At 71.6% G+C, this 57,671-nt stretch carries 46 protein-coding genes (1 of these 46 running past the window's edge); 22 read left to right on the forward strand and 24 right to left on the reverse strand.

Annotated features, from left to right (window positions below):
- Positions 1 to 276 precede the first annotated feature (276 nt).
- Positions 277 to 990, reverse strand: a complete 714-nt coding sequence (locus DEU32_RS13520; RefSeq protein ID WP_058741321.1) for a DUF4191 family protein — start codon at positions 988 to 990, stop codon at positions 277 to 279.
- A gap of 127 nt (positions 991 to 1,117) precedes the next feature.
- Here DEU32_RS13520 and DEU32_RS13525 point away from each other — a divergent pair, with 127 nt between their 5' ends.
- Positions 1,118 to 1,963, forward strand: coding sequence for a hypothetical protein (locus DEU32_RS13525; protein ID WP_147281476.1), 846 nt, complete (start codon positions 1,118 to 1,120; stop codon positions 1,961 to 1,963).
- A 138-nt stretch (positions 1,964 to 2,101) separates the two neighbouring features.
- Here DEU32_RS13525 and sucB read toward each other — a convergent pair whose 3' ends face one another.
- The 3 genes from sucB to DEU32_RS13540 form a co-directional block, all read right to left on the reverse strand.
- Positions 2,102 to 3,610, reverse strand: coding sequence for a 2-oxoglutarate dehydrogenase, E2 component, dihydrolipoamide succinyltransferase (sucB, locus tag DEU32_RS13530; protein WP_114851019.1), 1,509 nt, complete (start codon positions 3,608 to 3,610; stop codon positions 2,102 to 2,104).
- 72 nt (positions 3,611 to 3,682) lie between these two features.
- Positions 3,683 to 5,056 (reverse strand): dihydrolipoyl dehydrogenase, encoded by a 1,374-nt coding sequence (gene lpdA / locus DEU32_RS13535; protein ID WP_114851020.1) that lies wholly within the window; start codon positions 5,054 to 5,056, stop codon positions 3,683 to 3,685.
- Between the two features lie 153 nt (positions 5,057 to 5,209).
- Complete coding sequence (locus tag DEU32_RS13540; RefSeq protein ID WP_114851021.1) at positions 5,210 to 6,691, reverse strand: leucyl aminopeptidase; 1,482 nt, start codon at positions 6,689 to 6,691, stop codon at positions 5,210 to 5,212.
- An 84-nt stretch (positions 6,692 to 6,775) separates the two neighbouring features.
- Here DEU32_RS13540 and DEU32_RS13545 point away from each other — a divergent pair, with 84 nt between their 5' ends.
- The 5 genes from DEU32_RS13545 (at position 6,776) to DEU32_RS13565 (ending at position 12,731) form a co-directional block, all read left to right on the forward strand.
- The gene (locus DEU32_RS13545; protein ID WP_395858328.1) at positions 6,776 to 7,699 is read left to right on the forward strand and encodes a proteasome assembly chaperone family protein; all 924 of its coding nucleotides are present in this window, start codon (positions 6,776 to 6,778) and stop codon (positions 7,697 to 7,699) included.
- A 181-nt stretch (positions 7,700 to 7,880) separates the two neighbouring features.
- Positions 7,881 to 9,206 carry a nitrate/nitrite transporter gene (locus DEU32_RS13550; protein ID WP_114851023.1) on the forward strand — a complete coding sequence of 442 codons (1,326 nt, stop codon included), beginning with the start codon at positions 7,881 to 7,883 and terminating at the stop codon, positions 9,204 to 9,206.
- 192 nt (positions 9,207 to 9,398) lie between these two features.
- On the forward strand, positions 9,399 to 10,697 hold the full coding sequence (locus DEU32_RS13555; protein ID WP_114851024.1) for an RNA polymerase sigma factor: 1,299 nt from the start codon (positions 9,399 to 9,401) through the stop codon (positions 10,695 to 10,697).
- Between the two features lie 4 nt (positions 10,698 to 10,701).
- Complete coding sequence (locus tag DEU32_RS13560; RefSeq protein WP_114851025.1) at positions 10,702 to 11,961, forward strand: MurT ligase domain-containing protein; 1,260 nt, start codon at positions 10,702 to 10,704, stop codon at positions 11,959 to 11,961.
- Entirely contained in the window at positions 11,958 to 12,731 is a 774-nt protein-coding gene (locus DEU32_RS13565) for a type 1 glutamine amidotransferase (protein ID WP_114851026.1), read from the forward strand. Before DEU32_RS13560 ends, DEU32_RS13565 begins: the two co-directional genes overlap by 4 nt.
- Before the next feature lie 74 nt (positions 12,732 to 12,805).
- Here the strand turns inward: DEU32_RS13565 and DEU32_RS13570 are convergent, their stop codons facing one another.
- Positions 12,806 to 13,030 (reverse strand): hypothetical protein, encoded by a 225-nt coding sequence (locus DEU32_RS13570; protein WP_058742508.1) that lies wholly within the window; start codon positions 13,028 to 13,030, stop codon positions 12,806 to 12,808.
- 179 nt (positions 13,031 to 13,209) lie between these two features.
- On the opposite strand from DEU32_RS13570, the gene DEU32_RS13575 reads away from it, so the two are divergent.
- Positions 13,210 to 15,327, forward strand: a complete 2,118-nt coding sequence (locus DEU32_RS13575; protein ID WP_114851027.1) for a type IIA DNA topoisomerase subunit B — start codon at positions 13,210 to 13,212, stop codon at positions 15,325 to 15,327.
- Between the two features lie 182 nt (positions 15,328 to 15,509).
- Here DEU32_RS13575 and DEU32_RS13580 read toward each other — a convergent pair whose 3' ends face one another.
- The gene (locus tag DEU32_RS13580; protein WP_114851028.1) at positions 15,510 to 17,996 is read right to left on the reverse strand and encodes a DNA topoisomerase (ATP-hydrolyzing) subunit A; all 2,487 of its coding nucleotides are present in this window, start codon (positions 17,994 to 17,996) and stop codon (positions 15,510 to 15,512) included.
- A 25-nt stretch (positions 17,997 to 18,021) separates the two neighbouring features.
- Here DEU32_RS13580 and DEU32_RS13585 point away from each other — a divergent pair, with 25 nt between their 5' ends.
- Entirely contained in the window at positions 18,022 to 19,173 is a 1,152-nt protein-coding gene (locus tag DEU32_RS13585; RefSeq protein ID WP_220152792.1) for an alkaline phosphatase family protein, read from the forward strand.
- Positions 19,174 to 19,191: 18 nt separating this feature from the next.
- Here DEU32_RS13585 and sepH read toward each other — a convergent pair whose 3' ends face one another.
- A complete protein-coding gene (gene sepH / locus DEU32_RS13590) occupies positions 19,192 to 20,205 on the reverse strand; it encodes a septation protein SepH (protein ID WP_167510054.1) in 1,014 nt (337 codons plus the stop codon).
- A gap of 281 nt (positions 20,206 to 20,486) precedes the next feature.
- Here sepH and DEU32_RS13595 point away from each other — a divergent pair, with 281 nt between their 5' ends.
- Positions 20,487 to 20,786 (forward strand): DUF4193 domain-containing protein, encoded by a 300-nt coding sequence (locus tag DEU32_RS13595; RefSeq protein WP_031272446.1) that lies wholly within the window; start codon positions 20,487 to 20,489, stop codon positions 20,784 to 20,786.
- 164 nt (positions 20,787 to 20,950) lie between these two features.
- Here DEU32_RS13595 and DEU32_RS13600 read toward each other — a convergent pair whose 3' ends face one another.
- Positions 20,951 to 21,382, reverse strand: a complete 432-nt coding sequence (locus DEU32_RS13600) for a DUF3093 domain-containing protein (RefSeq protein ID WP_114851031.1) — start codon at positions 21,380 to 21,382, stop codon at positions 20,951 to 20,953.
- A gap of 65 nt (positions 21,383 to 21,447) precedes the next feature.
- On the opposite strand from DEU32_RS13600, the gene dut reads away from it, so the two are divergent.
- From dut to dxs, 5 genes are all read left to right on the forward strand, one after another.
- Complete coding sequence (gene dut, locus DEU32_RS13605; RefSeq protein ID WP_114851032.1) at positions 21,448 to 21,939, forward strand: dUTP diphosphatase; 492 nt, start codon at positions 21,448 to 21,450, stop codon at positions 21,937 to 21,939.
- Positions 21,936 to 22,658: a DUF3710 domain-containing protein gene (locus DEU32_RS13610; RefSeq protein WP_083520041.1), complete on the forward strand. Its 723-nt coding sequence runs from the start codon at positions 21,936 to 21,938 to the stop codon at positions 22,656 to 22,658. The genes dut and DEU32_RS13610 overlap by 4 nt, the downstream gene beginning before the upstream one ends.
- Positions 22,659 to 22,696: 38 nt before the next feature.
- The gene (locus tag DEU32_RS13615) at positions 22,697 to 23,500 is read left to right on the forward strand and encodes a DUF3159 domain-containing protein (RefSeq protein ID WP_114851033.1); all 804 of its coding nucleotides are present in this window, start codon (positions 22,697 to 22,699) and stop codon (positions 23,498 to 23,500) included.
- Between the two features lie 128 nt (positions 23,501 to 23,628).
- The gene (locus tag DEU32_RS13620) at positions 23,629 to 26,484 is read left to right on the forward strand and encodes an aconitate hydratase (RefSeq protein WP_114851034.1); all 2,856 of its coding nucleotides are present in this window, start codon (positions 23,629 to 23,631) and stop codon (positions 26,482 to 26,484) included.
- A 140-nt stretch (positions 26,485 to 26,624) separates the two neighbouring features.
- Positions 26,625 to 28,559 carry a 1-deoxy-D-xylulose-5-phosphate synthase gene (gene dxs, locus DEU32_RS13625; RefSeq protein WP_114851035.1) on the forward strand — a complete coding sequence of 645 codons (1,935 nt, stop codon included), beginning with the start codon at positions 26,625 to 26,627 and terminating at the stop codon, positions 28,557 to 28,559.
- Between the two features lie 133 nt (positions 28,560 to 28,692).
- Here dxs and DEU32_RS13630 read toward each other — a convergent pair whose 3' ends face one another.
- The 4 genes from DEU32_RS13630 to DEU32_RS13645 form a co-directional block, all read right to left on the reverse strand.
- Positions 28,693 to 30,831: a 3-hydroxyacyl-CoA dehydrogenase NAD-binding domain-containing protein gene (locus tag DEU32_RS13630; protein ID WP_114851036.1), complete on the reverse strand. Its 2,139-nt coding sequence runs from the start codon at positions 30,829 to 30,831 to the stop codon at positions 28,693 to 28,695.
- Between the two features lie 2 nt (positions 30,832 to 30,833).
- Positions 30,834 to 32,045 (reverse strand): thiolase family protein, encoded by a 1,212-nt coding sequence (locus tag DEU32_RS13635; RefSeq protein ID WP_114851037.1) that lies wholly within the window; start codon positions 32,043 to 32,045, stop codon positions 30,834 to 30,836.
- A 125-nt stretch (positions 32,046 to 32,170) separates the two neighbouring features.
- Entirely contained in the window at positions 32,171 to 33,496 is a 1,326-nt protein-coding gene (locus tag DEU32_RS13640) for an HRDC domain-containing protein (protein ID WP_395858329.1), read from the reverse strand.
- Complete coding sequence (locus DEU32_RS13645; protein ID WP_058742496.1) at positions 33,493 to 34,074, reverse strand: DUF3000 domain-containing protein; 582 nt, start codon at positions 34,072 to 34,074, stop codon at positions 33,493 to 33,495. Before DEU32_RS13645 ends, DEU32_RS13640 begins: the two co-directional genes overlap by 4 nt.
- Positions 34,075 to 34,097: 23 nt before the next feature.
- On the opposite strand from DEU32_RS13645, the gene DEU32_RS13650 reads away from it, so the two are divergent.
- Positions 34,098 to 35,321: a S9 family peptidase gene (locus DEU32_RS13650; RefSeq protein WP_181819298.1), complete on the forward strand. Its 1,224-nt coding sequence runs from the start codon at positions 34,098 to 34,100 to the stop codon at positions 35,319 to 35,321.
- Positions 35,322 to 35,974: 653 nt separating this feature from the next.
- Here the strand turns inward: DEU32_RS13650 and DEU32_RS13655 are convergent.
- The 6 genes from DEU32_RS13655 to DEU32_RS13680 form a co-directional block, all read right to left on the reverse strand.
- A complete protein-coding gene (locus tag DEU32_RS13655; protein ID WP_114851039.1) occupies positions 35,975 to 36,775 on the reverse strand; it encodes a hypothetical protein in 801 nt (266 codons plus the stop codon).
- Entirely contained in the window at positions 36,750 to 37,529 is a 780-nt protein-coding gene (locus tag DEU32_RS13660) for a DUF6188 family protein (protein WP_114851040.1), read from the reverse strand. The genes DEU32_RS13655 and DEU32_RS13660 overlap by 26 nt, the downstream gene beginning before the upstream one ends.
- A gap of 178 nt (positions 37,530 to 37,707) precedes the next feature.
- Positions 37,708 to 38,115, reverse strand: coding sequence for a hypothetical protein (locus DEU32_RS13665; RefSeq protein ID WP_114851041.1), 408 nt, complete (start codon positions 38,113 to 38,115; stop codon positions 37,708 to 37,710).
- A gap of 32 nt (positions 38,116 to 38,147) precedes the next feature.
- Entirely contained in the window at positions 38,148 to 43,472 is a 5,325-nt protein-coding gene (locus DEU32_RS13670) for a DUF6531 domain-containing protein (protein WP_114851042.1), read from the reverse strand.
- Between the two features lie 143 nt (positions 43,473 to 43,615).
- A complete protein-coding gene (locus DEU32_RS13675) occupies positions 43,616 to 44,068 on the reverse strand; it encodes a SufE family protein (protein ID WP_114851043.1) in 453 nt (150 codons plus the stop codon).
- Positions 44,065 to 44,970, reverse strand: a complete 906-nt coding sequence (locus tag DEU32_RS13680) for a sulfurtransferase (RefSeq protein ID WP_114851044.1) — start codon at positions 44,968 to 44,970, stop codon at positions 44,065 to 44,067. Before DEU32_RS13680 ends, DEU32_RS13675 begins: the two co-directional genes overlap by 4 nt.
- 121 nt (positions 44,971 to 45,091) lie before the next feature.
- On the opposite strand from DEU32_RS13680, the gene zapE reads away from it, so the two are divergent.
- Together zapE and DEU32_RS13690 are read left to right on the forward strand one after the other, a co-directional pair.
- Complete coding sequence (gene zapE / locus DEU32_RS13685; protein ID WP_114851110.1) at positions 45,092 to 46,111, forward strand: cell division protein ZapE; 1,020 nt, start codon at positions 45,092 to 45,094, stop codon at positions 46,109 to 46,111.
- A gap of 253 nt (positions 46,112 to 46,364) precedes the next feature.
- Complete coding sequence (locus DEU32_RS13690) at positions 46,365 to 47,639, forward strand: ammonium transporter (RefSeq protein ID WP_114851045.1); 1,275 nt, start codon at positions 46,365 to 46,367, stop codon at positions 47,637 to 47,639.
- Between the two features lie 197 nt (positions 47,640 to 47,836).
- Here the strand turns inward: DEU32_RS13690 and DEU32_RS13695 are convergent, their stop codons facing one another.
- Positions 47,837 to 48,808: an aldo/keto reductase gene (locus tag DEU32_RS13695; protein WP_058743399.1), complete on the reverse strand. Its 972-nt coding sequence runs from the start codon at positions 48,806 to 48,808 to the stop codon at positions 47,837 to 47,839.
- 162 nt (positions 48,809 to 48,970) lie between these two features.
- Between DEU32_RS13695 and DEU32_RS13700 the strand changes: the two genes are divergently transcribed.
- Entirely contained in the window at positions 48,971 to 49,366 is a 396-nt protein-coding gene (locus DEU32_RS13700; protein WP_114851046.1) for a ChaB family protein, read from the forward strand.
- Positions 49,367 to 49,420: 54 nt separating this feature from the next.
- On the forward strand, positions 49,421 to 50,389 hold the full coding sequence (locus tag DEU32_RS13705) for a beta-ketoacyl-ACP synthase III (RefSeq protein ID WP_114851047.1): 969 nt from the start codon (positions 49,421 to 49,423) through the stop codon (positions 50,387 to 50,389).
- A gap of 71 nt (positions 50,390 to 50,460) precedes the next feature.
- Here DEU32_RS13705 and DEU32_RS13710 read toward each other — a convergent pair whose 3' ends face one another.
- Genes DEU32_RS13710 through DEU32_RS13730 form a run of 5 tightly spaced genes read right to left on the reverse strand, consistent with a single transcriptional unit; the run spans position 50,461 to position 54,572 of the window.
- Complete coding sequence (locus DEU32_RS13710; RefSeq protein WP_181819299.1) at positions 50,461 to 51,354, reverse strand: hypothetical protein; 894 nt, start codon at positions 51,352 to 51,354, stop codon at positions 50,461 to 50,463.
- A gap of 60 nt (positions 51,355 to 51,414) precedes the next feature.
- Positions 51,415 to 51,783, reverse strand: coding sequence for a flagellar assembly protein FliW (gene fliW, locus DEU32_RS13715; RefSeq protein WP_114851048.1), 369 nt, complete (start codon positions 51,781 to 51,783; stop codon positions 51,415 to 51,417).
- Positions 51,780 to 52,661, reverse strand: coding sequence for a flagellin (locus tag DEU32_RS13720; protein ID WP_114851049.1), 882 nt, complete (start codon positions 52,659 to 52,661; stop codon positions 51,780 to 51,782). The genes fliW and DEU32_RS13720 overlap by 4 nt, the downstream gene beginning before the upstream one ends.
- 2 nt (positions 52,662 to 52,663) lie before the next feature.
- Positions 52,664 to 54,079 carry a flagellar hook-associated protein FlgK gene (gene flgK / locus DEU32_RS13725; protein ID WP_114851111.1) on the reverse strand — a complete coding sequence of 472 codons (1,416 nt, stop codon included), beginning with the start codon at positions 54,077 to 54,079 and terminating at the stop codon, positions 52,664 to 52,666.
- Positions 54,080 to 54,086: 7 nt separating this feature from the next.
- Positions 54,087 to 54,572, reverse strand: coding sequence for a flagellar protein FlgN (locus DEU32_RS13730; protein WP_058741151.1), 486 nt, complete (start codon positions 54,570 to 54,572; stop codon positions 54,087 to 54,089).
- 477 nt (positions 54,573 to 55,049) lie between these two features.
- Between DEU32_RS13730 and DEU32_RS13735 the strand changes: the two genes are divergently transcribed.
- The 3 genes from DEU32_RS13735 to fliD all read left to right on the forward strand — a co-directional run.
- On the forward strand, positions 55,050 to 55,865 hold the full coding sequence (locus DEU32_RS13735; protein WP_058741150.1) for a sigma-70 family RNA polymerase sigma factor: 816 nt from the start codon (positions 55,050 to 55,052) through the stop codon (positions 55,863 to 55,865).
- Positions 55,866 to 55,975: 110 nt separating this feature from the next.
- Complete coding sequence (locus tag DEU32_RS13740; RefSeq protein WP_114851050.1) at positions 55,976 to 57,136, forward strand: flagellin; 1,161 nt, start codon at positions 55,976 to 55,978, stop codon at positions 57,134 to 57,136.
- Between the two features lie 90 nt (positions 57,137 to 57,226).
- Positions 57,227 to 57,671: the beginning of a flagellar filament capping protein FliD gene (gene fliD, locus DEU32_RS13745; protein ID WP_114851051.1), read on the forward strand. 959 nt of this gene lie beyond the right edge of the window; 445 of the gene's 1,404 nt are visible here — the first part of the coding sequence; it begins with the start codon at positions 57,227 to 57,229; its stop codon lies beyond the right edge, outside the window.

Raw genomic sequence — 57,671 nt, forward strand, 5'->3', positions numbered from 1 at the left:
CCAGACCCTCGACTGGGACAGCCCAGCCGAGGCCCTGACCCGACTACTCTCAGAACCCCAACAAGGCGGTGTTGCAACCACCCCCTGAAACCGCCACGGGCGACCCGACGGTTCCTGCTCCATCGACGGCGCACCCGAGCCCTGGGCCGGTGCACATGACGGAGCCGGCCGGGCCCGCGCCGCCCGCCCGTCCCAGCGCTCGGCACGACGAAGGCCCCCGACCTGGCACGGTCGGGGGCCTTCGCACCTCCGGAGGACCGGGGGAGCCGGGGTCGATCAGCGCGGACGACCCGCGCGGGCCTTCATCGGGTCCATGCCCTTGGGGATCGCCGACGCCGGGCTGTGCGTCAGGGAGTCGAGACGGTTCGCGACCGCAAGGACCTCGTTGCGGTTGAGCGCCTTCTTGTACTTGTTCATCGCACGCGGCAGCTTGTGGAGTGTCACACCGTCCGCGTCGTCGTCGACGTGGACCACGTGCACGGGGACGTTCGGGACGATGCGCTGGACCTTCCGGCGCTCCTCCTCCACCTGGCGCTTGAGGTTGCCGCGCTGCCCCTCGGTGATCAGGACGACACCGGGGGTGCCGACGGCACGGTAGACCGCGGCCTGCGACCGGCCGTGCACCGCGACGGGCATCTCGCTCGAACGCCACTGCCGACGGAGCGAGTTCGAGAGCACCGCGCCGACCGCGCCGGGCTGCCCGGCGATCTGCGAGTACGCGGCGCGCTCGGCGAGACGGCCGAGGACGATCAGGAAGAGCAGCACACCCAGCAGGACGCCCGCGACGATCCACAGCGTGACCGCGAGCCAGTTCTGGCCGGGGAGCAGGAGGGCGAGCAGGACGCCCAGCACGACGGGGCCGACGAAGGCGAGGAGGAACCACCACACCGACTTCGGGTCTGCCCGGCGGGTCATGGTGAAGACCTGGTACATCTGCTTGAGACGACCCGGCTCCTTCGCCGTCGTACCTTGAGAACTGCTGCGTGCCATGCGACCAGGATACGGCCTGCGCCACCACCCGCAGACCGCGGACGGTCAGGCTGTGGGCGAACGGTTCCGTCCACAGGTGGGCAGCATCGGACTGGAGGCACGCCCCGTCTCCGCCACGCTCGTCACCATGACGAAGCCCTCGACGCCCGCTGCGGGTCCGGCGACCACGGCGGAGACCGACCGCTGGTGCGGTTCCGTGGACCCGACCGCCTTCGCCCGCTGGCTCGCGGACCGCGCCGTCGGCGCCGGACCGCACCTCGCACCCGTCGTCGCGGTCGGACGCTGTCCCGCCGGACACCTGGCGGCCCGGGTCCTCCGCCCGGCGGCGCTCCCGTTGGACCGGGCGTTCGAGGAGCTCGGCGTCCCGACGAGCGGCGTCGCGGTCACCGTCTCGGTGCCGTTGCTCGAGCTCGCCGCGACCGCCCGTGCCGGCGCCCTCGAGCTCGGGGCGTTGGGTCCGGACGACGTCGGGCTGGACGACGCCGGTGCCGTGCTCGTGGTCGACCGCCCGCCGGGGGCGGCCCGGTGCTGCGGGGACGAGTCCGACGCGGAGCCGTTGCACGGGCGCCGGTCGGATCCGGACGGGCCACGGCAGCTCGTGCTCGCGGCCCGGACGGTCTGGGACCGTGTCGACGCGCAGGACCCGGCTCGTGGCGTCGTCGACCCCCTGCTGGACGGGGTCGTCGACGCCGATGGTCCCACGCTCCGGTCCGTCGTCGAGCAGGTCCTCGGCGCAGCGGCACCCCGCCCGGTGCGCTGGGCGCGAGGGACCCCGGCCGTTGCCGACCTCGAGTTCGCCGCCGCGCCGCCGGCACCTGTCGACGAACCGCTCGACCGGGTGCTCCGGGTGGTGCGCACGGTGCTCGAACAGGGCGTCCCGGTCGGTCGAGGTCGGCGGATCGGACTGCGCCGCGTGGTCGTCGGGGTCGCCGTCGCGAGCGGCCTCGTCGCCGTCGCGGTCGCCCTCGGCTGACCGCACCGCACCCTCGGCAGCGGCCCGCGCACGGGTGGCGGCTCAGGTGAACCGGAACGGCCCCGGTCCCACGAGGGGACCGGGGCCGTCGGGCCTGCTGGTCAGGGCCGCTGATCGGGCGCTCCCGACCAGGCGGCGTCAGTAGCCGAGGTTCGGGGCGAAGTTGCCCTCCTCGAGGCGGTTCTTCACCGCGACGAGGTACCGCGAGGCGTCCGCACCGTCGATGATGCGGTGGTCGTACGACAGCGCCAGGTAGACGAACGAGCGGATGGCGATGGCCTCCTGGCCGTCGACCTTCACGACCGCCGGACGCTTCGTCACGATGCCCGTGCCGAGGATCGCCGACTGGGGCAGGAACACGACCGGGGTGTCGAACAGGGCGCCGCGCGAACCGGTGTTGGTCAGCGTGAACGTCCCGCCGGCCAGCTCGTCGGGCTTGAGCTGGTTGTTGCGGGTGCGCTCGGCCAGGTCCGCGATCGACTGCGAGAACTGCGCCAGGTTCAGCGACGCGGCGTCCTTGATGACCGGGGTCAGCAGGCCACGCTCGGTGTCCACCGCGATCGAGACGTTCTCGGTGTCCGGGTAGACGATCTCGTCGCCTTCCACGGTCGAGTTGATCTTCGGGTGGGCCTTGAGCGCTTCGGACGCCGCGAGGGCGAAGAACGGCATGAAGCTGAGCTTCGAGCCGGTCTTCTCGAGGAACTCGGCCTTGTGCGCGTCGCGGAACTGCGCGACCTTCGTCACGTCGACCTCGACGACGCTCGTGAGCTGTGCGGTCGAGGTCATCGACTGCACGGCACGCTCGGCGACGACCTTGCGCAGGCGCGTCATCTTCTCGCGGGTCCCGCGCAGCGGCGAGGTCTCCGCGACGAACGGACCGCTCGGGGCAGCAGCGGCCCCACCGGCCGGTGCGGCCGACGACTTCGCCTGCTCGGCGGCGGCGAGGACGTCCTCCTTGCGGATGCGTCCGCCGACCCCGGAGCCGGAGATCGTCGACAGGTCGACGCCCTGCTCGTTGGCGAGCTTGCGGACCAGCGGGGTGACGTAGACCAAGGCCGCGCCGTCCTGCGTGGGCTGCGGCACCGACGCGGACGCGGCAGCACCGGTCGGGGCGGCGGCGGGAGCGGGCGCGGCTGCCGGAGCGGGCACCGCTGCCGGGACGGCGGCGGGCGGCGGGACCGGGGCGGCCTGCGGCACCGGCGCGGCGGCCGGGGGAGCGGACGGCGCCTGCGGAGCAGCCGGCTGGGTCTGACCGTTCTCGGTCGGGTCCGGACGCTGGGGCTCGGGGGCCTTGGCCTCTTCCGGCTGCTCGGTGCTCGGCGCGGTCTCCGGCTCGGTCGCCTCGGCGGCGGCCTCGTCGGAACCCTGCGAGCCCTCGGCGTCGCCGGAACCGGAGTCACCGGTGCCCGAGCCGTCGCCGATCTTCACCAGGGCGGTGCCGACCTCGACGGTCTCGTCCTCCTGGACCAGGATCTCCTCCACGACGCCGGCGACGGGCGACGGGATCTCGGTGTCGACCTTGTCGGTCGAGACCTCGAGCAGCGGCTCGTCGACCTCGACGCGGTCACCGACGTTCTTCAGCCATCGGGTGACCGTGCCCTCGGTGACGCTCTCGCCGAGCGCCGGGAGGTTGACGGATTCGCTCATCGGGTGGGCTCCTGTTCGCGGATTGCTGTGGTGGTGGTTGTCATTGTCTCGGTGCGCACGTCGACGTGTCCGTCAGAGCGCGTGCAGCGGCTTGCCCGCGAGGTGGAGGAAGGCCTCGCCGAGCGCCTCGTTCTGCGTCGGGTGGGCGTGCACCAGGGGAGCGATGTCCTCCGGGTAGGCCTCCCAGTTCACCGCGAGCTGCGCTTCGCCGATGAGCTCGCCGACGCGGGCGCCGATCATGCTGACGCCGACGACCGGCCCGTCGACGACCCGGACGACCTTGACGGCGCCGGACGTCCCGATGATGTGGCTGCGGCCGTTGCCGGCGAGGTTGTACTCGTACGTGTCGATCTTGTCGGCGCCGTACTGTTCCTCGGCCTTGGGCTGGGAGAGCCCGACCGACGCGACCTCGGGGTCGGAGTAGGTGACCTTCGGGATGTTCGTGTCCGAGATGACGACCGGGTTCAGGCCCGCGATCTCCTCGGCGACGAAGATGCCCTGCTGGAAGCCGCGGTGTGCGAGCTGCAGGCCGGGGACGATGTCGCCGACGGCGTAGACGTTCGGCAGGTTGGTCGCGAGGCGCTCGTTCGTGGTGACGAACCCGCGGTCCATCGCGACGCCGACCTCGTCGAAGCCCATGTTCTGGGTGAGCGGGCCACGGCCGACCGCGACGAGCAGGACGTCACCCTCGAAGGTCTTGCCGTCCTCGAGCGTCACGACGACGCCGTTCTCGTGCTGCTCGACGCCCTGGAAGCGGATCCCGAGCGAGAACTCGATGCCGCGCTTGCGGAACGCGCGCTCGAGCTGCTTCGACATCGACTCGTCCTCGGCCGGGATCAGGTGGGGCAGGCCCTCGACGATCGTGACCTCGGCACCGAAGGACTTCCACACGCTGGCGAACTCGACGCCGATCACGCCGCCGCCGAGGATGACGACCTTGTTCGGCACGTAGTCCATCTTGAGCGCGGTCTCGGACGTGATGACGCGGCCGCCGATCTCGAGCCCGGGCAGGGACTTCGAGTACGACCCCGTCGCGAGCACGACGTTCTTGCCGGTGACGGTCTGGTCGCCGACCTGAACGGTGTTCTGCGAGGTCAGGCGGCCCCAGCCCTCGACGACCGTGATGCCGCGGGCCTTGACGAGCCCCTGCAGGCCCTTGTACTTGGAGCTGATGACGCCCTGCTGGTACTCGATGACCTTGGGCACCTCGACGCCGGCGAACTCGGCGACGACGCCGTACTTGTCCGCTTCGCGCGTGGCGTCCGCGACCTCGGCGGCGTGCAGCAGCGCCTTGGTCGGGATGCAGCCGCGGTGCAGGCAGGTGCCCCCGAGCTTGTCTCCCTCGATGAGCGCGACGCTCATGCCGAGCTCAGCGGCCCGGAGCGCAGCGGCGTAACCACCACTGCCGCCACCGAGGACCACGACGTCGTAAGTCTGTTCCGTCACCTGGTGCAACTCCCTCGTGCGTGTCGAGGTCCTGGTCGGACCCCACTGGACACCGCGGCGGCGGCGTCCGACGGTCGGACCGCATGGTTCCGGTCCCGTCCCGCTGGTTCCGGCGGGGGCGCGTCGGTGCGCTGCCCCGCCGGGACCAACCTACTACTTGGACTGCAGCTCTTCTGCGAGCCCGATGAGCGTACGGACCATGACACCGGTCGCGCCCTTGCCGAGCCAGCCGTAGCCGCCACCCTTGTGCTCGGACGGCCCCGCGATGTCGAGGTGCGCCCACGGCACGCCCTCGCCCACGAAGCGCTCGAGGAACTTGCCCGCCAGGAGCATGCCGCCCGACGGGTTGCCCACTGTGGCGTTGACCATGTCGGCCACGTCGCTCGCGAGCCGGGCGTCGAGCTCCTCGGGAAGGGGCATCGGCCAGATCGGCTCGGCGACTGCGTCCGCGACCGCGCGGACCCGTGCGACCAGGTCGTCGCTGCCCATCAGACCGGTGGTCCGGTCGCCGAGCGCGACGACCTGCGCGCCGGTCAGGGTCGCGACGTCGACCATCGCGTCGGGCTGCTCGAGCGACGCCGCGGCCATGCCGTCGCCGAGGACGAGCCGGCCCTCGGCGTCGGTGTTCGTCACCTCCACCGTCTTGCCGTTCTTCAGCGTCAGCACGTCGCCGGGGCGGGTCGCGGAGCCCGACGGCATGTTCTCGGCGAGGCACAGCCAGGCCGTGACGCGCGTGTCGAGTCCGAGTCGCGCGGCGGCGACGGTCGCGGCGAGGACGGTCGCGGCGCCGGCCATGTCGGTCTTCATGCCAAGCATCGACGCGGCGGGCTTGAGCGACAGGCCGCCCGTGTCGAACGTGATGCCCTTGCCGACGAGCGCGAGGTGCTTCGTCGCGGCGGCGGGCTCGTAGCGCACGACGACGAGCCGCGGCGGACGCTCCGAGCCGCGGCCGACGCCCAGGATGCCGCCGAAGCCCTGCTCCTCGAGCGCGTGCTCGTCGAGGACCTCGACGGTCAGCGGGAGCCCCTCGGCCTGGGCGACGGCGACGTCGGCCAGGTCGGCGGGACCGAGGTCGCCCGCGGCGGTGTTCACGAGGTCGCGCACGAGCGCGGCGGCGTCGGCGACGATCGCGGGGCGGACGGTGGCGTCGGCGGGCAGGTCGGCAGGGGAGACGACCTCGATGCGCTGGTCGCCGCGGGTCGGGCCGGTCGTGCCGGCGCCCTTGTGCCGGGTGAACGCGTAGGCGCCGAGCGCCGCACCCTCGAGCGCCGCGGCGACGAGCTCTGAGGAGTCGGTCGGCAGCGCGAGGGCGATCGCGTCGACGTTCGGGAGCTGTCGGACGGCGCTGCCGGCGGCGGTCCGGATCGCGGCTGCGTCGACGGTCGAGCCGAGGCCGACGAGGGCGACGCCCGCGGCCGCGACGCCGGTGCCGGGCAGACGGACGAGCTGGTCCTTGGCGCCGGTCGCACCGACGGTGGTCAGGTCGAGGTCGGCGAGGGCGTCGACCGTCCCCGCAGCGCTCGGCGCGAGGGTGGGGGAGCCGCCGTCCTTGCCGGGCAGGACCCCGAGGACGAGGACGTCGGCGGAGACGTCGGACGGGGCGGTGGAGGTGGTGGAGAGCGTCGGTCGGACCATGACGCCAGCCTATCCAGCGCCTGTTCGCCGACAGCGTGGCCGTGGACGACGGGGCCGTCGGGGGTCCCGCCTAGCATGGGGACGGTGAACCACCCCGAGGACCTGTACACCGTCGCCGCGGCCGCTCCGACCGTCCCGGCGGGACTGCACCTCGTCGCCGGACTGACCGGGTTCGTCGACGCCGGCGGCGCCGTCGCGCAGGTCGCGTCCTCGATCCTCGACGGTCTCGAGCACGAGCTCGTCGCGGAGTTCGACCCGGACGCGCTCCTCGACTGGCGCGCCCGACGACCGGTGATCACCTTCGAGCAGGACCACATCACGGCGATCGACCCGCCGCGACTCGTGCTGTACCTGGTCCGCGACGAGCTCGGGCAGCCGTTCCTCTTCCTCACGGGCTACGAGCCCGACTTCCAGTGGAACCGCTTCGTCCGAGCGGTGACCGAACTGGCCGACCGCCTGCAGGTCGCCGACACCACGTGGCTGCAGTCCATCCCGATGCCCGTCCCGCACACGCGCCCGATCAGCCTCACGGTGTCGGGCACCCGGAAGGACCTCGTCGAGCAGATGAGCGTCTGGAAGCCCGAGACCCAGGCGCCGGCGAACGTGCTGCACCTGGTAGAGCACCGCCTCGCCGAGTCCGGCGCGCAGGTCACCGGACTCGTCCTGCTCGTGCCGCACTACCTGGGCGACACCGAGTTCCCGGACGCCGCGGTCGCCGGCCTGTCGGCCGTCTCGGCCGCGACCGGGCTCATCTTCGCCACCGACGCGCTCCGCGAGTCCGGTCGCGAGTTCCTCGCCCGCGTCGACGAGCAGGTCGCCGGCAACGCCGAGCTGCAGCGGCTCGTCGCCGTGCTCGAGGAGCGGCACGACACCTACATGGAGGGCAACCCCGTCGCGTCGCCGCTGACGAACGTCGACGGCGAGGTCCCGACCGCGGACGCGATCGCGGCCGAGCTCGAGCGCTTCCTGGCGGACCGCCGCTCCGAGGGTGACGCCGCATCTGACTGACACCATCGACCGACGTAGCGTCCGCGCCACACCGCGACGCTCCGCCGCACGCACCGCCGGCGCGGCGGCGCGCGACCATCTCGTGACGGGACGGACGGGAGGCTCCTCCACAGCCCGCCCCGCGCCTCCCGTCCTCCGCGACGCGTGTCGGGCAGTCCCGCGCCGTCGCTAGCCTGGAGCGGTGAACTCCCGTCGTGCCTTCCTCGTGTGGGGCGTCGCGGTGCTCGCCTACGTCCTCGCCGTCGTGCAGCGCTCGTCGCTCGGCGTGTCGGGCGTCGACGCGCAGGACCGCTTCGCCGTCTCCGCCGCGGTCCTGTCGACGCTCGCGGTCGTGCAGATCGCGGTCTACGCCGGCCTGCAGATCCCCGTGGGCATCGCGCTGGACCGCGTCGGCCCCCGCAAGCTCGTGCTGCTCGGCGCCGCGCTCCTCGTCGTGGGGCAGGCCGTCGTCGCGTTCTCGCCGACGATCGTTCCGGCGATCGCGGGCCGGGTGCTCGTCGGGGCGGGGGACGCCATGACCTTCATCTCCGTGATCCGCCTCGTGCCGATGTGGTTCAGCGGGCGGATCCTGCCGCAGATCTCGCAGTGGACCGGCAACCTCGGGCAGGTCGGCCAGATCCTGTCGGCGTTCCCCTTCGCCGTCCTCCTGCACACCGCTGGCTGGACCCCGGCGTTCGGCGTGGCCGCGGCGGCGAGCCTGGTCGGACTGCTCCTGGCGGTGGTCTTCGTCCGGAACGGCCCGGTCCCGGTACGCACCGACACCATCCCGTTGGCGCTCCCGCACTCCTGGCGCGGCGCGTTCCACACCTTCGGCCACGCCCTCCGTCGCCCGGGCACCCAGCTCGGCTTCTGGTCGCACTACGTGACGCAGTCGTCCGGCACGGTGTTCTCGCTGCTCTGGGGCGTCCCGATGCTCCGCGGGCTCGGCTACACCCCGTCCGAGGCCGCGACGTTCCTGACGGTGATCGTCGTCGTGGGCTTCGTCGCCGGACCGGTCCTCGGGGTGCTGTGCGCCCGGTTCCCGCTCCGCCGGTCGAACCTCGTGCTCGGCATCGTCGCCGCGCTCGCCCTGGTCTGGACGGCCGTGCTCCTGTGGCCCGGGCACCCGCCGACCTGGCTGCTCGTCCTGCTCGTCGTCGCGATGGGGGTCGGCGGTCCCGGCTCGCTCATCGGCTTCGACTTCGCGCGCAGCTTCAACCCCGTCGGCTCCCTCGGCTCCGCGAACGGGGTCGTCAACGTCGGCGGCTTCCTCGCGGCCTTCGTGATGATGTTCCTCATCGGCACGCTCCTCGACGTCGTGTCGGGTGCGACCGGGCGGACGGTGTTCGCGTGGGAGAACTTCCGGATCGCGCTCACCGTGCAGTACGTCGTGGTGGGGATCGGCGTCGGCATGCTCCTGCACGCCCGTCGCCGCACCCGCCGGGAGATGCACGCCCAGGACGGAATACGGGTCGGGCCCCTCTGGGTTGCACTGGTTGCACGCCTGCGGAAGAAGGCCGTGCAATAATGAAGGTCGGACCCATCAGGGCCCCTCGCCTCCGCGCAGCTCCCGAGCTGCGCAGAAGTCGGGGGACTTGACATGGGTCCTCGTGCTGCCCGGAACGGTAGGACCTGACGACGCGCACGACCGCGGCGCAGGCCCTGGGCGGCGAGGGAGGCCACGACCCCACGAACGTGGCACGACGAGAGAGGTGATCGCATGGCTGCCCGGAGCACGACGATCGATCCCACGAAGGACACCGAGCCCGAGGGCGTCACGGCGGACGACGCCGCGGGCGCCGAGGCCGAGGGGACGGCCGCGCCGAAGAAGCGCGCCACCACCGCGAAGAAGGCCCCCGCGAAGAAGGCCGCACCGAAGAAGACCGCCGGCCGCGCGAAGAAGAAGGCCGACGACGACGAGGACGTCGAGGACGAGGGCGTCGAGCCGACGGACGAGGTCACCGACGACACCGAGACGGACGAGCCGGAGGGCGACGCGGAGGACAAGACCGCGAAGCCGGACGCCGCCGCTGCCGTGGCCGCCGGTGCGCTCGTCATCTCGCAGTCCGACGACGACGAGGCCCCGGTCTACTCGACCACCATCACGGGTGCCACCGCCGACCCGGTGAAGGACTACCTCAAGCAGATCGGCAAGGTCGCCCTGCTCAACGCCGAGCAGGAGGTCGAGCTCGCGATGCGCATCGAGGCCGGCCTGTTCGCCGAGGACAAGCTGCAGCACACCACCGGCCTGTCCAAGCCCGAGGAGCGCGAGCTCCGCTGGGTGACCCGGGACGGCCAGCGCGCGAAGAGCCACCTGCTCGGCGCGAACCTCCGCCTGGTCGTCTCGCTCGCCAAGCGTTACACCGGCCGCGGCATGCAGTTCCTGGACCTCATCCAGGAGGGCAACCTGGGCCTGATCCGTGCGGTCGAGAAGTTCGACTACACCAAGGGCTTCAAGTTCTCGACGTACGCCACCTGGTGGATCCGTCAGGCGATCACCCGCGCGATGGCCGACCAGGCCCGCACCATCCGCATCCCGGTGCACATGGTCGAGGTCATCAACAAGCTGGCCCGTGTGCAGCGCCAGATGCTGCAGGACCTCGGGCGCGAGCCCACCCCGGAAGAGCTCGCCCGCGAGCTCGACATGACCCCGGAGAAGGTCGTCGAGGTCCAGAAGTACGGCCGCGAGCCGATCTCGCTGCACACGCCCCTGGGCGAGGACGGCGACTCGGAGTTCGGTGACCTCATCGAGGACACCGAGGCGGTCGTCCCGGCGGACGCGGTCGGGTTCACGATGCTGCAGAAGCAGCTCGAGAGCCTGCTCGACTCCCTCTCCGAGCGCGAGGCCGGCGTCATCCGCATGCGCTTCGGCCTGGGTGACGGTCAGCCGAAGACCCTCGACCAGATCGGTGACACGTTCGGCGTGACGCGTGAGCGCATCCGTCAGATCGAGTCCAAGACGATGGCGAAGCTCCGTCACCCGTCCCGTTCGCAGTCGCTCCGCGACTACCTCGAGTAGGCCGATGCGCTTCCTCATCCCGATCCTGGTCGGGCGGATCCTCCGCGCCCTCGCCCGTGCGCGGGGCGGCGGGTCCGCCTACCCGGGCTACATCGTCCTGAAGCTCGTGCCGGACTTCCTGCAGCACGTCACGAAGCAGTTCCCGAACGGCGTCGTCTTCGTGCTCGGCTCGAACGGCAAGTCCACGACGACGCACATGATCTCGGACATCGTCCGGGCGCACGGGCTCCGCGTGTTCACGAACCCGTCCGGCGCGAACCTGCCGCAGGGCATCGCCTCCGCGCTCCTGTCCGAGGTGTCGCTGACCGGCCGGCTGAAGGCCGACATCGGCATCCTCGAGGTCGACGAGGCGTTCGCGGTCGAGCTCGCCGGCATCCTGTCGCCGTCCACGGTGACGATGCTCAACGTCCAGGTCGACCAGCTCTACCGGTTCTTCGAGACCGAGCGCGTCGCGACGATGATGCTCGACACGGCGGCGCTGGCGTCCGCGAACGTCATCACCAACCGTGACGACCAGTTCCTCGACGCCTACGCGGCGCGGACCGGGCAGCGGGTGCTGCGCTTCGGTGCGAGCACCGAGGTGGTCGCCGCCGCGCCGAACGGCCTGCAGAACGCCGACGACTTCGATCGGACCGACGGCGAGCCGAACCCGGCCGAGTCCGAGGTCGTCGCGAACACCGGCGACGGTGCGACGATCCGCTTCGAGGGCACCGACGTCCCGGTGCGCCTGCCCGCGCGTGGCCTGCACTACGCGGTCGACGCGGCCGCAGCGACCGCGACGGCCAGTGCCGCGCTCGGAGCGCAGTTCCGCCCGGACGCGGTGACGAAGGCGTTCGGCACGATGAAGCCCGCGTACGGCCGTGGCGAACGCCTGCCGATCGCCGGGGAGTCCGCCGAGTTCACGATGTTCAAGAACGCCGCGAGCCTGCAGCTCAACCTCGACGCCCTGCCCGCGCACCCGGAACAGGTGCTCATGGCGATCGACGAGGGCACGCCGGACATCTCCTGGATCTACGACATCGACTTCTCGAACCTCGACCACGTCGACGTCGTGTCCGGCGACAAGGCGTGGCAGATCGCGATCGCGCTCGAGCACGCCGGAGTCCGCATCGGCCGGGTCGAGCCCGACGTCGAGGCCGCGATCAAGCTCATGCAGGGCCTCGGTGCGACGACGAGCGGCACGAAGAACTTCATCGTCAACTACGAGATCATGATGATCGCCCGCAAGGCCCTCGGCCACGGCGACATGGAGAAGACGGCATGACCGCCGACCGGTTGACCATCCTGCACGTGTACCCGCGCCAGATGGGCGTCTCGGGTGACCGCGGCAACGTCGCGGCGCTCGTGCGTCGAGCCGCGGCCGCCGGCCTGGACACCGAGGTCGTCGAGTACGCCCCGGGCGGTGCCCTGCCCACGGCGGCGGACGTCGTCGTGGTCGGCAACGGCCCGCTGAGCGCCATGCGGTCGCTCGGCGCGGACGTCGCACGCATCGGCGCCCCGCTCCGTGACCTCGCCGGGTCCGGCGTCCCGATCGTCGCCGTCGGCGGTGGCTTCGACCTCGCGACGAACGAGGTGGTCCCGACCGAGGGCGCTCCGGTGGCCGGCTTCGGCGTCTTCGACGCCCGCGCGGTCCGCGGCGCGGAGCGGCGCGTCAACTACTTCGTGCTCGAGACGCGCTACCCGCTGCTCGGCGGGGCCGCGACCCGCATCGCGGGGTTCGAGGACCACGCGACCCGCATCGAGCTCGCCGCGGGGGTGACGCCCTTCGCGGACGTCGTCTCTGGCGGCGGCAACCAGGCCGGATCGCCGGTCGAGGGCGCGATCGTCGGGACGTCGTTCGGCACGCACACCCAGGGGCCGATCCTGCCCCTCAACCCGCAGCTGACCGACGCCGTGCTCGCTGCCGCGACTGCCCGCGTCGGACGGGAGTACACGCCGGACGCGGCGCGGACCGAGACGGTCGACCGGTACGCGCGCGAAGCGCGCGCGACCATCGACCGCTACGTCGACAAGGCGTTCAAGCGCATCGCCTGATCGGCGACCGGACGACGGACGGGAGGCGCGGTGCCAGCTGGCACCGCGCCTCCCGTCCGCTGTGTGGTCGGCTGCTACTTCGACTCGTAGAGCCGGCTGCTCTCGTCGTGCCACTCGATCGCGGTGGCCGCGAGCTTGTCCTTGAACTCCGCACCGTGGTGCGCGCAGAAGTACAGCTCGCCGCTCGCCATGGTGGCGCGGATGTAGGCCTGCGCTCCGCAGCTGTCGCAACGGTCCACCGCGGTGAGCTGGTGGCTGGTGGTCTCGTCGATGGAGAGGTCGTGCACGGTCTGGGTCATTGCTGTGCTCCTCACGGATCGCAGGTGGTGCCGGTTGGTCCACCTATTTGAACACGCGGTGGCTGGGAGTCGTGCACCCCGCGCACGCGGTTTCGCTCACCGCGGACCGGATGTCCCCAGTCCGAGGCGCGCCGCTCGCCCGAGCCGAGGCTGTCGGCGCCCGTCGGTACGATCGGGAGGTGAGCTCCGACTACTCCGCGCGCCATCTCTCCGTCCTCGAGGGGCTCGAGGCGGTCCGGAAGCGACCGGGCATGTACATCGGCTCGACGGACTCCCGTGGCCTCATGCACTGCCTGTGGGAGATCATCGACAACTCGGTCGACGAAGCCCTCGCCGGGCACGGCGACGAGATCGGCGTCGTGCTGCACGCCGACGGTTCGGTCGAGGTCCGGGACACCGCACGGGGGATCCCCGTGGACGTCGAGCCGAAGACCGGCCTGACCGGGGTCGAGGTCGTGTTCACGAAGCTGCACGCCGGCGGCAAGTTCGGCTCGGGGTCGTACGCGGCCTCCGGAGGCCTGCACGGTGTCGGTGCCTCGGTCGTCAACGCCCTGTCCGAGCGGCTCGACGTCGAGGTCGACCGCGGTGGCAAGACGTACGCCATGTCCTTCCACCGTGGCGAGCCGGGCACCTTCGCGGGCGACGGCCCCGACGCGCCGTTCTCGCCGTTCACCTCGGGCAGCGAGCTCCGCGTGGTGGGCAAGGTCAAGCGTGGGGTCACCGGCTCGCGCATCCGGTACTGGGCGGACCGCCAGATCTTCACGCCCGACGCGAAGTTCAGTACGTCCGACCTGGTGAGCCGGGCGCGTCAGACCGCGTTCCTCGTGCCCGGCCTGGGCATCACGATCACCGACGAGCGCGCCGCGTCGATCGAGGCAGCCGCCGCGCGGGCCGAGGCGACCGGCACGACCGTGGCCGCCGGTCCGGTGGTCGAGCGCTTCCGGTACGAGGGCGGCATCAGCGAGTTCGTCGAGCACCTCGCGGTCGACACAGCCGTGACGGACGTCTGGCGGATCCAGGGCACGGGGACCTTCACCGAGACCGTCCCGATGCTCGACGACAAGGGCCACATGGTGTCCACCTCGGTCGAGCGCGCGTGCGAGGTCGACATCGCGCTCCGGTGGGGCAGCGGCTACGAGACCGTCGAGCGCAGCTTCGTGAACATCATCGCGACGCCGAAGGGCGGGACGCACCTGACCGGCTTCGAGTCCGGGCTCGTGAAGGCCGTGCGCACCCAGGTCGAGGCGAACGCGCGCAAGCTCAAGGTCGGTCAGGACAAGCTCGAGAAGGACGACGTGCTCGCGGGCCTCACCGCCGTGCTGACCGTCCGCCTGCCGGAACCGCAGTTCGAGGGCCAGACGAAGGAGGTCCTCGGCACCCCGGCGGTGCGGAAGATCGTCGACCAGGTCGTCGCGAAGCGCCTGACCGAGATCCTCACCTCGACGCAGCGGACCGAGAAGGCGCAGGCGGCGACCCTGCTCGAGAAGGTCGTCGCCGAGATGAAGACCCGCATCTCGGCCCGCGCGCACAAGGAGACCCAGCGCCGGAAGAACGCGCTCGAGAACTCCTCGCTGCCGACGAAGCTCGCCGACTGCCGCAAGCAGGACGCCGAGGGCACCGAGCTCTTCATCGTCGAGGGCGACTCCGCGCTCGGCACCGCCAAGCTCGCCCGGAACAGCGAGTACCAGGCGCTGCTGCCGATCCGGGGCAAGATCCTCAACGTGCAGAAGGCGTCCGTGTCGGACATGCTGTCGAACGCCGAGTGCGCCTCGATCATCCAGGTCATCGGCGCCGGGTCCGGCCGCTCGTTCGAGATCGACCAGGCCCGCTACGGCAAGGTCATCATCATGTCGGACGCCGACGTCGACGGCGCGCACATCCGCACGCTGCTGCTGACGCTGTTCTTCCGGTACATGCGGCCGATGATCGAGCAGGGCCGGGTGTTCGCCGCCGTGCCGCCGCTGCACCGGGTCGTCGTGGTGAACCGCGGCAAGCCGAACGACACGCTCTACACGTACTCCGAGGCCGAGCTGCAGGCCGTGCTGAAGAAGCTCGCGAAGCAGGGCAAGAAGTACCAGGAGCCGATCCAGCGGTACAAGGGCCTGGGGGAGATGGACGCCGACCAGCTCGCCGAGACGACGATGGACCGCACGCACCGGACGCTCCGGCGCGTGAACGTCACCGATGCCGAGGCCGCCGCGAAGGTCTTCGAGCTGCTGATGGGCAACGACGTGGCCCCGCGCAAGGAGTTCATCCTCGCGGGCGAGGGGCTGGACCGCGACCGTATCGACGCGTAGCGCGCGCCGGCGCGCGCCGGCGCGGAGCGCGCGCGGGGGCGCTGGCGCGCCTCTGCGACTTCACGCGCTGAGCGACATCTCACGCGGCGCGAAGGCCGTGAGGTGTCGCTCCGCGCGTGAACTCAGCGCGGCAGCGCGGCGCAGCCCGGCGGCGCGGCAGCGCAGCCCGGCGCCGCGCCCGCCTACGCCTCGCCCGCGGTCCCGTCGAGCGCCGCGGCACTCCCGCCGATCGTCGCGATGACGGCCTCGAGCGGCGCGCCCGACCCGTCCCGCTTCGACAGCCAGTCCGGCAGCGTCCGCGCGGCACCGTCCGACCCCACGGCGTGCGGCGGCGCGATGCCCGCCCACGCCACGGTCAGCCCGTCCTCGCCCTTCAGGAACGCGTGCGCCCGGACACCCTGGGTGGCACGGCCCTTCGCCGGGAACTCCGAGAACGCGGACACCTTCGCGCGACCGGCGTCGGTGCCGGGCAGCGCGCCCGAGGCGGTGGACACGGTCGCGACGACGGCGTCGTCGGAGCGCGGGACGGAGCCGAACCAGATCACCGTCGCGCGGTCGGCGAGGGACACCCCGGCGACACCACCGGCCGGCAGTCCCTGGGGGCGGACCCCGGCGGCCGGGAAGCGCAGCAGCTGCGCGTTCGACGTGATGAACACGAGGTCGTCCGACTCGGGCGCCTGCGCCGCACCGACCACGGCGTCCTTCGGCTTGAGCCCGATCGCGACGAACTCGTCCTTGTCCGGCCACGCTCCGGTGGCCACGCGCTTGACGATGCCCTGCGCGGTGCCGATCGCGAGCGAGTCGGACGCACCCGGGGCCAGGTCGACGAGGGCGAGGACGGTCTCGGTGCGGGCGATACCGAGGTACTCGGCGACACGGACCCCGGCGTCGAGCCGCACCGAGGCGGGCGGCACGGCGGGCACGTCGACGGGCGAGAACCGCAGCACGCGGCCGGTCGAGGTGAGCGCCCCGACCTGTCCGCGGACCGTCGACACCACGGTGGAGCGGACGGCGTCGTGCTTCGAGCGCTTCGGCACCCGCACGATCCCGAGGTCGGTCTCCGGGATGTCCACCCGGACGAGTCGACCGGTCGTCGAGAGCAGCACCCGGCACGGCGCGTCCGCGATCTGCAGCGACTCCGGGTCCACCGCGGCCTTGCGTCCGCCGCGGACGGGAGCGTCGGCCTCGGTGAGGAGCGTTCGGCGGGGGGTGGCGAACCGGTCGGACACCTCGGTGAGCTCGAGTGCGACCTGGGCGCGGAGCCGGTCGTCGGACGCGAGGAGTTCCTCGAGCGCGGCGATGTCGGCGAGCAGCTGGTCGCGCTCGCCCTCGAGCTCGAGGCGCGAGAACTTGGTCAGACGACGGAGCCGGAGCTCGAGGATGTACTCGGCCTGCACCTCGGACAGGTCGAAGACGTCCTGCAGCCGGGTCCGTGCGGCCTCGGAGTCGTCGGAGGAGCGGATGACCTCGATGACCTCGTCGATGTCGAGGATCGCGATGAGCAGGCCCTCGACGAGGTGCAGTCGCTCGCGCCGGCGGGCCAGTCGGTACTCCGAGCGCCGCGTGACCACGGCGATGCGGTGCCGCACGTAGACGTCGAGCAGCTCGCGGAGGCCCAGGGTGCGCGGCGACCCGTCGACGAGCGCGACGTTGTTGATGCCGAAGCCGTCCTCGAGCGGGGTGTGCTTGTAGAGCTGCTCGAGCACGGCCGTCGGGTTGAAGCCGGACTTGATGCCGATGACGAGCCGCAGCCCGTGGTTCCGGTCGGTCAGGTCGTTGACGTCGGAGATGCCGACGAGTTTCTTCGCCTGGACGCCGTCCTTGATCTTCTCGATCACGCGCTCGGGGCCGACCAGGTACGGCAGCTCCGTGACGACGAGCCCGGCCTTCCGCGGCGTGAGGTTCTCGACGCTGACCTTCGCCCGGGTGCGGAACGATCCGCGGCCGGTGGCGTAGGCGTCCCGCACGCCGGAGAGCCCGACGATCGTGCCGCCGGAGGGCAGGTCAGGCCCCGGCACGAACTCCATCAGCTCGTCGAGCGTGGCGTCCGGGTGGAGCAGCAGGTGCTTGGCCGCCTCGACGACCTCGCCCAGGTTGTGCGGCGCCATGTTCGTCGCCATGCCGACCGCGATGCCCGCGGCACCGTTGACGAGCAGGTTCGGGAAGGCCGCGGGGAGCACGGCCGGCTGCATGATCTGGTTGTCGTAGTTCGGGACGAAGTCGACGACGTCCTCGTTCAGGCCCTCGGTCATCGCCATCGAGGGTTCGGCGAGCCGAGCCTCGGTGTACCGCGCCGCGGCCGGGCCGTCGTCGAGCGAGCCGAAGTTGCCGTGGCCGTCGACGAGCGGCACGCGCATCGTGAACGGCTGCGCCAGACGGACGAGCGCGTCGTAGATCGCGCCGTCGCCGTGCGGGTGGAGCTTCCCCATGACCTCGCCCGTCACACGGGCGCTCTTGACGTGGCCGCGGTCCGGACGCAGGCCCATCTCGGCCATCTGGTACAGGATGCGGCGCTGGACCGGCTTCAGTCCGTCGCGCGCGTCCGGCAGGGCCCGCGAGTAGATGACGGAGTACGCGTACTCGAGGAACGAACCCTGCATCTCCTCGGAGACGTCGACGTCCTCGATGCGCTCACCGTCGGGCAGGCCGACTGCTTCCGTGCGTGCCATGGGACCTTTCTGGGAGGATCGTGGGGTGCCCCCCAGCGTACCGAGCGCCCCCGACGCCACAGCGAACCTCGCCGACGTGCTGCCGAGTTGCCTCGTCGCGCTCGGCGCTGCCGACGACACGTGGTTGCGCACCACCGGACGGGAGGCACGGATCGCCCTCCGTCCCGCCCGTTCCGCGGTCGTGGTGCTGGTCGACGGACTGGGCGCGGGCGCGCTGGCCGCGCGCGCCGGGCACGCCCGGTGGCTCGCCGGGACGAAGAAGCGGTTGCGGAGCGGGTTCCCGACGACCACGGCCGCGGCGCTGAGCACCCTGACGACCGGACGACCGCCGGGCGTGCACGGGGTCGTCGGCTACAGCGGGTGGAACCCGGACACCGGGCAGGTGATGAACCTGCTGAGCGGGTGGGACGACGTCGTCCCCGCGGACTGGTTCCTCGCGAGCACGGTGTTCAGCGAGGCCCCGGCGCTCGGCGTCGACCCCGTGGTGGTCGGTCCGACGCGGTACCGGACCTCGGGGATGACCGCGAACGTCCTCGGTGGTGCGCGGTACGTCGCCGCCGACACCATCCCGCAGCGCGTCGACGCGGCCCTGGCCGAGACCGCGACCGGGCGGTCGCTCGTGTACCTCTACGTCCCCGAGCTCGACTCGATCGGCCACAAGCACGGGTGGGAGTCCGACCGGTGGACGGCCGCGCTCGAGCTGCTCGACGGGGAGCTCGCACGGCTCGAGTCCCGCGGTGCGCCGGACGTCGGGCTGCTCGTGACCGCCGACCACGGGGTGCTCGACGTGCCACCGGAGGCGAACATCCCGATGGACCCGGAGCTCCTGCGCGACGTCGTGGGCGTGGCCGGGGACCCGCGCTGCCGCCAGCTGACCGTCGCACCGGGGACCGACGTGCCCGCGCTCGTCGAGGCCTGGCGGTCCCGCTACGGCAAGAAGGCGTACGTGGCGAGCCGGACCGAGGCCGTCGCGGCCGGGTGGTTCGGGACGACCGACCACCGGGTGCTCCCGCGCATCGGGGACGTGGTCGTCGTCGCGCGCGGGTCGTGGGCGTTCAACGACGACCGCGAGGTCGGCCCGCGGGAGACGCCGAAGCGCATGATCGGGCAGCACGGCGCGATGACGGACGAGGAGACCTTCGTCCCGCTCCGGCTCGGCGGTGCGTTCCGCGCCTGACGGCGCAGGACGGTCCGATCAGGCCGGGTCCTCCGGACGGGTGCCGAAGACGATCTCGTCCCAGCTCGGCATCGAGCGGCGGCTGCGCTTCTTGCGCTCGGGACGGCTCTCGGCCTCGGGGGCCGACGCCGGTCGGGCGTCCTCGCGCTCCGGTGCGGACGCGGGCGTCGCGTCGAAGCCGGCGAGCGGGATGTCGACGACGCTGATCGAGGTGCCACGCGGCTCGTCGCGCTGTTCCCCGAACGTCGCGGCCTCGCGCTCGCCCCGGCGGCGACGCAGGGCCTCGAGCAGGTCGGCGGTCTCGTTCCCGGGGGAGCGCTCCTCGGCCACCGCGACACCGATGCGGGGGAGCGGCGCCCGTAGCGGACGCTCCTGGACCTCGGGGTTCGTGAGGTCCTCGTCGGGCTGCTCGACGCGGAACGCGCCGGAGTCGAAGCGGGTGCCGTCGGTGTCCTGGTGGTCGTTCTCGACGGCACGGAGGCGCGGCGCGATGCCCTCGTCCTCGGTGTGCGACAGACGGTGCGCGTCGCCGTTGTCCGGCGTGAGCGTCGAGGTCTTCGGGTCGAAGAGCCACTGCGCGTCGTGCTCGACCTCGGCGGCGGTGTAGCGGACGCGGACGACCCAGCCCTGCTCGACGTGCTTCCACGACGCCCAGTGGACCGCGGTCGCGTCGCCGGACTCGAGCTTGGCGGTGATCGCCTCGCCGAAGGTGTCCGGCGCGTCGGTGTCGACGGGGGTGACCGGGACGCGGCGGGCGGCGTCGAGGACGAAGGCGCGCTCGGCGAGCACGGGACCCTCGAAGCGGCGGACGTACTCGACGTCGACGTCGAGCGCCGACGCGACGTCGGCCGCATCGGCGCCGCCGCGGATCCGGGCCTGCACGTCCTTCGGGGACACGCGCTTCTGCGGACCGGCCTCGGGGTTCGCCTGACGGACCTGCCCCGGCAGCGACGAGGTGACCGGCAACCGGAACTCGGTGCCGCCGTCGGTCGCGAGCAGGAGTGCCCCGGACTCGACTCCGATGACTCTCACGTCTTGCATGTTCCGCCTCCCGAGCGTTCGTACGGTCGTGCGCGTACCCGAGGAGTATGCAGCCGGCCGGGGTCGATCGCGGGGAGGCGCACGGGCGCGCCGCGGGATGCCCGGGACGGGTGGCGGGTCCGTCCGTGGCACGCGGGAATGTCCGGGTCCGGCGCCGGGTTGCACGGCCTGACGATCCCGCACCGCGTTCGGTTTGCGCTCTGCCGGGTCGTGGTGCAAACTGTCGCCGCCGATCACCGGCGACGACCTCTCGATACGAGAAATGGATGGGCATGGCCACCGATTACGACGCCCCCAGGAAGACCGACGACTCCTCCGACTCGGAGTCGATCGAAGCCCTGAAGGAGCGCGTTCCCGACAAGATGTCGGGGGTCGTCGACGATGATTCGGACAACCCCGGCAGCTTCGAGCTCGCCGGACAGGACCTCAGCGACGTCGACCTCGACGTCGTCGTGCTGCCGCCGCAGGTCGACGAGTTCACCTGTGTCGAGTGCTTCCTCGTGAAGCACCGCTCGCAGCTCGACCACGAGTCGAAGCTCGGCCCGGTCTGCGCGGAGTGCGCCGCGCTCTGAGCAGCACACCGCGTCGAGCGACGCGGAACGGCCCGCCTCCCCTCGGGGAGGCGGGCCGTTCCGCACGTCCGGGCAGTCCGCATGGTCGACCACGCGAGCGCAGGCGGACGTGACCGGCGGGGCGGGCGCGCTCCGTGCCTCCAGGCCGGGTCGGCGGTGACCGCCTACGAGCGCAACGCCGCGACGACCGCCGACGGGTTCCGCACGCTGACCAGCCAGTACGGGGTGGGGTCCGCCGGGTCCGCGACCTCGACGCGCACGACCCCGCGCACGTACCCGCGGAAGAGCGTCCACGCGCGGGCGTCGAGCTTCGGCCCGCGCTGGGTGGTGGCCTCGGCGCCCTCGAAGCCGGCGACCTCGCCGACGAGGGTCCGCGGCAGGTGCGCCTTGCCCGCACGGAACTCGGTCTCGGTGACCTCGACGGTCGGGGCGAGCGCCCAGAGCAGCACGACGATCCCGAGGTACATGCCGATCGCGACCAGCACGCCGGCGAGGACGCTGATCGGCAGGAAGACGAGGAGGCTCGCGGGGATGACGAGCGCCGTCGCCAGGTAGAGGGCGGGCGGCGCCCAGAGACGTTCGCGGTACAGGGTCACGGGACCATTCGACCACGAACCGGGGCAGGTCACGGAACGGTCACGGTCTGCACTACCCTCGTCACGTGACCGAACCAGTCGACGTCCTCTGGACCGGGGAGCACGCTCCCGGGTACGCCCACCCCGGCGACGCCGGTGCCGACCTCGTCTCGACCGAGGCGTTCGTGCTCCGTCCCGGCGAGCGACGCCTCGTGGGCACCGGACTGCGGATCGCGCTGCCGGAGGGGTACGCGGCGTTCGTGGTGCCCCGGAGCGGGCTCGCGGCGAAGCACGGCATCACGATCGTGAACGCGCCGGGGACCGTCGACGCGGGCTACCGCGGGGAGATCAAGGTCGCACTCCTCAACACCGACCAGGCCGAGCCCTACGAGGTGCACGCGGGCGACCGCATCGCCCAGCTCGTCGTCATGCCGGTGCCCCGGGTGGTCTTCACACAGGTGGACGAGCTCCCCGAGAGCCGTCGCGGTGAGGGCGGGTTCGGCTCCTCGGGCTACGGTGACCGGAGCGGTGTCGCGCGCGACGCCGCCGTCGACATCCAGGAAGGGACGGGCGCATGAAGTTCGGCCGACGCAAGCGTGACGAGGTCGAGGTGGCGGAGGCCGTCGCCGAGGACGCAGAGGTCGCGGGGACGACGCCGGAGGTCGAGCTCGCAGCCGACGCCGACGCGGACCTCGACGAGGTGGACGCGGTCGCGCCCACGGACAAGTCCGCCCCGGACGACCGTGCCGCCAACGGGCCGCACGACGAGACCGAGGCGAACCTGGTCCGTCCGTACGTCGACCTCGGTGGCGTGAAGGTGCTGCCGCGCGAGGGGCTGCACCTGCGGCTCGAGGTCGAGGAGGGCTCACAGCGCGTCGTCGCCGTCGGGCTCGACTACGACGAGTCGACGCTGCAGGTCCAGCCGTTCGCCGCGCCGCGGTCCACCGGGCTCTGGCACGAGATCCGCGCGCAGATCGCCGAGCAGATCGAGCGTCAGGGCGGCACCGTGCAGGAAGTGGACGGTCCGTTCGGCCCCGAGCTCCGCGCCCTCGTGCCGGTGGTCACGGACGGCTCGGGCGGCACCGACGGCGCGCGCCCGGCCCGCTTCGTCGGCGTCGACGGTCCGCGGTGGTTCCTGCGCGGCGTGATCGCCGGCAAGGCCGCCGAGCGTCCGGAGGACGCCGCCGAGATCGAGGAGCTGTTCCGCAGTGTCGTCGTGGTGCGCGGCACCACGCCGATGCCGCCGCGCGACCTCATCCCGCTGCACATGCCGAAGTCGACGCAGTCGGCCGTCTGACCGGCACGCCCAGACTCGAGACACGGCCAGGAGGCACGGTGCCGGACCGCGACGAGACCAACCGACCGCAGACGGGGACGCCCGGCACCGATCCGTCCGGTACGGCGTCGTCCGGCGACGGGCCGGGTGTCGCTCCGGACCAGCCGAGCTTCTCCGAGCAGTTCCGCGCGGCGGTGCAGAACGCCGGGATCGCCCGGGTCGCCCCGGGCGAGACACCGTCCGGCCGCGACCTGCTCGGTGCCGTCGGCGGCGTCCGCGGCCTCGCCGAGTCGATCCTGCCCGGGCTCGCGTTCCTGGTGGTCTACACGATCACGAAGGAGCTCGTCCCGAGCGTCGTGATCCCGGTGGTCGTCGGGCTGGTCTTCGTGGTGCTCCGGCTGGTGCAGCGGCAGTCGGTGACGATGTCCTTCGCGGGCATCCTCGGCGTCGCGGTGTCGGCCGGGTTTGCACTGCTGACCGGCCGCGCCGAGACGAACTTCATCCCCGGCATCGTCATCAACGCCGTCTGGCTGGTCGGACTCCTCGTCACGCTGGCCGTGCGCTGGCCGCTCATCGGCGTCGTCGTCGGCTTCCTGTTGCCCGCGAACGAGGACGGCTCGCACGTCGACTGGCGCGCCGACCCCGCGAAGCGCCGGGTGCTCACGGTCGCCACGTGGATCTGGGTCGGGCTGTTCGCGGTGCGCCTGGCGGTCGAGGTGCCGCTGTACCTGACGGCGCAGGTCGAACTGCTCGCGGGCCTCAAGCTGATCCTCGGCGTGCCGCTCTACGCCGCCGTGCTCTGGGTCACGTGGCTGCTCGTCCGCACGGTGTTCACGCGACGGGACGACCCCGCCGCGGTGTAGAGTTGTCTCGACATCGAGACAGTTTGCCGGGGGCGCAGCAGCGCCGCCGGGTTTAGGTTTGCCTTGCTGGTGGGACGTTCCGCGGCCCGCGAAGATGGGGGCACACCGATCAGTAGGGAGGCGGCACAGTGGCTGCAGTCAACAGCTTCGGCTCGAAGGACACACTGTCGGTTGGGGGTGTCGACTACGCGATCCACCGGATCGACACGGTGCCGGGGCACGAGAAGCTCCCGTACAGCCTGAAGGTGCTGCTCGAGAACCTGCTCCGCACCGAGGACGGTGCGAACGTGACCGAGGAGCAGATCCGCGCCCTCGGTTCGTGGCGGCCCGACGCCGAGCCGGACACCGAGATCCAGTTCTCGCCGGCCCGCGTGGTCATGCAGGACTTCACCGGCGTGCCGTGCATCGTCGACCTCGCCACCATGCGCGAGGCGATGGCGCAGATCGGCGGCGACCCGAACAAGATCAACCCGCTGTCGCCGGCCGAGATGGTCATCGACCACTCCGTCGTCGCCGACCTGTTCGGCCGCGAGGACGCGCTGCAGCGCAACACCGACCTGGAGTACGAGCGGAACGGGGAGCGCTACCAGTTCCTCCGCTGGGGCCAGACCGCGTTCGAGGACTTCAAGGTCGTCCCGCCGGGGACCGGCATCGTCCACCAGGTCAACATCGAGTACCTGGCCAAGGTCACGTACACGCGCGAGTTCGACGGCGAGCTCTACGCGTACCCGGACACGCTCGTCGGCACCGACTCGCACACCACGATGGTGAACGGCCTCGGCGTGCTCGGCTGGGGCGTCGGCGGCATCGAGGCCGAGGCGGCGATGCTCGGCCAGCCCGTCTCGATGCTCATCCCCAAGGTCGTCGGCTTCAAGCTGTCCGGCTCGATCCCGGCCGGCGTCACCGCGACCGACGTGGTGCTCACCATCACGCAGGAGCTCCGCAAGCACGGCGTGGTCGGCAAGTTCGTCGAGTTCTACGGCGAGGGCGTCTCCGAGGTCCCGCTCGCGAACCGCGCCACCATCGGCAACATGAGCCCCGAGTTCGGCTCGACCGCCGCGATCTTCCCGGTCGACGCCGTCACGCTCGACTACCTGCGCCTGACGGGCCGGTCGGAGGACCAGATCGCCCTCGTCGAGGCGTACGCCAAGGCCCAGGGCCTGTGGCACGACCCGTCGGTGGAGCCCGTGTACTCCGAGTACATGGAGCTCGACCTGTCGACGGTCGTCCCGTCGATCTCCGGCCCGAAGCGCCCGCAGGACCGCATCGAGCTCTCGAAGGCCAAGGACCAGTTCGAGGTCGACCTCGCGAACTACGCGAGCATCGACCACTCCGAGGCGGACAAGGCCGTCGCCGACACCTTCCCGGCGTCCGACCCGGTCGCCGCGGCCCCCGGTGACGAGCACGCCGTCGACGACCTGCAGGACGCGCAGCCGTCCGAGGTCCCGGTGCACGCCTCGAGCGCACCCGGGACGGTCTCGAAGCCGACCTCGGTCACCGTGGGCGACGGCGACGCGTTCACGATCGACCACGGCGCCGTCGCGATCGCCGCGATCACGTCCTGCACGAACACGTCGAACCCGTCGGTCATGATGGCCGCCGGCATCCTCGCGCGGAACGCCGCGAAGAAGGGCCTCAAGGCCAAGCCGTGGGTGAAGACCACCCTCGCGCCGGGCTCGAAGGTCGTCACCGACTACTACGAGAAGGCCGGGCTGACCAGCTACCTCGAGGACCTCGGCTTCTACACGGTCGGCTACGGCTGCACCACCTGCATCGGCAACTCGGGCCCGCTGCCCGAGGAGATCTCGCAGGCCGTGCAGGACAACGACCTCGCCGTGACCGCGGTGCTCTCGGGCAACCGCAACTTCGAGGGTCGCATCAACCCCGACGTGAAGATGAACTACCTCGCGTCGCCGCCGCTCGTCATCGCCTACGCGCTGGCCGGCTCGATGCACTTCGACTTCGACACCGACGCCCTGGGCCAGGACCAGGACGGCAACGACGTGTTCCTCAAGGACATCTGGCCCGACGCGGGCGAAGTCCAGCAGGTCATCGACACGTCGATCGACACGGAGATGTTCACCCACGAGTACGGCTCCGTGTTCGAGGGCGACGACCGTTGGAAGAACCTGCCGACCCCGACGGGCGACACCTTCGAGTGGGACACCGAGTCCACCTACGTCCGGAAGCCTCCGTACTTCGAGGGCATGACGATGCAGCCCGACGCGGTCTCGGACATCTCGGGCGCCCGCGTGCTCGCGAAGCTCGGTGACTCGGTCACGACGGACCACATCTCGCCGGCGGGGTCGATCAAGGCGGACAGCCCGGCGGGCAAGTACCTCGCCGAGCACGGTGTCGACCGCAAGGACTTCAACTCCTACGGCTCGCGTCGCGGCAACCACGAGGTGATGATCCGCGGCACGTTCGCGAACATCCGACTGCGCAACCAGCTGCTGGCGGACGCGAACGACGGCGCGGGCGTCGAAGGCGGGTACACCCGTGACTTCACGACGGCCGACGGCGAGCAGTCGTTCATCTACGACGCCTCGCAGCACTACCAAGAGCAGGGCATCCCGCTCGTCATCTTCGGTGGCAAGGAGTACGGCTCGGGCTCGTCGCGCGACTGGGCGGCCAAGGGCACGAACCTGCTCGGCGTCAAGGCGGTCATCACCGAGAGCTTCGAGCGGATCCACCGCTCGAACCTGATCGGCATGGGCGTCGTCCCGCTGCAGTTCCCGGCCGGCGAGTCCGCCGAGTCCCTGGGCCTCGACGGCACCGAGGTCGTCTCGATCTCCGGGCTGACCGAGCTCAACGAGGGTCGGACGCCCAAGACGGTGCACGTCACCGCGACGCCGAGCGAGCACTCGCCCGCCGGCAAGGAGCCCGTGGAGTTCGACGCGGTCGTCCGCATCGACACCCCCGGTGAGGCCGACTACTACCGCAACGGCGGCATCCTGCAGTACGTGCTCCGCTCGCTCGTGTGAGCACGGCGCGCGACGCGCGCACCGGTCGCTGACGCGACCACCTGTCGGACTGGAGGCCCGTGGCGACACCGCCACGGGCCTCCAGTCCGTCGTCCGGTCCCGCGGATAGTGTGGTGACCTGCCCCACGAAAGGAGCGCTCGTGAGCCTGCTCAGCAGCATCTCGTCGCCGCGCGACCTCAAGCGTCTGTCCGACGCGCAGATGACGGAGCTCGCCGCCGAGATCCGTCGCTTCCTGGTCGCCGAGGTCGCGAAGACCGGCGGGCACCTGGGGCCGAACCTCGGGGTGGTGGAGCTCACGCTGGCGATGCACCGCGTGTTCGACTCGCCGCACGACCCGTTCGTGTTCGACACCGGGCACCAGTCGTACGTGCACAAGCTCGTCACGGGTCGACAGGACTTCTCGCGCCTCCGGGAGCGCGGCGGCCTCGCCGGGTACCCGCAGCGCAGCGAGTCCGAGCACGACATCGTCGAGTCGTCGCACGCGTCGTCGTCCCTGTCGTGGGCGGACGGCATCTCGCGGGCCTTCCGGCAGACCGGCCAGGACGACCGCACGGTGGTCGCCGTCGTCGGGGACGGCGCGCTCACGGGCGGCATGACGTGGGAGGCCCTCAACAACATCTCGGACGCGAACGACCGCCGCATGGTGATCGTCGTGAACGACAACGGCCGGTCCTACGCGCCGACGATCGGCGGGATGGCGCGGTTCCTCAGCTCGGTGCGCACGCGCCGTGAGTACCGTGCGCTGTTCGAGAAGTCGCAGGCGGTCGCGTCGCGCTTCGGTGCACCCGGTCGGGCCTTCTACCGCGGGGTGCGCGGCGGCCTGCACGGCTTCCTGTCGCGGTTCACGAACAACGAGGCGCTCTACTCGAACCTCGACATCAAGTACATCGGTCCGGTGAACGGGCACGACCAGCGCGCGATGGAGGCGGCGCTCCGGCAGGCCAAGGCCTACGGAGCGCCGACGATCGTGCACGCCATCACCGAGAAGGGGTACGGCTTCGAGCCGGCGCTCCGCGACCAGGCGGACCAGTTCCACGCGGTCGGGCACATCGACCCGGAGACGGGGGAGTCGCTCGACGTGTCGTCGGGGCCCTCGTGGACGTCGGTCTTCGCGTCCGAACTGGCGTCGGTCGGCGCCGCGGACGAGCGGATCGTCGCGATCACCGCCGCCATGCTGCGCCCCACCGGACTCCACCTGTTCCAGGAGCAGCACCCCGAGCGGGTGATTGACGTCGGCATCGCGGAGCAGCACGCCGTGACCACCGCCGCCGGGCTCGCGTTCGGCGGGCTCCACCCCGTGGTCGCGCTCTACGCGACGTTCCTCAACCGGGCGTTCGACCAGGTGCTCATGGACGTGGCACTGCACCGCGCCGGGGTGACGTTCGTCCTCGATCGCGCGGGCATCACCGGTCCGGACGGTCCCTCGCACCACGGCATGTGGGACCTCGCGCTCCTGCAGGTCGTGCCGGGAATCCGGATCGCCGCACCGCGCGATGCGGTCACGCTGCGCGAGGAGTTCCGCGAGGCCGTCGCCGTCGACGACGCCCCCACCGTGCTGCGCTGGTCGAAGGGCTCCGTCGGACCGGACCTGCCGGCGCTCCGTCGTCTGTCCGACGGGGTCGACGTCCTCCGGGACCCGACCGACGGGCAGGAGCCGGACGTGCTGTTCGTGGCGGTCGGCTCGATGGTGCCGGTGGCGCTCGACGCCTCGGCCCTGCTCGAGGCGCAGGGCATCGGCGCGACGGTCGTCGACCCGCGGTGGGTCGTGCCGATCCCCGCATCGCTGATCGACCTGTCCCGCGAGCACCGGCTGGTCATCACGATCGAGGACGGCGTCCGGGTCGGGGGCGTCGGGACACGGCTGCGGCAGGACCTGCGGGCGGCCGGGGTCGACACCGGCGTGAACGAGCTCGGGCTGCCGGACGCGTTCATCGACCACGCGTCGCGGTCGCAGATCCTGGCCGACGTCGGGCTGACCGCGCAGGCGATAGCGCGGGACGTCATCGACCAGGTCGTCGGTACGAAGCTGCCCCAGGCGAAGCCGGCGCGCACGCGGGAGTCCGCGGAGCGTTGAACGCGTGGTTCGCGCGGTGCGGTGGCGGGCCCGCGCTCGTTCGCCGCGCCGTTGAACCACGGAACCGACATCGAACCAGGACGAGTGCCTGGTTCGATGTCGGTTCCGTGGTTCGATCGACCGGCGGGTCCGGCTAGCGCGAGGCGGGCCCGACGATCGCCGGGTCGTGGAACGTGCCGCCGAAGACGCGCTCGGACGCTCCGGACCGGTCGAGGTACGGGCTGATGCCGCCGGCCTGGAACGGGTAGCCCGCACCGAGGATCAGGCCGAGGTCGATCTCCTCGACGTGCTCGACCACCCCGTCCTGAAGCATGCGGTGCACCTCGTCGGCCAGTGCGTCCTCGAACCGCTGCTGCATGGTCGCGGCGTCGACCGGCTGGGCGTCCTTCTTCGCGGGCGCGACGAGCTTCACGGCAGCGGGGTCGTACCCGGTGACGGCGCCCTTCTTGTCGCGGGTCAGGATTGCGCCGTGCTCCGCGATGCGCTTCAGCCCGTCACCTGGGTAGAACCGCTCCGGCCACGCGGCGTGGTGCGAGTCGAGCACGTGCGCGCCGACCGGCAGCCCGACGAGCTCGAGCAGCTCGAACGGCGACATCGGCAGACCGAGCGGTGCCGCACCCTCGGCGACGGTCGCGAAGGGCGTGCCCTCCTCGACGCCGCGCATCGCCTCGCCGAGGACGCGGGCGAGCACGCGGTTCACGACGAAGCCGGGCTGGTCGGCCGTGATGATCGCGGTCTTCTTGAGCGTCTTCGCGACGGCCAGGGCCGTGGCGAGCGTCTCGTCCGAGGTCTGCTCGGTGCGGACGACCTCGAGGAGCGGCATCACTGCGACGGGGTTGAAGAAGTGGAAGCCGACGAGCCGCGACGGGTCGGACAGCACCGAGCCCATCTCGGACACCGACAGCGACGACGTGTTCGTGGCGAGGATCGCGTCGGGTGCGATGACCTGCTCGATCTTCCGGAACACGTCCTGCTTGACCGACATCTCCTCGAAGACGGCCTCGATCACCCAGTCGGCGTCCGCGAACGCGTCGTAGGACACCGAGCCCGAGACGAGCGCCTTGATGCGGTTCGCGTCGTCCGGGGAGACCCGCTTCTTGGCGAGGAGCTCGTCGACCGAGGACCGGATGCGCTCGACGCCGGCGTCCACACGCGCCTGGTCGACGTCCGTGATCACCACGGGGACGCCGAGGCGGCGCGCGAACAGGAGCGCGAACTGCGACGCCATGAGTCCGGCGCCGAGGACGCCGACCTTCGTTATCTTCTTCGCCTCGACGTCCGTCGGGGCTCCGACGGGACGCTTCGCGCGCTTCTGGACGAGGTCGAACGCGTACATCGACGCGGCGAACTGGTCGCCGGCGAGCAGGTCGGCGAGGGCGTCGTCCTCGCCTGCGAAGCGCTCGTCCAGGCTGCCGCTCTTCGCTGCCGCCACGAGGTCGAGGGCGCGGAACGGCGACTTCGGCACCGTGCCGATCTTCGACGCGACCTGGCTCCGGGCGACCTTGACGACGGTGCCCCACGCGGCCTTCTCGAGCATGCCGGGTTCGTTCTGCCGGACGACCTTGGTGCGGCCGGAGACGACGCCGTCGGCCCACGCGACCGCGGACGGCAGGAAGGTGACCGACGGGATGAGCGCGTCGCCGATGCCGATCTCGACCGCGGCCGGGCCGTCCATCAGGCGGTTGTTCTTGAGCGGGTTCTCGACGATGACGCGGAGCGCCTTCTCCGGCCCGATCAGGCGGGGGAGCAGCGTCGCGCCGCCCCAGCCGGGGATGAGCCCGAGGAACACCTCGGGCAGGCCGATGCCCTGCGCCGCCGAGGAGAACACTCGGTACGTGCAGTGCAGGGCGACCTCGAGGCCGCCGCCGAGGGCGATGCCGTTCACGAACGCGAACGACGGGACGCCCAGCTCGCTGAACTTGCGGAGGGTGGCGTGCCCGAGCACGCCGAGCTCGTGTGCGACCTCGCGGGAGGGCAGCGCCGCGGCCTGCGACAGGTCGGCGCCGGCCGCGAAGCAGTACTCCTTGCCGGTGATCGCGACGGCCTGGACCTCGCCCTTCGCGGCTGCGTCACGCAGGGTGTCGAGCACGTCGGACAGCTCGCGCATGGTCCGCGGTCCGAGGGTCGAGGGGCGCTTGTGGTCCTTACCGTTGTCGAGCGTGATGAGCGCGAGTGTGCCGCCGGAGGGCAGCGCCACGTGCTTGACGTACGAGTGGGTGACGACCTCGTCCGCGCTGAGCTCGGTCAGGTGGTCGATCGGGGTGGTGGTCATGCTCAGGCCGCCTTCCGTGCCGCGCTCTTGCTGAAGTTCGGGTTCTCCCAGATGACGGTGCCGCCCTGGCCGAGTCCGATGCACATCGTGGTGATGCCGTACCGGACGTCCGGGCGCTCGGCGAACTGTGCCGCGAGCTGGTTCATCAGGCGGACACCGCTCGATGCGAGCGGGTGGCCGACGGCGATCGCGCCACCCCAGGCGTTGACGTTCGGGGAGTCCTGCGCGATGCCGTAGTTGTCGAGGAAGGCGAGCACCTGAACCGCGAACGCCTCGTTGATCTCGAACAGGCCGATGTCGTCGATGGTGAGTCCCGCCTTGCGGAGGGCCTTGTCGGTCGCGGGGACCGGGCCGATGCCCATGACCTCCGGGTCGACGCCCGCGAACGCGAACGAGACCATGCGCATCTTCGTCGGCAGACCGTGCTGCTTCGCACCGTCCTCCGATGCGAGCAGGCTCATCGTCGCGCCGTCGTTCAGGCCCGCCGCGTTGCCGGCGGTGACCCGTCCGTGGGGCCGGAACGGCGTGCGCAACGCAGCCAGTGCCTCCAGGGTGGTGCCCGGGCGGGGCGGCTCGTCCGCCGTGACGACGTCCCAGCCCTCGCCGGTGTTGACCTCGACCGGGACGACGTCGGGCTGGAGCTTGCCCGCGCCCCACGCGGCGGCGTAGCGCTGCTGCGACTGGACGGCGAAGGCGTCCGTGCGGTCCTTCGTGATCGCGGGGAACCGGTCGTGCAGGCGCTCCGCGGTGCTGCCCATGACGAGCGCGTCGCTCGCGACCATGCGCTCGGCGACGAACCGGGGGTTCACGTCGGCTCCGAAGCCCATCGGGTGGCGGCCCATGTGCTCGACCCCGCCGGCGATCGCGACGTCGGCGGCGCCGAAGGCGATCGCGCCGGCGAGCGTCGTGACGCTCGTCATGGCGCCGGCGCACATGCGGTCGATCGCGTAGCCGGGGACCGACTTCGGCAGACCCGCGAGCATGCCGACGGTGCGGCCGAGCGTCAGGCCCTGGTCGCCCTGCTGGGTGGTTGCCGCGACGGCGACGTCGTCGACCGCCGCACCGTCGAGCTGGCTGTTCCGGTCGAGCAGCCCGCGCATCGCGTGGACCGCGAGGTCGTCCGCGCGGGTCCTCCAGAACACCCCCTTCTCACCGGCTCGTCCGAACGGGGTGCGGACTCCGTCCACGAACACGACGTCTGATGCCTTGGGCACTCGGGCCTCCAGATCCTCTTCGATCGAGTCGGGGCACGTTCCGCCCCGACCGGCCGGGCTGTGCCCGGCGACTGCTCCGACGCTATGCCCGGAGCCTGGACGGGCGCATGCCCGTTGGGGTGTTCCTACGAGCCGGTGTTGCTCTCGGCAGCAAGGGCCTGTCCAGCAGCGACAAAGGCGTGTGCGATGCGCGACGCGGTCTCCTCGACCTGCCACGGGCGGGCGTCGTGGGAGGCGAGCACGGCACCGACGGTCTCGGTCGCGATCGGCGTCGGCGGCTCCCACGACACCAGGCGGAGCGTCTCCGGCGTGAGGAGGTTCTCGACGGGCAGGTCGAGCTCCTCGGCGCGCGCGACCACCGCGGCCCGCGCGGCCTTGTAACGGCGGTCGGCCTCGGGGTTGCGGTCGGCCCACGCCCGGGGCGGGGGCAGCGTGGCCTCGCCCGAGCCGCGGAGCTTCGGCAGGTCCTCGGTCGTGCGGCCCTCGTCGACGGCGGCCCACCAGCGGTCGAGCTCCGACCGGCTGGCCCGACCCGTGAAGGCCTTGAGCGCACCGAGTTCGGCCTTCGAGGCCGGTGAGGCGGCCGCTGCGGCGACGATCGCGGCGTCCGGGATGGTGCGACCGGGGGCGACGTCGGTGGCGCGGGCGTACTCGTCGCGGGCGGTCCACAGGGCGCGGGCGATCGCCAGGGCCCGGGCACCCCGCAGCGCGTGCATGCCGGACAGCCGGCGCCACGGCTCGGCTCGGGGCGGCTTCGGCGCGCGGGTCAGGACGGCGGCGAACTCCTCCTCCGCGATGCGGGACTTGCCGGCCTCGTCGAGCGCCGCGGCCAGGGCGTCACGGAGGTCGGGCAGCAGCTCGACGTCGAGCGCCGCGTACACGAGCCAGGACTGCGGCAGCGGGCGGGTCGACCAGTCCGCCGCCGAGTGCGCCTTGGCGAGCGTGATGCCGAGCAGCTGCTCGACCACCGCGCCGAGGCCGACGCGCGGGAAGCCGGCGATGCGGGCCCCGAGCTCGGTGTCGAAGATGCGGGTCGGGACGAGGCCCACCTCCTGCAGGCACGGCAGGTCCTGCGACGCCGCGTGGAAGAGCCACTCCTCGTCGACGATGGCGTCCTGCAGCTCGGTGAAGTCGCCGATCGCGATCGGGTCGAACAGGAACGCGCCGGCGCCGCGGCGGAAGACCTGGATGAGGTACGCCCGCTGGGAGTACCGGTAGCCGCTCGCGCGCTCGGCGTCGACTGCGACGGGGCCGTGGCCGGCGCCGATGGCGGCGACCGCGCGCAGGTACTCGTCGCGGTCCTCGATCACGCGCACGGCGGCGTGCGAGTCCTCGAACGCGTGGTCGGCTGGGGCGGCCGATGCTGCCGGGGCGGCCGGGCCGCCCGGTGCTGCCGGAGCTGCCGAGCCGCCGGGTGCGGTGTGGTCGGCTTCGCTGGCGGGGTCGGTCACTTCGTGGTCCTCCTCGGAGCCAGCAGGGTCACGCCGTCCGATGCCGGGGGGAGTCCCGCGAGCATCGCGACGATCTCCTCCCATGCCTCGACGTGCGCGGTCAGGTCCTCGTCACGGGGCGTCCACGAGGCACGGAGCTCGAGCTGTGCGCCGTCGCCCTGCGCCGCGAGGTCGCCGTACCCGCGCGAGATGATCTTGGTGGCCGTCCCGGAGGCCCGGTCGTACGTCGCGCCGTGGGCCGCGAGCGCGTCGACGAGCCAGCTCCACGTCACGTCGGCCACGAACTCGTCGACGCCGATCTCCGGCTCGAGCGGTGCCTGGGCGAACGTCACGATGCGGAACGCACCGCCCCAGCCCTCCGGCTCGTCGGGGTCGTGGAGGGCGATGAACCGCCCCGTGCCGAGGTCGGAGTCGATGCCGTGCACGGCGCCCGAGACGTCCGCCGCGAGGGCGATCGAGTGGGGCGCGATCCGCGAGGGCGAGGGGATCTCGGTGACCGTGGTCTCGGTGCGGGTCCGGCCCGACGCCACGAACGCGCGGAGTCGCTCGAAGGCCTCGGGCTCACGGGATTCGGACACGCATGCAGACTAGGCTCCGGACCATGTCCCGATCCGCGCGACCCGCCGAGGACGTCGTCCAGGAGACCGCTCGGTCGGCCGGGCTCGTGGCGCTGGGAGCGGGCATCGCGGCCGCCGCCGTGACCACCGCCGTGGTCGGTGGCTTCGTCGCCGCCGTGGCCCGCGCCGTCGTCACGCCCGACCGCAAGCGCACCGAACGCGTCCCGATCCACGCCGTCGACCCCGGTGCCATGACCGTCACGCTCGAGCGCACCGCGGACACCGAGCTGCAGGGCCGGTACAGCCTGTGGTTCGGCGGCGGCACCGGGCACATGCGCGTCGGCGAGGTCCTCGGCACCACCGACACCACCGTCACCCGGCGCATCATCGCGATCGACGCCGGCGACCCCCGCTCCGCCCGCCGCGGCCGGTGGGGTGGCTGGTTCTACCTGACGCCCGGGGAGCTCGACGTCCCGGTCGAGGACGTGGACATCCCCACGCCGAACGGCCCGGCGCCCGCGTGGGTGGTCCGCGCCGACGACCCCGACGCACCGTGGGCGGTCCTCGTGCACGGCCGGGGCGTGACCCGCGCCGAGACCATCCGCGCCGTCCCGGTCTTCCGCGCCGCCGGGTACTCGGTGGTCCTCGCCTCGTGGCGGAACGACGGCGTCGCGCCGCGGAGCACCGACGGCCGCTACGGTCTCGGCAGCACCGAGTGGGAGGACGTCGACGCCGTGCTCCGCTGGCTCACCGCGCAGCAGGCCAGGAGCGTCGTGCTCATGGGATGGTCGATGGGCGGGGCCGTCGTGCTGCAGACCCTCGTCCGGTCCCGGTTCGCCGGGCTCGTCGACGGCATCGTGCTCGAGTCGCCCGTCGTCGACTGGCACGCGGTGCTCAAGTCGCAGAGCCGGGTCCTGAAGCTGCCGCGGTCGGTCCGGAAGGTCGCGCAGCGGCTCCTCCGCACCCCCGTCCTGCACCACGTCGCCGGGCTCGACCACCCCGTCGACCTGCGGGAGCTCGACATGGTCGCGCGGGCCGACGAACTCACGGTGCCGATCCTCATCCTCCACAGCGACGACGACGGGTTCGTGCCGTCCTCGGCGTCGCACGACCTGGCACGCGCACGGCCCGACATCGTGCGGCTCGAGGTGCAGACCACGGCGCGGCACACCAAGCTCTGGAACCACGACGCGGACTGGTTCGACGCGCGCATCCTCGCGTGGCTGACCGAGGTGGTGCAGCCGACGGACGCGACCAGCGCTCGGTAGACGCGACCGGGTGACGGACGGGAGGCACGGTGCCAGCCGGCACCGTGCCTCCCGTCCGTCCCGGGTCAGCTCCTGTCTTCGCCCTGGTCGTCCGCTGGTCGTCGCGCGATCGTCGTCGCGAGGACCGCCGTGCGGTCCGGCGTGAACGCGACGGTCACCACCGCCCCGGGAACGTCGAGTGCACAGAAGGGGAGGTCGTCAGCGCCGAAGCGGGACACCGCGGCGACGAAGGAGTCGAGGTCGAGGACCGTGGAGCCCCGCTCGGCGGCCAGACCGAACTTGGTCGCGAACGTCTGCGCGGTCGATCGAGCGCCCTGCTCGAAGCGTCTGACGGGGTCGTCGGGCGCGAGGAGTCGGACGAGTTCGACCGGTGCAGGACCGTGAGGAGCTCGTTGCCGAGGTCGACCTGGCGGACCAGGACCGGGTCGTCCCCGAGCGCATCGAGGGGCGCCGCGAGGGCATCGTTGCCGGGCTCGCCCGCTCGTCTGCTCCGGCGGAGTGCGCGGGCGAGCGCAGCGGCGGGGGCGTCGTAGGCGACCACCTCGGTGTCGTCCGGCAGAGCGGCCAGGATCTCGTGGGCACGGGGAGGGACATCGGAGCGCCTGGGAAGGGTCGCGCGGAGGACCGGGACGCTCGTGCCGGAGGTCGTCACGTCAAACCTCGGGGAAGACATCGACGGACCGCGGTGACGCGCGGTAGCGGAGGTGCTCGAAGTCCGGGTGCCAGTCGACCACGCCGGCCACCGCCCGGACGGCGATGTCGACGAAGAACGGGGACACGACCGCCTGTCGCGGAACGGTCTCGGCCTCGACCACACTCGCTGGCCGCGACCTGCTGCCGGAGAAGTCCGTGACCTGCACACCGTCCGCGGCGGTGCCCCACGAGTACGCGGGGAGCAGTCGGCGCGTGTCGGGTGTGGCCGTGCCCACGACCTCCCACATGCCCGGCTGGAACCTCGCCGGCAGGGTGAGCCCGGCGACGACGGGCTGTGTGGCGAGCACCACGAGCGGGTCCGCCGGCGGCGGAACGTCCTCCGGGCGCCGAAAGACGGCGACGTAGACGGCGTCGAAGACCTCGGCGATCACGTGCCCGAGCACGGCACCGCCGGTTCCGTCCGGGATCACGAAGACGTCACCGGCTGCCGCCGAGAACGGCGGCCGGCTCAGCGGGTGGAAGGCGTCGGCGGTCGCGGCGGACGCAGGGAGCACGGCCGGATCCGGGGCCGCCAGCGGTGTCCGTGTTACCCCGCTCCGGGACAGTCGCTGTGCGCGCTCGTCGAGGGCCGGCCCTGGCTGCGCGTGGTCGACGACCTCGATCGTGAACAACGCCTCGGGGTCGGCGCGGGTCTCGGCGGAGAGCTCCGCGAACAGCTGCTCGCGGCTGTCGGCCTGATGGAACTGCTGCGCCGACCGCTCGGCGTTCTTCCGTCTACCGAACACCGTGTCCTCCGTCACCTTCGATCGCGGTGCGGATGAGTTGCTCCGGTCGTGGGAGTCCGGCCGGCATCTCCGTGGTGAACCACGGTAGTTCGACGGAATCGATCCGGCCGTCGAGCATCCACACGAGGACCTCACCCGCGAGCGGTGCCTGGTCGGTGCGGTAGGCCAGCGATCCCGGAAGGGGACCGTCGGGGAAGTCGGCTCGGGGTGTCTCCGCGAGCACGACGTCCCAGATCCGCGGAGCTGTCTCGCGGACGGCCCGCACCGCCTCGGCCTGCTGGCGGAGCTCCGCCGTTCGCCGCGCGGGGAGCGTGTCGAGGTACGCGAGCAGGAGCGACCGGACCCGTTCCGCCGGTTCCTGCTCCGTCTGCTCGTGGTGGAGCCAGATAGCGGGGCCCCCGCCCGGCATCATGACGATCATCGTCGGAGGGGTCTCCGGTCCGACGTAGTGCCATGACTCGAACTCCGGGTGCGGTCCGGCGGTCAGTCGGGAGCCGTCCGAGAACGTCATCGTCAGCGTCGATCCCGTGGCGCGCGCCGCGGTGACCTCGAGCGTGTGCAGGCGGAGAGCCGGCACCAGCCCCGACTTGTCGCCCTCCGGGTCGATCATCGTTGCGGCGTCGGGGGACCGACCGAGGGAGAACGGGCACTCGAGGATGACGGTGGCGCCGTTCGAGAGCAGGAGTCGGAGCGCGTGATCGACCCAGATGGTGTCGACCGTCTCTCCGACGAGGAGCAACGGGACGTCCTCGACGACCAGTTCGTTCATCGTGCGCGCTCCTTGCGGCGATCCATCGTCTGGCCGTGCTTCCGTGGACGGACGAGCGCTCATCTCGTGCGCGTGCGCGTCCGCCTCGGTCTTGTGGATCTCGCGTTGAGCGATGGGTAACTGGTCAGGGTCGCCTTTGTCCAGCCGATTTCCGATCTGACCAGCGGAGCTTGCTCGATCAAATCTCTGAGGCACGAGTCTCCATCACGCTCTGTGGAACTCCGACTCCGAGGAGCTCCTCAAGCTCGCTGGATACTGACAATGCCGTTTCGTCGATTATCACAGTCGCCGTTGCGCTGTCGAAGAAATCAATGCGGACAACCGGCACGGGAGATTCTGATCCGCTGGCGGTCAGATAGCCCAGGAACTCACCATCGATCATTTGGTCGCAGTTTTCAGCGATCCGCACCATCTCCAGATGCGAGAACCATGCTCCTTGCCCATCAGCTTTGGAGACTTTGCGTTCCAAGTCCAAGACATCAACACTTGATCCCGGTATCGCAGTCATCCAGAGCTCGGTTATCAGCCAGTGCATGGGTTCTGGACTGAGGGCCCTGAACACGTTCCGGAAAGTGATCTGGCCCACGGGTGCAGAATATATCGGACGTTCGTACGAGATCATTGGAGCTCCGGTAGTGGCTCAGGGTCGCCCCGCTGCGCAGTTCCGCCCGTTGGATTCGGCACTGCCCGATGCTGATGGGGGTTGGTGTGAAGTTTGGGGCGACCATGGTCAGTGAAGTCGATGGTTCGCACGACTTGACCATCATCAGAAAATTCGCGCGCTTGTGGGTAGGGTCCTTTACTGCCCTTGCGCCACCCCAGCTGGGTGTGGGCGAAGTCTGACTCTGGCAGGTCGGCACCTGTTGTCTCGTCTCGAGGGAGGGGTCTCCGTGGGAACCACTGGCCGTCGGGGACTGATTTGACCTGCGGCGTTTCGTCGCCGAGCTTGTTCACCGCCGACGGCAGGTGCACCTTCGACATCATGCCACCGGTAGCGGCCGACGCCGCAGCACCTTCAGTGGCGGAACCGAGGAGGTCTGTGGGCGTGAGTGGTTGACCGCTGACGACGGTGTTCGCGACGTTCTCGACGGCGCCCTCGACGGCGTTCCCGACGAAGTGCTTGCCGATCGCTGCGCCCAGGCCGCCGCCGACCGCTCCGAAGGCTCCGCTGACGGCGACCTGGCCCCAGTTCACCTCTCCGGTCGTGGCCTTCTGGATGATCGTGTCCGCACCGGCGCCGATGAGCATGCCGCCGAGTGGGCCGCCGACCCCGGTGAGCATGAGGGCGCCACCCGCGACGACCATCGCCCCGCCGGCGACGTACTCCCAGTTGTCCTTGAACCAGTCGCCAGTTGCCGCTGCTGCACGGGCGAGCGGCCCCTGCTCGGCGGCGGCGTACGCCTCGAGCTCCGCATCGGTGACCGGTGCGAGTCCGAGAGGATCGAGCGCATGGAGCGGATCGTTGCCGGCGAACGAGTACGGATTCGCGCCCCAGACCGCTCCCGCTGGTGCGGTGATCGGATCGGTGGAGAGGAATCCACGCGTCGTGGGGTCGTACGCACGTGCACCCATCCACTCGAGACCCGCCACCACGGGTGTTCCGTCCGCGCCGAACGCGAGTGCGCGCTCGGGTTCTCCGGAGAAGGAGGCGAGGAGCTGCCACGGATCAGTGTCCGAAGTCCTACGGGCCGCTCGCCATCCTGATGGTCCTGTGCCGTCCGGGCTACCGAGCAGTCCGGTGGGCGTGCGCAACACTGGGGAGTCGTCGACTGTCAGCAAGGCGGGAACGGCGGCAGCGGCATCCCAGTCGAGCCGCATCCCGTCGACGTCGACCAGGTCGCCGAGCGCGTCCACGTGGATCGACGTGCTCGAGGAGCCCGACGCGATCAGTCGGAGCCACCCGCGCCCGTCCCACGAGTACCTGGTCTCCCTGCCATCCGGGGCGGTGCTCCGGACCCGTTGGCCGCGGGCGTCGTACTCGTGCGCAGTCCGCCCCTCGGGGCCGGTCACCGCGACGAGCTGACCTGCGTCGTCGTACTCGTACGTGCGGGTGCCGTTCTCGGTGCGTTCGACGACGAGTCGGCCAGCGGCGTCGTAGGACCAGGTGGTCTCGACACCGTCGGTTTCGGCCCGGACGAGTTGCATCGCTGCGTCGTGCTCGTAGACGGTCGTCGTGCCTGTGCGCTCGACCCGGTCGATCCGTCCGTCTCGATCGCGGGTCAACCGTGACGTCGCCGTCGAGTCCCCAACGGAGCTGGTGTGCCCGACGACGAAACCGCGGTCGTGGGACCAGGAGTCGCTCGTCCCTGCCGTGCGCACCGCCGTGAGTCGTCCGGCGCCGTCGTACTCGTGATGGACGGCGCCGAACGCGGTGTGCTCGACGGTGCCCGGCCGACCCGCGGGATCACGCTCGATGCGCGTCACGGAGCCGTCCGGCGCGTGCACCGAGGTACGCAGGCCGTCCGCGTCGTACGTCCATCGCGTCTCTCGACCGTCCGTCACTCGGCGGACGAGGAGACCCCGCCGGTCGTACTCCAGCAGGTGGGCAGTGGCAACGTCCGGTCGGGTGTGGTCGGAGATGGTCACGGTCCGCGAGCGCGGGTCGCGCTCGATGCGAGCGACCAGTGCGTCGTCCACGTACTGGGCCGTCTCTCGACCGGCTGCGTCGTACTCCCACCGAAGCACGGTGCCGTCGGGCTCTGTCTGGGAGACCTGGCGACCGGCAGCGTCGTACGTCGCGCTCGTCGTGCGGCCGAGGGGGTCCGTCGAGCTGGCGACCTTGTCGAGCTCGGTGTAGGTCCGCGTCGTGACTGCTCCGCGCGGATCGGTGGTGCGGACGAGCCGCCCGCGGGCGTCGTACTCGTAGCGCGTCACCCCGCCGAGGCCGTTGGTCGCCGCGACCAGCTGCCCCGCCGCGTCGTACCGGAACGAGCGGCGACCGAACCGCGGGTCCCGTGCCTCGACGACACGTCCCGCCCGGTCGTAGCGGTACCGGATGATCCCGAAGCCAGGGACGTCGACGGAGGTGACCCGACCGACCGCGTCGTACTCGGTGCGCTCGACGTCGTCGTTCGCATCCGTCCGCTCGACGACGCGTCCGTCGGCGTCGTACCGCAGCGACGTCCGGCCGCCGAGCGGGTCCGTGGCCGTCTCCGGACGCCCGCACCGGTCGTACGTGTACGTCGTCGTCCGACCGGCAGGCGTCGTGACGGCGATGATCCGGCCCGCGAGGTCGCGCTCGATGCGGGTCAGACCACCCTCACCGTCCAGCGATTCGACGATCCTTCCAGCCGCATCACGCACGGTCACGGTGGTGGAGCCGTCTCCCTGCCGGAGGCCGATCGGTCGTCCGAGCGCATCGGTGCGGACACTGACGTCCTCGAACGCGGAACTGACGATCGTCGTGCCGTCGGCACGCTTCCGCTCGGCAGCGGTGCGGACACCGGTCGGGTCCACGGTTGCCACGACGGCGCCGATGGCGTCGTACTCACGGTTCCACGAACCGCCTGCGGGGTCGATGACGGTGCGCAACCGCGAGAGCGCGTCGTGCACGAACCGCCACTCCGCCCCGTCGGGCAGGGTGACGGCCGAGACGTTGCCGAGGTCGTCGAACAGGGTCGTGATGCGGCGGCCGAGCGGGTCGATGGTCGCGGTGACCTCGCCGTGCGTGCCGTACTCCACGGCCGTCCGGGAGCCCGTCGGATCCGTGGTGGCGATCACGCGCCCGGCATCGTCGTGTTCGAACCGCCACACGCCGCCGTCGGGAGCTTCGCGAGCGGTCAGCAGGCCTGCCGCGTCGTATCGGTACGTCGTCCGGGCGCCGAGGGGGGTGACCGCTTCGACGACACGCCCAGCTGCGTCCCGGGTGAAGGACGCCGTCCCCCCGTCGGCATCCTCGATCGCGACGAGGTCGCCGTGGTCGTCGTGGTGGAACGTGACGACCACACCGGTCGGGTCCGTGCAGCGAGCCAACTGCCCGGCGCGCCACTCGAGGAGCGTCCGTCCGCCGACGGGATCGGTGACGACGGAAGGGTTCCGGTCGTCGCCCCGGTACTCGTACTCGACGATCGCGCCGTCTGCGGTGACCACGGTGGTGGGCCGGTCCTGGTCGTCGTACCCGCACGTCAGGTCGGCGCCGTCCGGGGTCACGGTGCGCGTTCGGCGTCCGCGGTCGTCGTACCCGTGTACCGTCACCGACCCGTCGCGTTCGGTGACGGACACCAGGTGGCCGTACCGGTCGTAGGACATCGACTGACGCGCACCGTCGGCGTCGATGATCCCGACGACCCGGCCCTTCCGGTCGGCGATCCAGGTGTTCGCGTTGCCGCCGTCAGCGTCCGAGACCGACGTCACCCTGCCCTGGAGGTACGAGAACCGGACGGTGCGTCCGAACGGAGTGCGCTGTTCGACGACACGCCCCCGGCCGTCGTACGTGTTGGTGCACTCGACGACGCCCGTCGCGGCGGTCACCTGGTCGATCAAGCCGGCGTCGTTCCACCGGTAGCGTCGCGCGCCGACGGTGTCCTGCGCGGCGACGAGGCGGCGCGCATCGTCGTACCGGTACTGCACACGCCGGCCATCGGACGCTGAAACTGACACGACGCGGTCGCCTTCGTACTCCACGCCGAGCGCACGACCGAGTTCGTGCTCGAGTCGGGTGATCCGGTCGTCGGCGTCGCGGAGAGCGGACACGCCCGTGCCCGGGCCACGTCCGGCAGAGAGCCAGACACCGGCGGCGGAGAAGGTCCACCGACCCCCCGTGTTGTCCGAGACGACGAGGGTGGTCCCATCGCGACGGAGCCAGAGGTCCTGCCCCACGCCGCGACCCCAACCGTCGCCCTCGCGGGGGAAGTCGACCTGGCGCCCGTCCTCGAGCACGATCGAGGCCAGCTCGTCGCTGAGCTCCAGCCGGATGTCGAGCACCGACGACCAACCGAGACCGAAGGACCCCACCCGATCGTCGAGCGAGTTGTACGTCCGCGAGAACCGGAGGGACGCCGCAGCACCGCCGAACGTCAGGTCGTCCTCTGGCTCGAGGAAGTTCCCCGTCGCGGTGTTCACCGGGTCGTCGGCGAACCCGTTCGTGGGCGGTGTCCCCATCGCGGAGAACGGGCCGATGGTGAAGTCGTCGCGTCCGACCGCCACGCCTGCCGCGGCCAGCGCCGCGGCGATCGAGGCGTCCGAGAGCGTGGCGGGTCCGTTTCCGCCGCCCGCGGCCTCGAACTGCGCGGCGACCGTGTCGGCCCAAGCCGCGTCGTGCCCGTTGTCCGTGAGCCAGTCCTGCACCGCGGTCACGAGTGACTGCGCGTGCAGCGTGCCCCATCGGGTGTTGCACCCGGACTCGTAGTCGCTGAGGGCGTTCCGGAACGACGACACCGCGCCGGCGAGGGAGTCGTCGGCCCCCCTGGTGCTCGACGCGAAGGAGCGGAGATCGGCCGGCACCGCTGACGACGTGCCTCCGCTGCCGCCTCCGGCCGTCGGGATCGTACGACCGCGCACCGAGACGGCATCGGCCTGGAGCTGGGGCTCAGGCTGCGGTTCCGGGGGCTTCGGGTCGTCCTCGGCGCCGAACCACGTCGACACCTCGTGCGCGGCACCGACGAAGAAGTTCTCCTCACGCTCCCGCTTCCGCGCCTCCCACGCCTTGGCGTCGGCACGGCGTCGGTCCTCTTGCTCCGCCGCCTGACGGAGTTCGTCGACGAACCCGACGAGTGAGGAGAGCGCCTCGGAGAGCTTGCCGGCGCTGCGCGAGGCGATGCCGGCGTTGTCGGCGAAGACCTCGGAGAAGTACCCCCGGAACTCCCGCTCCGCGTTCGTCACCGCCGTGGACCGTGCGCCGGTCTGGCCGTCGATCGACGTCGCGAGCCTGCGCGCCGCAGTCTTCAGCGTGTCGGCGTCGCCGTACGAGTAGCCCGTCGGATCGTTGCCGTGGATCTTCGCCATGTCGTCTCCCCCCGATGACCCCTCGATCCTGGCACAGGCCGCATCGGAGCGTCCAGCATGCGGAATGTCGTACGCGACGAAACGACGGACTGGAGGCACGGGGCCAGCTGGCACCGTGCCTCCCGTCCGTCAGGGGGTGCGGATCAGGCGGCGGCGACCGCCGCCCGCACCTGCCGCTGCACCCGACCGAGCATCCCCACCATGCCGCGGACGCGCAGCGGGCTGACCGCCTCGCTGAGCCCGATCGTCAGCGGGTAGTCCGACGGGACCGCCAGGACCTCGGACGCGGTGAGGCCGGACAGCCCCTGCGCGAGGATCGACGCGAACCCGCGGGTGGTCGGCGCCTCGCGCGGGGCGGTCGCGTGCATGCGGACGACGTCCGGGGCGTCGCCGTCGGCCCCGACCGTGACCGTGATGAACACGGGGGACTGGCACTCTTCGACGCGCTCGAGCTCGTCCTCGTGCCCCTGCAACCGCTCGGGCAGCGCGGGGAGCTCGTCGGAGAACTCGAGGAGCAGCTGGAGGCGGTCCTGCTGCGAGAGCTCGAGGAAGTCGTCGCGGATCTCGGCGAGGGAACGGGGGAGTTCGGTGCTCATCGAGAGGGAACGGTACCCGGTTCGGTGCCGACGGCGATCGGGACGCGGACGGCGCTGCCCCACTCGGTCCACGACCCGTCGTAGTTCCGCACGTTCTCGTACCCGAGCAGGTGCTGCAGCACGAACCAGGTGTGGCTCGACCGCTCGCCGATGCGGCAGTACGCGATGACCTCGTCCGCGTCGCCGATCCCGGCACCGTCGCGGTACACCGCGTCGAGCTCCTCGCGCGACTTGAAGGTGCCGTCCGGTGCGGCCGCGGTGGCCCAGGGGATGTTGACGGCGGTCGGCACGTGGCCGGCGCGCAGGGCTCCCTCTTCCGGGTAGTCGGGGGCGGTGGTGCGCGAGCCGTCGTACTCGGCGGGGCTCCGCACGTCGATCAGGGGCTTGCCGAGATGCGCGAGCACGTCGTCCTTGAAGGCCCGGACCAGCTCGTCGTGGCGCTCGACGACGGGGTAGTCGACCGCGGTCACCTCGGGGCGGTCGGTCGTCAGCGCACGGTCCTCGGCGATCCACTTCGCCCGGCCGCCGTCGAGCAGGCGGACGTCCTCGTGCCCGAAGAGCGTGAAGACCCAGAGGGCGTAGGCGGCCCACCAGTTGTTCTTGTCGCCGTAGATCACGACGGTGGTGTCGCGGCCGATGCCCTTGCCGCCGACGAGTCGCGCGAACGCCTCGCCGTCGACGTAGTCGCGCTGCACCGGGTCGTTGAGGTCGGTGTGCCAGTCGATCTTCACCGCTCCGGGGACGTGGCCCGTCTCGTAGAGCAGGACGTCCTCGTCGGACTCCACGACGACGAGGTCGGGGGTCCCGGCGTCGAGCTGCTCCTGGAGCCACTCGGTCGACACCAGGCGCTCCGGGTGGGCGTAGGCGGCGAACTTCTCGGACGGGTCGACCGGTGCGGTCATCGGGGGTACCTCCAGGGTGCGGGACGAACGGGGCGGCCGAGGCTAGGATCGGTCCTCGGTGCCCGCGGGCAACGGTACGCGCAACGTGCCGTCCGCCACCTGCAACGTGACACCGCACGACATGCTTCCCGGAGGGGCCCACTTGCCTGCACACCTCGTCGACCGTGACCCGCAGGTGACGCCGCAGCAGATGGCCGCTGCGCTCGTGCCGCCGCCGCAGTTCGCGGACGCCTCGTTCGCGAGCTACCGACCGGACCCGGAGTACCCCTCGCAGGCGGCGGTCCGCGACGCGGTCGAGGCCTTCGTCGCGACCCGGCCGGAGCCGGCGAAGCGCGGCCTGTTCGGCCGTCGCAAGCCCGCCGAGGCGCCGGTGCGGTCCGGCGTGTACCTGGACGGCGGCTTCGGCGTCGGCAAGACCCACCTCCTCGCCGCGGCGTACCACGCGGAGCCGTCCCGCAAGACCTTCGGCACCTTCATCGAGTACACGGCGCTCGTCGGCGCGCTCGGGTTCCAGGGCACGGTCGACCTGCTCCGCGGGACCGCGCTCGTCTGCATCGACGAGTTCGAGCTGGACGACCCCGGCGACACGATGGTGATGACCCGGCTCATCAAGGAGCTGGCGGACACCGGCACCCGCTTCGCGGCGACGTCGAACACCCCGCCGGGCGCGCTCGGCGAGGGCCGGTTCGCGGCGCAGGACTTCCTGCGCGAGATCCAGGCGATGTCCGACCGCTTCGAGACCATGCGGATCGACGGGCTCGACTACCGACGCCGCGCGGTCGACGAGCACGCCCGGACGGTCGACGACGTCCCCGCGGCGCTGCCGACCGGGGCCACCACGCTCGACGACTTCCGGGCCGTCGTCGCGCACCTGGCGTCGGTGCACCCCTCGAAGTACGTCGCCCTGGTCGACGAACTCGACGCCGTCGGCCTGACCGACGTCGCGGCGTTCACCGACCAGACGGACGCGCTGCGGTGGGTCGCGCTCGTCGACCGGCTGTACGACGCGCAGGTCCGGATCGTCGCGTCCGGCACGCCGCTCGACCAGGTGTACCCGCAGGCGATGCTCGACGGCGGGTACCGGAAGAAGTACCTGCGCGCCGCGTCGCGCGTGGTCGCGCTGTCGCGCGCCGCGGACTGACGGACGCCGACCCTCCGCTTGACGGGACCGGCTGGCGGGGCCGGCGGCCCACCGGACGGGAGGCACGTGGCGGGGCCGCCACGCGCCTCCCGTCCGGGGGGTGTCCGGCTCCCCGAAACACGACGTTTACAGAACGGCCCACCGCGTTACACCCACGAAACAGTTCGTGCTCCCTCGTGAAACCTCGCCTCGCCAGACTCATCAGCACCCGAGGCGGAACCGAGAGCCGCCTGCATTCGCGAGAGGTGAACAGATGCTTGATCAGGGCCAAACAGGCTTCATCATGATCATGGCGGCGCTGGTGTTGTTCATGACACCCGGCCTCGCCTTCTTCTACGGCGGCCTCGTGAAGGCCAAGTCCGTCATCAGCATGATGATGATGTCGTTCGGGGCGATCGCGCTCGTCGGCGTCCTCTGGGTGCTGTACGGCTACGCGATCGCCTTCGCGAACACCGGCGACCACACCGCCGTGACCGGCATCGTCGGCTTCTTCAGCATCGACTGGAACCAGATCGGCCTCGGCCAGGCGTTCGAGCAGTCGCAGGCGACGAAGCTCGCCGCGCCCTACCCGGACCTGGCGTTCGTCGGGTTCCAGGCCACGTTCGCGATCATCACCGTCGCTCTGATCTCCGGTGCCATCGCCGACCGCGCCAAGTTCGGCGCCTGGATGATCTTCGCCGGTGTCTGGGTGACGGTCGTCTACTTCCCGGTCGCCTCCTGGGTCTTCAACCTGACCTCGGGCTGGGCAGCGACCTGGGGTGTCATCGACTTCGCCGGTGGGACCGCAGTCCACATCAACGCCGGTGCCGCCGGACTCGCCCTGGCGCTCGTCCTCGGCAAGCGCGTCGGCTTCGCCAAGGGCGCGCACAAGCCGCACAACCCGCCCTTCGTCCTCCTCGGTGCCGCCATCCTGTGGTTCGGCTGGTTCGGCTTCAACGCCGGTTCGGCCGGCGCTGCGAACAGCACTGCCGCTCTCGCCTGGGTGAACACCCTCGCCGCTCCGGCTGCCGCGGTCCTCGGCTGGCTGCTTATCGAGAAGCTCAAGGACGGCAAGGCCACCTCCGTCGGTGCCGCCTCGGGTGCCGTCGCCGGCCTCGTCGCGATCACCCCGGCCTGCGCCAACCTCACCCCCGGCTGGGGCATCCTGCTCGGCTTCCTCGCCGGTGTGATCTGCTGCTTCGCGATCGACCTCAAGTACAAGCTCGGCTTCGACGACTCGCTCGACGTCGTGGGCGTCCACCTGGTCGGCGGCATCTTCGGCACGCTCTACCTGGGCATCTTCGCCAACACGACCGGTCTGATCTACTCGGGCTCCCTGGTCCAGCTCGGCAAGCAGGCCGCCGCCGCCGGTGCGGTCGGCGCGTACTCGTTCGTCCTCGCGCTCGTGATCGGCTTCGCCATCGAGAAGACCATCGGCTTCCGCGTCAAGACCGAGGACGAGGTCGCCGGCATCGACACCGCCGTCCACGGCGAAGAGGGCTACGTCCTCTACGAGGAGTCGGACAAGACCCCGGTGTCGGTCCGCTAGACACCACACCTCCCGCACGACGGGCCCCGCGCACACAGCAGGCGTGGGGCCCGTCGTCGTTCTCGGGGCGGGCGGCTGGCGGGAGCGCGCGGGGGTCGCGGGCGGGTGACGGACGGGAGGCGCGGTGCGGGTCCGACCCGCACCGCGCCTCCGTACCGTGCTCGCGACCACGGCGCGTGGTGCGCCGCCGAGTCACGTCACCAGGCGAAGTCCTCCGGTGAGGTCTCGTGCCCGGGGAACAGCTCGTCGAGCCGCGCCAGCGCCGCGTCGTCGAGGCGGATGTCCGTCGCGCGGACGGCCGACTCCCACTGCTCCATCGTGCGCGGGCCGGTGATCGGGGCGGTGACGCCCGGCTGGTGCAGCAGCCACGCGAGGGCGAGTTCACCCGGGGTGTGCCCGAGCTCCTTCGCGAACGACTCGTAGGCCGACAGCTGGTCGCGGTGGCCCTCGACGTACTCGGCGCTGCGGCCGCTCAGGCGACGGGAGCCCTGCTCGGTCTTCTCGATGATGCCGCCGAGCAGACCGCCCTGCAGCGGGGACCACGGGATGAGCCCGAGGCCGTAGTGCCGGGCGGCCGGGAGGACCTCGCGCTCGACGTCGCGGACGACGAGGTTGTAGATCGACTGCTCGCTGACGAGCCCGAGGAAGTTGCGGTGCCGCGCGGCCTCCTGCGCCTGGGCGATGTGCCACCCCGCGAAGTTCGAGGAACCGACGTAGAGCACCTTGCCCTGCGCGACGGCGAGCTCCATCGCCTGCCAGATCTCGTCCCACGGGGTGTCCCGGTCGACGTGGTGCATCTGGAACAGGTCGACGTGGTCGGTCTGCAGCCGGCGCAGCGACGCGTCGAGGGACTGCCGGATGTTGTACGCCGACAGCTTGCCGCCGTTCGGCCAGTCGATCATCTCGCCGTAGACCTTCGTGGCGAGGACGGTCTTCTCGCGGCGGCCACCGCCCTTCGCGAACCAGCGGCCGATGATCTCCTCGGTGGCACCCTTGCCCACCGAGCCGCCGTAGCCGTTGGCGGTGTCGAAGAAGTTCACGCCGAGCTCGTGCGCCCGGTCCATGATCGCGTGCGAGTCGTCCTCGCTGGTCTCCGGTCCGAAGTTCATGGTGCCGAGCACCGCTCGCGACACCGACAGCCCTGTCCGTCCGAGGTGTGTGTAGTCCATGGGTCCGGTCTACGCGCGGTGCGCCGGGCGCGCCAGGCCCTGCGGGTACCGGTCTCGGCGAGCGTGCGGGCGCGGGTGTGCCGGCGCGGACGTGCCAGCGTGCCGTCGGGGTGCCGGCGTAGGACTGGTGGGGACCAGCACGTCCCGACGAGAGGAACCGCCATGCCCGCGAAGGACGACATCCCCAGCACGCTCCGACGGTCGCCACAGCACGCGCAGGACGTGTACGCCGCCACGCTCGACTCCGCGAACGAGACCTACGGACCGGGGGAGCGCGCGCACCGGACCGCGTTCGCCGCGGTGAAGCACGAGTACGAGAAGGTCGGCGACCACTGGGAGGCCAAGGAGTCCGCCGGCCCGTCCGACGAGGGCGCCGCCGGCACGCGCGGTTCCGGCGAGACCCAGGGCGGCGTCGACGCGAACGCCACGAAGGAGCACCTGCTCGAGGTCGCACGCCGCCTGGACGTGCACGGCCGCTCGACGATGGACAAGGGCGAGCTGGTCGAGGCCATCAAGAAGGCGAACGACCGCGCCACCGCCGCTGCCCGCAAGGACTGACGCGCATTCCTGCTCGGGCATGTGGAGTCCGCCGAGGGGAGTAGCGTGCCGCGGATGGACACCCCAGCACTCCGTGGCAGCCGGATCCTCGGGTTCGGACACCACCAGCCCGCGCGCATCCTCACCAACGACGAGCTCTCGACCATGGTCGACACGAACGACGAGTGGATCACCACGCGCACCGGCATCAAGACCCGTCGGATCGCCGGACCCGACGACACCGTCACGTCGATGGCGATCGAGGCCGGCCGCAACGCGATCGCGGACGCCGGACTCGAACCGTCGGACATCGGGCTCGTCATCGTCGCGTCGACCACGCACCGTGACCGAGCGCCGTACACCGCCGGCCGGGTCGCCGCGGCGCTCGGGATGGCGAACGGACCGGCGCCGATCGACATCAACACGGCCTGCAGCGGCTTCGAGTACGCGATGGCCCTCGCCGACCAGTCGATCCGCGTCGGGGCGTCGGACACCGCGCTCGTCATCGGGTCCGAGACGCTGTCGAGCATCGCCGACTGGACCGACCGGTCGACGTGCGTGCTCGTCGGCGACGGTGCGGGTGCCGCGGTGCTCGGCGCCTCGGACACCGCGGAGATCGGGCCGGTGTCGTGGGGGAGCGTGCCGCACCTGAACGAGGCGGTGCTCGTCACGAAGGACCCGGAGTACTTCACGCAGCAGGGCCGCTCGATCTACCGCTGGGCGATCACCGAGGCCGCCGGCCACGCCCGCGCCGTCGTCGAGGCCGCGGGCATGACGCTCGACGACATCGAGGTGTTCGCGTTCCACCAGGCGAACCTGCGGATCATCGAGCCGCTGGTCGAGGCCCTGGGCGGGCAGGACAAGTTCGTGGTCCGGGACGTCGTCGAGTCCGGCAACACCTCGGCTGCGAGCGTGCCGCTCGGACTGTCGAAGGCCTGGTCGCGCGGCGAGCTGCCGGAGGGCGCGGCGACGCTCCTGTTCGGGTTCGGCGGCGGGTTCGCGCACGCCGGTCAGGTGGTCCGGACGCCGGTGCGGCGCAGCTGACGCGGTCGCGACCAGCGGTCGGACGGGAGGCGCGGGGCGGGGTAGCCACGTGCCTCCCGTCCGTCCGGGCGTCAGTCCAGGGCGTCGCGCGACGGCGTGTCGGACCAGAGGTCCTCGTCCCGACGCGCGCGGCGGCGGGACCGCCCCTTCGGGGCGAGTTCCTTCTGCGCCGCCTTGGACTCCTTGGTGGGCTTCGCCTCGAGCACCAGGGTGAAGTGGCGCGGGGGCATGCCGAAGCCCTCGCGTGCCGCCTGGACGACCTTCCGCCCGAGCGCGTGGTTCCCGAGGCCACCGACCGCGGCACCGATCCCGAACGGCAGCGCTCGGCCGAGGATCGACGTGCCCTGCCGGGCGGCGAAGCGCTTGACGAACTGGTCGCGGACCTTGCCGCCGATGCCGCTCACGACCTGCTTCGGCAGCGTGGACGTGACCATCTCGCCCCAGAACGCCGTGCGGACCTGACCGCCGGCGGCCTGTCCCGCGAGCTGCTTGATGAGCTGCGTGCCGGGTGCGCCGAGGATGAGCGCCATCACCAGGGTGCGCGATCGCTCGGGGTCGTCGAGGGCGATGCCGTGCACCTCGGTCACGGACTGGGCGAAGAGCGCCGTCGTCTCGAGGAACCCGACCGTCTCCGCGCCGCTCAGCCCGAGGGCCGCGGCCATGCCGACGCCCGGGATGACCGCACTCGCGCCGACGGCGGCACCGCCGGTGGTCACGGCCGTGAGGTACTGCCGCTCCAGGATCTGGATGATCTCCGCCGGGCTCGCCTGCGGGTGTCGGCGGCGCAGGGCGTTCACGTGCGCGACCACCACGGGTCGCTGCACGGCGATCACCCTGTCGAGCATGTTCACCCATCCGGACTGACGCTCCGGAGCCACGCGGCCGTCCTGGTCGTCGCGGTCGTCGGGCCGGATCGGGGCCGGCGGCATGGGCACGAGCGCTTCGTTCTTCTGCTGTCGAGCCATGCGGCAGACGGTACCCGGCCCGAGTGGGAGCACCGGCGGGTGCTGTCCCCCCCGGTGCGCCTACCGCGCGGCGAGCTCGGCGCGCAGCGGCAGGTCCTGGTCCTCGAGGATGAACTGCGCGCCGACGGCGGTGCGGGCGTTCACGACGACCGGGGCGAGCAGGTTCACGGTCGTGCCGCCCTCGCCGGGGTTCGCGACGACGAGGAGCATCGCCTCGGCGGGGTCGGTCAGGCCGATCGTCGCGGCCTGCTCGTCGGTCAGCTCCGGGGCGTAGTCGGGCAGGTGCACCGCGGCGTCGAGCAGGAACAGCCGGGCGTCCTCGCCGACGAGGCCGAACAGGCCCTCGACGCCCTCGACGGGCACGAGCGAGAAGACCGGCGACGGGGCGAGGCCGAACGGCGGGACGGGAAAGGTCAGGTCGATGCTCATCGGAGGTAGTCCATCAGGGTCGGCTGCAGGACCTTCGCGGTGACGGCGAGGGCTGCCTGGTAGGAGGTCTGCTGCACCTGCAGGTCGAGCACGGCGCCGGCGAGGTCGAGGTCCTCGATGCCCGAGCGCCGGTTCTCGAGGGTGACCGAGGTGCTCTTCAGCGCGTCCTGCGCCGACAGGGCCGCGGCGTGCCGCACCCCGACGTCCGCCTGCGCCGAGCGCACGCCGTTGATCGCGGTGTCGACGTCGTCGAGCTTCGCGTTCACGTTGACGCCGTTCTGCAGGTCGGCGACGATGCCGTCGATCGCGGCGAAGGCCGAGGTCGATCCCGTGCCGAAGACCGCGGCGCCGGAGGTGTCCACGCGGATCGTCGTGGCGTCCCCGACCCGGCGCTGCACGGGGGTGGTCGCGGTCGCGAAGCCGGTCCCCGGCGTGTACGCGGCGGCGTCGGTGGACGAGCCGGCGAACACCGAGCGGGACCCGTAGGTCGCGTTCGCGGTCGCCTCGAGGTCGGCCTTGAGCGCGCGGAACTGCGTGATGAACGCGTCGCGGTCGGTGTCGCCCATCGTGCCGGAGTTCGCCGCCTGCACGGTGAGGTCGCGGACCTTGCCGAGCACCGAGTAGGCGCTCGACAGCGTGCTGTCCGTCGTCGCGAGCCAGCCCACGGCGTCGTTCGCGTTGCGCGCGTACTGCGCGGCGGCGGCCTGCTCCTTCCGCACCTGCATCGACGAGCCGGTGCCGACCGGGTCGTCGGACGGCTTCGCGATCGCCTGCAGCGTCGTCGCGCGCTGCGTCGCCTCGGCGACGCGTGCCGCGTTCGCCTGCAGCCGCTCGCCGGCGGCCGCCATGGTCATCTGGGTGGTCACACGGGTGATCACGGTCAGCCCCTCCCGACGAGTCCGACGCGGTTGATGAGGGTGTCGAGCATCTCGTCGACCGCGGTCAGGACGCGCGCCGCGCCCTGGTACGCGTGCTGGTAGCTCAGCAGGTTCACGTTCTCCTCGTCGAGGTCCACACCCGCGCCCGACTGCTGCTGCGTGCGTGCGCTGGTCAGGGCGAGTCCGGTGAGCGTCGCTTCCGACGTGGCCGTCCTGGAGGCGCTGCCCACCCCCGCCACGAAGGTCGCCCAGGCCGTGTCGGCACCCCCGGCGGCCGTGCCGAGTCGCGAGAGCGTGTCGGCGAACGAGTCGTCGAGCTGTCCCGCCGCGTTCCGCGTCGCGAGGCCGGAACCGTCCGTCGGGACGACCGACAGGCCCTGGGCCGCGCCGGTCCCGGCGGCGAGGGCGAAGAACGGTGCGCCGGTGGTCCCCGACGGGGTGGTGCCCTGCGCGTGCGCCGCGTTCACGGTCGTCGCGAGGCGCGTGGCCACGTCGTCGTAGGACGCGGCGGCCTCGGCCAGGGCACCGCCGGTGCCGCCGGACGCGGGGGCGAGGAGCGAGAGCGCGCCGCCGATCGAGCCGCCGCCGAGCGCGACGGTCCCGGCGCTGCCGGTCGACCACTCGAGCCGGACGCCCTGCGTGCCACCGAGCCGCGTGTCGCCGGCGAGCTGCACCGTGCGGGCGTCGCTGCCCTGCACGAGCGCGTTCCCGTCGAGGAGCACGTCGACCGTGCCGTCGCTGTTCGCCCGGACCGTGCCGCCCGCGAGCCCGGCGATCTGCTGGGTCAGCTGGTCGCGCTGGTCGATCAGCTCGTTCGCGCTGCCGCCGGACGCCACGGTCCCGCGGATCCGGCCGTTCAGGTCGGCGACCTGCGCCGCCGCGTCGTTGAGCTGCCCGACCTGGGTGGCCGCGGTCGCCCGGGTCGCGGTCCACTGCGCGTCGACCGCCTTCGATCCCGCCGCCAGGGCGGAGGCCACCGCGGTCGCGCTCGAGATCACGGTCGAGGCCGCGCCGGCGTCGTCCGGGTGCGCCGCGAGGTCGCCCCACGACGACCAGAACGCGTCGAGCTTCGCGGAGAGGCCGTCCTTGCCGGGTTCGTTCGTGCTGTCCTCGATCGCGGACAGGCCCGTCGCGCGGGTCTGCGCCCACGCCGAGGACCCGGTCGCGACGCGGAGGCCGGCGTCGAGCGTCAGGGAGCCGAGCCGGGCGATGCCGTCGACCGAGACGCCCTGGCCGGCGAGGGCCGCTGTGCCGTGCACGAAGCCGGTCTGGACGACTGGGACGGAGGACTGCGTGACGCGCTGCCGGGTGTACCCGGTGGTGCCGGCGTTCGCGATGTTCTGCCCGGTGACGTCGATGCCCGCACGGGCGGCGGACAGGCCGGAGTACGCGGTCGCGAGGGATCCGAAGGTGCTCACCACGGTGCTACAGGGTCCCCTCGAACAGGCGGGCGCGCTCGGACCCGGCAGCGGGGACACCGGACGCGTCGTACGTCGCGGCGCCGGTGACCGACCCCGCGAGGGTCTCCTCGGTGGCCTGGGCGGCGGCGCGCAGGAAGCGGTCGTTCTCGTCGCGGAGGGAGCCGATCTGGGTGGTCAGCTCGACCATGGCGCCGAGGTGTGCTGCGAGGATCTCGCCCCAGGGGCCGTCCGGCGCCGCGGCGACGACGTCACGCAGAGGAGCGTCGGGGGAGACACCCCACTCCTCGGCCACGACGGCGCTCGAGGCGGCCCGTTCGAGTCCGGCGCTACGGAGGCGTTCGAGGACCTGCTCGACCTCGCGGCTGGCGTGCGAGACCCAGCGGGAGCGCCCGGCGGCGAGCAGGAGCTGCTCCTCCTCGAGCTTGAACGTGAGCAGTTCGAGCAGTTCACGCTCGCGCCAGAGGACGGCGGACAGGTCGTTCACGCTCATCAGCTCCTCCCGGGGGTCGGGTCGATCGGGGTCGGTGGGGTCGTCCGGTCCGCCTTCCGGTGGACAGGGGTGCCTATCGACGCGCCCGTCGCCGCCGTAAGCCGACGCCGGACCGCAGCCGACGGGGCGGAGCCGACCCGTGCCTCCAGGCCGGTGGCCATGTCACCCGGAACGGGGGACAAGAACGCTCGTTCCCTGCCGGAGGTCCCCCCAAATGCCGACGCCCAAACGCCTGATGCACCCCCGCACTGGGGTCGGTTGAGGCCCCCCTCAGGTGATTGCCAGCCGATACATTCGAACCGCAGCGCGGGGGACATCCCCGCGCACCGCATCGCAGGGATGCGGGCGCCGCGCGGAGGGAACCGCGCGCTCCTCGGCGTACACACCGGCCACCAGCAGGCCGGTGCTCGTCGTGCCCACGGACGGGAGCGGCCCACGGACGGGTCGGAACTCACGCAGGTCGACCAGGGGAACAGCATGGACCGGAACGCACGCAACGCGATGATCGTGGAGCACCTGCCGCTCGTCGGCTACATCGTCGCCGACGTCCGTTCCCGAGCCACCCACCTGGACCGTGACGACCTGGCCGCCGTCGGCTCCCTCGCGCTCGTCGCCGCCGCCGAGGCCTTCGATCCCACGCTCGGCGTCCCGTTCGGTGCCTACGCCCGGACCCGCATCGCCGGTGCGATCGCCGACGACATGCGGAGCGCCGACTGGGCGTCCCGCGGCACCCGGAAGCGCATCCGTGAGACCCTCGCCACGCAGGAGGCCCTGTCCGCCCGACTGGGTCGCTCCGTGGGCGTGCAGGAGATCGCCGACGCGATGGGCGTGGACCGCCAGACGGCCGCCGACGCCATGTCCGACGCCGGCCGCTCCGTGGGACCCATCGACGAGACCGTGCACGACACCCTGGCCGCCGACCAGCCGCTGCCCGGTGAGGACCTGCTCGCCGCCGAGAAGCGCCGCTACCTGCGCGCCGCGGTCGCCGCGCTGCCGGACCGCATGCGCTTCGTCGTCGAGAACGTGTACTTCGGCGACCGCTCGGTGACCGAGGTCGCCGCCGAGCTCGGGATCACCCACTCCGCGGTGTCGCAGCAGCGCTCCGAGGCGATGCGCCTGCTGCACGACGGCCTGGCCGAGCACTACGGCGACGGGACCGCCGTCGAACCGGTGTCCCGCACCACCGCCGCCCGGCGCAGCGCCTACCTCGCCCGGGTCGCCGCGAACGCCGCCGCCGGGGTCGCGCGGGCCGTGCACGACGCATCGACCCCGAGCGCGGTCGCGGCCGGCTAGAACTTTTCCGTCTCGCACCTAACGACCCCGGTCGGTCGGTCGAGAGTCACGAGTGTCAGCCCATGGACGGGCAGACACCACCCACCCAAGGATTCACGGAGGAAACCACCATGGGTATGTCCATCAACACCAACCTCTCGGCACTCAACACGTACCGGAACCTGAACTCGACGCAGAACGACCTGTCGAAGTCCCTCGAGAAGCTCTCGACGGGTCTCCGCATCAACCGTGCTGCGGACGACGCCTCCGGTCTGACGATCTCCGAGGGACTCAAGTCGCAGGTCGGTGGCCTCACGGTCGCCGCCCGCAACGCGCAGGACGGCATCTCCGTCGTGCAGACCGCTGAAGGTGGCCTCACCGAGACCCACTCGATCCTCCAGCGCATGCGCGACCTGGCCGTCCAGGCCGGCAACGACTCGAACAACGCCACGTCGCGTGACGCGATCAAGACCGAGGTCGGCCAGCTCCAGAAGGAACTCGGGCGCATCGCGTCGTCGACGAACTTCAACGGCACGTCGCTGCTCAACAACAACTCGACCCTGAAGTTCCAGGTCGGGGCGAACGCGGGCGCCGACAGCCAGATCGCGGTCGACCTGTCGGGCGCGAACGTGCAGAACATCGTCGACAACCTGCAGGGCGGCACCACCGGCACCGGCACCGGCTTCGCGATCGCGGACGTCAGCAAGCTGGCGGGCGCTGCGTCGTTCAAGGTCACCAACGGCGGCGAGGAGACCACCGTCACGACCGCGAACCTCGGCGCTGCGGGCACCTTCACCTCGGTGCAGGGCTACGCGGACGCGCTCAAGGCGGACGCCAACTTCTCGGCCAACTTCACCGTCACGGTGGACAAGGACGCGAACGGCGCCGGCACCGGCATCACGGTCACCGCCAACAACGGCGGCACCGTCGACGTCACCGCGCCGGGCACCGGCGTCGCGGCGGGCACCGCGAACGCCCCCGTCACCGGTGGCCTCGCGTTCGACACGGCGGACAAGGCGCAGGCCTCGATCACCCTGATCGACCAGCAGATCGCCAAGGTCTCATCGGCGCGTTCGAACCTCGGCGCGATCCAGAACCGCTTCGACCACGCCATCAACGTGACGAACGTGGCCAAGGAGAACCTGACCGCTGCGCAGTCCCGCATCACGGACGTCGACATGGCGGAGGAGATGGTCAAGTACACGCGCGACAACATCCTCAGCCAGGCCGGCACCTCGATGCTCGCGCAGGCGAACCAGAGCACCCAGGGCGTGCTCTCGCTCCTGCGCTAGCAGCACCCGACGCCGTCGCCCGGGGGAGTCCAGGTCCCCGGGTGACGGCGTCACCACCCTCCACGACGTCCCGACGGCAGGGAGCCCTCGATGTCCTCCGTGTCCTCCGCGAGCAGCCTCGCGATCGACGGTCTCGTCAGCGGTCTCAAGACGACGGACCTCATCAACTCGCTGATGACCATCGAGCAGGTCCCGCAGACCCTGCTCAAGAACAAGCTCACCGACACGAACTCGTTCATCTCGTCACTGCAGACGATCAACGGGCTCGTGCAGACCCTGGCGTCGAAGGCGACGGACGCGGCGAAGCCCACGTCCCTCGACGTGTTCACGGCGAAGAGCTCCTCCACGGCGGCCACGGTCTCGACGCGGGACGCCGCCGCCGCTGGTTCGCTGTCGTTCACGATCGGCGGGACCGCGTCCGCGCAGGTCGGCGTCACCGCGGCGATGTCCACGTGGGCGTCCGACGCCGAGCCGATCACGATCGTCGGGTCGGACGGCAAGCAGACGAGCGTGACCCCGGCGTCCGGGTCGCTCG

This window comes from Curtobacterium sp. AG1037 (assembly GCF_003349855.1).
Taxonomy (GTDB): Bacteria; Actinomycetota; Actinomycetes; order Actinomycetales; family Microbacteriaceae; genus Curtobacterium; species Curtobacterium citreum.

Excerpts from the sequence above, each read along its gene's own strand:
- sucB (WP_114851019.1), bottom strand. The coding sequence starts at position 3,610 with ATGAGCGAATCCGTCAACCTCCCGGCGCTCGGCGAGAGCGTCACCGAG.
- DEU32_RS13730 (WP_058741151.1), bottom strand. The coding sequence starts at position 54,572 with ATGAGCGTGAACGACCTGTCCGCCGTCCTCTGGCGCGAGCGTGAACTG.
- zapE (WP_114851110.1), top strand. The coding sequence starts at position 45,092 with ATGCTTCCCGGAGGGGCCCACTTGCCTGCACACCTCGTCGACCGTGAC.
- DEU32_RS13740 (WP_114851050.1), top strand. The coding sequence starts at position 55,976 with ATGGGTATGTCCATCAACACCAACCTCTCGGCACTCAACACGTACCGG.
- DEU32_RS13610 (WP_083520041.1), top strand. The coding sequence starts at position 21,936 with ATGAAGTTCGGCCGACGCAAGCGTGACGAGGTCGAGGTGGCGGAGGCC.
- DEU32_RS13700 (WP_114851046.1), top strand. The coding sequence starts at position 48,971 with ATGCCCGCGAAGGACGACATCCCCAGCACGCTCCGACGGTCGCCACAG.
- DEU32_RS13565 (WP_114851026.1), top strand. The coding sequence starts at position 11,958 with ATGACCGCCGACCGGTTGACCATCCTGCACGTGTACCCGCGCCAGATG.
- DEU32_RS13675 (WP_114851043.1), bottom strand. The coding sequence starts at position 44,068 with ATGAGCACCGAACTCCCCCGTTCCCTCGCCGAGATCCGCGACGACTTC.
- DEU32_RS13630 (WP_114851036.1), bottom strand. The coding sequence starts at position 30,831 with ATGACCACCACCCCGATCGACCACCTGACCGAGCTCAGCGCGGACGAG.
- DEU32_RS13660 (WP_114851040.1), bottom strand. The coding sequence starts at position 37,529 with ATGAACGAACTGGTCGTCGAGGACGTCCCGTTGCTCCTCGTCGGAGAG.
- DEU32_RS13560 (WP_114851025.1), top strand. The coding sequence starts at position 10,702 with ATGCGCTTCCTCATCCCGATCCTGGTCGGGCGGATCCTCCGCGCCCTC.
- fliW (WP_114851048.1), bottom strand. The coding sequence starts at position 51,783 with ATGAGCATCGACCTGACCTTTCCCGTCCCGCCGTTCGGCCTCGCCCCG.
- DEU32_RS13555 (WP_114851024.1), top strand. The coding sequence starts at position 9,399 with ATGGCTGCCCGGAGCACGACGATCGATCCCACGAAGGACACCGAGCCC.
- DEU32_RS13705 (WP_114851047.1), top strand. The coding sequence starts at position 49,421 with ATGGACACCCCAGCACTCCGTGGCAGCCGGATCCTCGGGTTCGGACAC.
- DEU32_RS13695 (WP_058743399.1), bottom strand. The coding sequence starts at position 48,808 with ATGGACTACACACACCTCGGACGGACAGGGCTGTCGGTGTCGCGAGCG.
- DEU32_RS13735 (WP_058741150.1), top strand. The coding sequence starts at position 55,050 with ATGGACCGGAACGCACGCAACGCGATGATCGTGGAGCACCTGCCGCTC.
- DEU32_RS13710 (WP_181819299.1), bottom strand. The coding sequence starts at position 51,354 with ATGGCTCGACAGCAGAAGAACGAAGCGCTCGTGCCCATGCCGCCGGCC.
- DEU32_RS13525 (WP_147281476.1), top strand. The coding sequence starts at position 1,118 with ATGACGAAGCCCTCGACGCCCGCTGCGGGTCCGGCGACCACGGCGGAG.
- DEU32_RS13680 (WP_114851044.1), bottom strand. The coding sequence starts at position 44,970 with ATGACCGCACCGGTCGACCCGTCCGAGAAGTTCGCCGCCTACGCCCAC.
- DEU32_RS13520 (WP_058741321.1), bottom strand. The coding sequence starts at position 990 with ATGGCACGCAGCAGTTCTCAAGGTACGACGGCGAAGGAGCCGGGTCGT.
- DEU32_RS13670 (WP_114851042.1), bottom strand. The coding sequence starts at position 43,472 with ATGGCGAAGATCCACGGCAACGATCCGACGGGCTACTCGTACGGCGAC.
- DEU32_RS13540 (WP_114851021.1), bottom strand. The coding sequence starts at position 6,691 with ATGGTCCGACCGACGCTCTCCACCACCTCCACCGCCCCGTCCGACGTC.
- DEU32_RS13595 (WP_031272446.1), top strand. The coding sequence starts at position 20,487 with ATGGCCACCGATTACGACGCCCCCAGGAAGACCGACGACTCCTCCGAC.
- DEU32_RS13570 (WP_058742508.1), bottom strand. The coding sequence starts at position 13,030 with ATGACCCAGACCGTGCACGACCTCTCCATCGACGAGACCACCAGCCAC.
- DEU32_RS13690 (WP_114851045.1), top strand. The coding sequence starts at position 46,365 with ATGCTTGATCAGGGCCAAACAGGCTTCATCATGATCATGGCGGCGCTG.
- DEU32_RS13580 (WP_114851028.1), bottom strand. The coding sequence starts at position 17,996 with ATGGCACGCACGGAAGCAGTCGGCCTGCCCGACGGTGAGCGCATCGAG.
- DEU32_RS13650 (WP_181819298.1), top strand. The coding sequence starts at position 34,098 with ATGTCCCGATCCGCGCGACCCGCCGAGGACGTCGTCCAGGAGACCGCT.